The organism is Rhodococcus sp. KBW08, from assembly GCF_003852455.1.
GTDB classification, from domain to species: domain Bacteria; phylum Actinomycetota; class Actinomycetes; order Mycobacteriales; family Mycobacteriaceae; genus Rhodococcus_F; species Rhodococcus_F baikonurensis.
The window spans coordinates 1-57,671 of sequence record NZ_QAJJ01000013.1 but is presented as its reverse complement, the minus strand read 5'-3'; the positions used below and the strand labels follow the sequence as shown (position 1 = coordinate 57,671).

Genomic DNA, 57,671 nt, shown 5'->3' with positions numbered 1-57,671 from the left:
CACAAATATCTCCCATGAATTGTGTTTCGTCGATTCGCGGTGCACAGCCGATGAGTTGTGAACTCACCGTGTGGTGACTCGAATGCGCTCCTGGAAACCGCGGGCGTACTGCTGCGGGTGACGGACTGGTACTTCGAGTTCGAAAGCTGCTCGTTGAGCCCAGTTCGGATTTCGCAGTAACTCCCTGGCTAAAAACACAGCGTCTGCCTGTCCTGAAGCAACAATCTGCTCAGCCTGATAGGGCTCGGTTATCAATCCCACCGCCGCGGTGGGCATTCCGCTCTCTACTCGAATTTTCTCAGCAAAAGGCACCTGATAGTTCGGGCCCACCGTGATCTTTACGTCGGGTGTGATTCCGCCGGTCGATACGTCGAACAGATCGACACCTCGATCGCCGAGAACACGCGCAAGGGACACGGAATCAGCACTCGTCCACCCCTCCCGTTCGTCGTCTGTGTCACCACCGAGCCAGTCAGTGGCCGAGGTCCGAAAGAACAGTGGCTTATCGTCCGGCCACACCCGCCGGACTGCGTCGACGACCTCTACTGCGAATCTTGTTCGGTTCTCCCACGAGCCGCCGTAGCGGTCGCTCCGTTGGTTTGTCAGCGGCGAGAGGAATTGATGAATCAAATAACCATGTGCCCCGTGCAGTTCCAGCACGTCGAAACCTGCATCACGCGCAAGACGTGCGCTTCTCGCGAAATCAGTTACCAGAGATTCGATCTCTTCAATCGCCAATTCCCTGGGCGCAGGAATTCGGCCGAAGGGCTCAGCGCTCGGTGCAACCCGCTCCCATTCCTGTTCTACGTATGGACTGTCTGACCATGGCCGACCAGTGGCGGCCTTGCGGCCAGCGTGCACAAGTTGGATTCCGACAGCAGTGCCGTATTTGTGCAGGAAGTCGATAGTGCGACGGTGTGATCGCCCTTGCTGATCGTTCCAAAGCCCTAGGTCGTACTCGCTGCTGCGTCCATCCGGACGGATCGATGTCGCTTCAACCATGGCGAGACCTACGCCGCCGACCGAGCGTGCAGCAAAGTGCTGAAAATGCCAGTCCGTCGAAGCTCCTGTATCGGGTCCTGAGGGTTCGGACGCGAACTGCATCATCGGTGACATCCAGATTCGGTTCTCGAATGTCATTCCGCGCAACGTGAACAGATCAAACAGCCCGGTCATGACACGTCTGCCGGATATAGCTCGTGACAGAGGAAGGCTCTTCCGTTTTCTGCCAGTACGGTTCTGTCCAGTCCGCAACTATCCACGAATTCAGACACCCGGGTTTCAGCCATGTCGAAGGGGTAGTCGGTTCCACACACGATTCGCTTCTTGTCCGCTTGTTTTCTCAACAAGGCAAGAGCATCGACATCGTGGGTCACCGTGTCGAAGTAGGGTTCGTGAAACAACTCTCGCGGGTTTCGTGTGCTGCCGGCCCGCACGTCCGGCCGCGCGTGCCAGGCATGGGACCAACGGCCGAGAAGGTCGGGAGCGCACCCTCCGCCATGGACGAAGCAAATCCGGAGATCGGGAAGCTCCTCCAGCACCCCACCGAGAATGCTTGACGCCACGGCTGTGGCGGTCTCGACTGGATTACCGATCAGATTGGCGAGGTAGTACTGCGGCCATTCTGGTTTCGGCAATTGCATTGGGTGAATCAGGACCGCCAGACCGTGGTTTGATGCTGATCGCAAAATGGAACGCAAGATTCCTGTATCGAGCGAGGAGCCGTGCAGTAGCGGAGGGATCGCGATACCGGACAGTATCTGCTCCTGTGCGATCGAAGCCATTTGGCGATCTGCTGCGGCAGCGTCGTCGAGCCGGACCGATCCCAACCCGGCGAGACGGCCGGACGACTCGCTGACCACTCGGGCCAGGCTTTCGTTGTACGTATCGATGTACTCCTCGGCCGCAGAATTCACCGCGAATGCAAATGGCGGAGGTGAGAGCGCGCGCAACGCAACATTGTTGCTGTCCATGTCGGCGACTATGGCGTCAACGTCACTCATTGCTTCGGTGCGTATCGACAGCGGGAGATCACCGAGGAACAGTTCACCTCCGTTGTCGCGCATCCCACCAAAAGGGGAGCCCGGTGGAAGTTCGAATAGTTCGGTCGGCAACCAATGGGCGTGGATATCAACCAAATCGGCAGTCACGATCCTCTCACCGGCCGTGGCTCGTTCTCCGAATTCATGTGTTCAACGGTGGTGAAGATCAGTTCGGAGTCACCGATGTTCTCGATATCATGTAGCAGGTATTCTCCTGCGGCGAAGTGGAAATGGCGCGTTTCGCCGACGCTGTACGAAACATCCCTCGTGGTGCCGTCGAACGTATGTTGGCGACTGATACCAGCGTTGACCGCTGTCCAGAAGTAGTCCAGGACGTGGCGATGCGCGTGCCAGCGCTCGCCCGGCGCCAATCGAATCTCCCAGACGCGAACTCGGTCGTTTTCGCTGAGCAGTCTCGACCCTACTTCGCCGTCGAAGGCGTGAGTGTCGAACTCGGCGCGGAGTTCGTCGGACCATCCATCAAAATTCTCACCGATCAAAGTGCCGGCTAGGGGAAGATCACTCAGAAAACTATTCGGGGACATAGCAATTCCTCTCTCTTTGCTGTTAGCGGCCCGGGCCGTAGAGACCGAATCGAAGATCCTTGTCGCCCGGTGTCCAGGTATTGGCGAACTGTGATCTCTCACCCATTGCTTTTACTCGTGTCAGAAGATTGTTACTGAGCTCGAGTTGACCGGGCTCCCATTTCTCCAGCGCCTCGGGCACATTTCCCGAGGAGGCAGTGAGAGCTTCGCTCAGAGCCCAAGCGTCGGCTGCAGCTTTCGCGGTTCCCGCCGCGGCGTGAGGTCTGGCACCGCACGCAGCGTCGCCGATGAGTGCAACTCGGCCGCTGGCCATCTTCGATGCTCTGGAGTCCCACACCACCTGTATGAATGGGGCGTCGGTTGAAGTTACCAATTCTGCCGCTGCCGGCGCGAGAAGCCTGGCTGCCGCATCGCGCATCTCGTCCACGTATCGGTCCTGCACTTGATGCGGATGAACGGATACCTTTCCCTGGAATCCTCTTTTGTCCGTGAGCATCTCGTCCAGATCTGGGCCAGCAGGGACATTCCGGTACCAGACGTAGTTCATCAATCGATCGCCCGCACCGGCACCTCTCTCACTGGGAATGGGGTACATCGTGATTTGCGAATGCGGAATGATGTTGTAGGTGATGGCGTTCCGTAGAATACCGGCCGTCTCCGCAGACAACTGTGATTCATCAACAGTTCCACGCCACCCGATATATCCCGAATAATCCAGCGTGACGTCAGGATCGATGCGCGCGCGGTTAACAGATGTAACTCCGTCCGCGATCACAACGAGCGAGGCCTTCTCACGGCGACCACTGACGAACCTGACGGTGACCGAATCCTCATCCTGCTCGAATCCGCATCCGAACTCGCCGAGGTGGTAGTGCTCGCGGCCGAAGTCAGCGAGCAAAGCGCGGTAGAAGGTTCCCCAGGACGTGTGTGCCCATGATCGGGCGTCGCGGTCAACGATGCGGTTACCGTCTTCGATGTACTGCACCCAATCCGTCGTCGTGCTGACATCTTCCGGACGCTGCGAACTCCGTTCTCGAAACCACCGGAGAGTATCCGGTTGTAGAACGATCCCTCCACCGCGACCGTCCAGATCAGATGCGGTTCGTTCGAAAACGTCGACCTCGAATCCGAGATCCTGAAGAAGTAGTGCTGCAGTCAAGCCCCCGATCGATCCTCCAATGACCACTGCTCGCGATCCAGAGTATGTGCTCACTTCGAAATTCCTTTCACTGTTGGGTGTTCGAGCGGAGCCTCAGGCATTGTGTCCGTGGGCAGTTCGGCGTCGCGTGTTTCGGGTGCGAAGTACAGTCCGATGAGCGAGATGACTCCGGTAGAAGCCAGCACTGCCGTTGCTATGCCGAGGTTGCCTCCAAACCATGACGTGGCGATCACTCCGGCGACGAGGGGTCCAGCGGCAGTGATGTATCGACCGATACTGTTCGCGAGAGCGATTCCGCTCGCTCGCATGCTCGGAGCGAACATCTCTGGGCCGTAGACGAAATTCCCGGATAGCGCCCCGAAGAGTCCGAACCCGACGATCGGCAACACGAACAGGTATGTGGTGTAGGAATGCTCGAACGGGAAGAGGTAGGCGATGCTGACGCCGGATACCACAAAACTCACCAAGAATGCCTTGCGTCGGCCGATCCAATCGGCAAGGAATCCCCACGACGCGTACCCGAGTATTCCTCCGGCGTTGAACATCATCGATGAAATTGCCACGCGGTGGTTGGCGATTTCGGCTGACAATGACTCGGCGGACGCAACATTGCGAATGATTTGTGGATACCACGTCGATACGCTCCAGAAAGCAAGCAGCGCGCCAGTGGCGAGAGCTGTGCAGATGAGCGTCGCGCGTAGGTGCGGTGGTGATAATAGGCGTCGCAAGACGAACCGATCTTCAGCGCTTCGCACGGCGTTCTTCTTGCGCTCTTTTCGCGTTGCGATAACCGTTTTAATCTCTTCAGGCTCAGGCACGTAGCGGCGTAGGAACCAGACCAAGAACGCTGGAACGACGGCTAGAACGAGCATGAAACGCCATCCTTGCTCGCTGAGCATGCTGTAGGCGAGCGCAGCGATGAAGAATCCTCCGGCGTAGCCCGACATCATGACTCCACATGCGCGGGCGCGGTATTGGTTGCGCCAGACTTCGGCGACGAGTGCGGCACCGACCGGTGCCTCGACTCCTGAGCCCAGACCTGCAATGAACCGGAGAATTCCGAGCTGCCACCATGTATCCGCGAATGCGGCGAGAGCAGTGAAGAGCGCGTAGGTCAGAATTCCTATGGAGAGGACTCGAACTCGGCCGAAGTAGTCGGCCAGGACCCCGAATAGGATTCCGCCTGTTGCCCATCCAGCGAGAAACAGAGCAACGGTCAGACCACCGTAGAGTCCGATGTTGCCGGAATTGACACCGATGCTTGAGTTGGGAAGAAGTTCAGTCATGGCGGGCCCGAGGACCAACGAGTAGAGGCTACCGGCGAATCCGTCGAGCGCCCAACCCATTGTGGTTCCGAACAACACGAGCCATTGCATGCGGGTGATCTGTTGTCGCCAACCCGGGGCGGGGGGCGAACCGTCGTTCTGTGTCACTGTGTGCTCCGTTTTCAGGGTGCAGTAGGTGGGCAGCGATCAGTTAAGGCGGTCAGGTGTTTCCGATCCGTACCAATCGACGTCGCTGTCGGCGATGCGTACGACGATGGTTTTGCTCCACGTGAAGTCATCGAAAGATTCAGTGCCGGCATCTTTTCCGGTGCCTGATTCTTTGATTCCGCCCCAAGGCAGGGATGGTTCGAGGCGATGATGGTCGTTCACCCAGACCATGCCGGATTCAATGGATTCCGCGACGCGGTGGCCTCGGGCGATCTCGCGTGTCCACACGGCGGCTCCGAGGCCGAACCGGTTGTCGTTGGCCATCTCGATGGCTTCTGCCTCCGTGTCGAAGGGCACCACCACTGCGACAGGTCCGAATATCTCTTCTTGCGCGACACGCATTGAATTGGTTGCGTCAGCGAACACCGTGGGCGCGATGAAGAATCCTTCTCGAAGTGCGTCAGGAAGGTTTGGAATAACGCCCCCAGCGGCTAGTCGCGCTCCCTCTTGCACTCCTATTGCGATGTAGTCCAATACTTTTCGTCGTTGGTTGTCGCTGATTACCGGACCCATTTGTGTCGATGCGAGCGATGGATCTCCAATGCGGATCGCGTTGGCACGGGCAGTCAAGGCCGTCACGAATTCTTCGTACCGTCCGCGCTGCACGAGAAAACGAGCGCCGGCGACACATGACTGTCCGGACGCGACGAATGCCGCGAAGGCAGCCCCTTCTGCCGCAGCCACTGGGTCGTAGTCATCGAATACGATAACCGGCGTCTTACCGCCCAATTCGGCGGTGATGCGCGCAAATCTGGACGCGGTGGACACTGCTGCAGAACGGCCTGCTTCGGTGCCCCCCGTGAGCGTAATTTTGGCGATACCAGCATGCTCGCTGAGGCCGATGCCAGCCTCTCGTCCGCCGGTTACGACGTTGATTACTCCATCTGGAACGCCTGCTTCGCTGACGATCTTGGCGATTTTAAGGGTGGTCAGAGGAGTGAGTTCGGATGGCTTGATCACTACGGTGTTTCCTGTTGCCAAAGCTGCGGACAGGCTTCGTGCAAGAATCAGCGCAGGGTGGTTGAACGGTGTGATTATCCCGCAGACCCCGAGCGGCGACCGCTTCTGATAGGTCAGATACGGCCCATCACCCGGCAGGACCGCATTGCGCTGCGCTGCAAGTAGTCCGGCGTTGTAGCGGAACCATTCGGGCACTCGGGAGAGTTGGGCACGGGTCTCGGTGATCGGGCGCCCATTGTTCTGCGTCTCGAGCGTGAATAGTTCTTCGCTTGCCGCTTCCAGCGCGTCAGCTGCCCGGAGGAGTACCTTTGCGCGCTCGGTCCGAGACATTCTCGGCCATGGGCCGGAGTCGAAAGCCGCGCGGGCGATCGCCACCGCATTGTCGACGTCAACTCGAATACCGTCCGGCACAGTCGCGATCTGTTCACCCGTCGCCGGGTTGATGATGGTTAGTGTGGAGCCACTGTTAGCGGGGATGTCTTTTCCGCCGATGAACATCGAGTACTCGATCATTTGAGGTCTCGTTTCGCTGTCTTGGGAGTCGTTAGTTATTTGATTCTGCGATCCAGATCACAAAGTAGATATATTGATACCGACACAAAAATCGAGAATGGGTGTGTCTGCACACACTCCACTTGGTCTGTCAGGAGGATTGAAAAGTGGAAAAGCAACCCGAACTCGGGCAGTGGCTGGACGCTGTGCGGACGATCACCCAGACTGTCGCCACCGCCCAGCCGCTGCCGGACGTGCTGGATTTGATCGCAGAGACTGCGGTCAGATTGATGGAGTACGACTTCTGCGGCGTACTTCTCCCCGATCCTGCTCGTAAGAAGCTGACGATCAAAGGGTGGAGCGGGCTCTCGTCGGAGTACGTGGCTAATATCAACGCTGATCGGCCCGTTCGACTCGACCAGGATCCCTTTTTTGAAGCGCCGTCGAGCACTGCGTTCAGGGAGGGACGAGCAGTCTCGATCAGCGACATCGCCGCAGCGCCGCAGTTCGCACCGTGGGGCGGCGTCGCAAGGGAACAGGGCTATCGTTCCATGATTTCGGTGCCGCTGATCGAGTCCGCAACGTCCGTAATCGGCACATTGAACTGCTACCGTGCGGGCGCCCACTCCTTCTCCGGGCCGGAGATTCGCCTGCTGACGATGCTCGCCGATCAGGCTGCGATCGCCCTGACCACCGCCCGACTGCGCGACTCCGAAGCACGCCGAATCAACGAGCTCGAGATACTCAACCATGAACTCCATGAGCAGCGAGACCTCCTGGAGAAATCCGAAGAAATCCATCACAAGTTCACCGAGATTGCGCTGAGAGGGGGTGGAATCTCTGGCATCGCAACCGCATTGTCAATTTTGATCTCACGACCGATCTCCATCGAGGATGCACACGGGACAACCATCGGGCACTCGGCTGGTGCTTCCGACGTGCCTCAAACCGACAGTTACCGAATGCACCCAGTACTACTGTCGGAATCAGAAGTTGCCAAGATCTGGGTTGGAGAACGGGAGGCGTCACTGACGCCACTCGAGAAGAGGGCAATCGAACATGCGAGCGTGGTGACATCACTCGAGATTCTCCGAATACGTACCGCAGACGAGGTGCAGTGGCGGCTCCACGGAGCCGTATTGAACGATCTCCTCAGCGGAGAAGCATCAGCAATGTCCACCGTCGTGGAACGGGCGCAACGACTCGGTCACGATCTCTCTGTTCCACACACCATCATAGCGATATCCCTGACCCCGACAGCCCCCGCAGAGATGAATACTTCTCTGCAGCAAGCACTTCGGCGCATTTCGTCTTTCATCAGAGAACGCACCCCCCTTCCGCTCGCAGCAGTGCATCACGACCGGATAGTCATACTATTTCCAACATTTCTCGCTCCGACACCAAACGACATCTCGCAGGTGTCCGAGAGAATCCGGACACTCGCAGGGTCTATCCGCCCACGAGCGGTCGCAACAGCAGCAGTCACCGGACCGTGCACTCTGGAATCGTATGCGAAGGGCTATCGATCGACAGCGGGGGCGCTTGATATGTTAGCCATGGCTGGCGGAGTCGGGACTACCTTATCTCTAGACGACCTAGGTTTGGTGGGCCTACTGCTTCAACTCGACGACACCGACCAACTCTCCCGATATGCCGATCGAACACTTGGACCAATCCGAAGTCACGACGAGAGTCGGGGCACAAATCTCATCGAAACGCTACGAACCTATTTTGCCCACGATCTTGACGCCGGCAAAACTGCAAGAGCACTGCACGTTCATCCCAACACCGTCGCCCAAAGATTGCGAAGAGTGCGCGCGTTGACCGGGCTTGATCTGAATCATCCGCCCCAATCCATGGAGATCGCGGTAGCCCTAACCCTCAATGACATTGTCCAAACACGCTGATCAACAGAACTGACGTGCCTGTAGCTTCACTTCCCGAAAACCCTTGGAAGCAGCCTTTTTCATGACTCCTTCTGTCGCCCAATATTTTCGCCGCGCGGTTGCCTCGGCCACGGGGCGAGCGTACTTCGAATGTTCGGCAACTAGCCGGCCACCACCAGATAGGAGTTTCGCAGGTCCTGTGTGCCGAAGGCAGCTCCGGGAACAGCAGGCTGGGCAGTACGGAACCGCTCGGGCTGCTACTGAAATCGAGTCCTCGCAGTTGTTGATCGACCAGCCGACGACTCTGCGACTGAATGTGACCAACACCGCGCAGCAGTACACGTTTCCTGCGCAGGTTTGATACCCACTCGCGATGGAGAAAGACCTGTTCGCCGGCTGGTGGCATCTCAGCGCCGGGCTCGGCGCCGCACGGTTGAACTAACTACAGGGATGCCTGGGACTTCACGGCGCCCTCGGTGCGACAGTGCTCTTGTGCAAGCCAGCCGAACCGAAGCGAAAGGATCATCGAACGCAATCACGACTATCTGGGGACCTAGTTTGTACTCGCGGCGTTCGTTCAGCGGATCCGACGAGTTCAATCTTCACGATCAAAGGGTCACCGCAACAATACAGTTGAATGAGGTGCGAGTGCGAAGGTCGGTCAGTCGGGCATACCGAAGAAGCCGAAATGTAGCGACTATGGCGAGATGGGGAGTGAAACAGCGCCATCTCCCGCGCCGCCGGGAAGGCCCCGCGATCGGTTTTCACACTCCCCAAGTATCACGGGGTATTGCACGTAGCACACAAGCGCGTTCCGCTCATTTAATTCCTGATGAGCGTGAGTCGATCTCGCGGGCAACAGCCTCGGCGATTCCGTACGCCAAACAGCGTCAGCTCATGGGCGTGCGTTCTCCACTGTGAGTGGGAATATCAACAAGAATTTTGGACGGCACACCTGCCGAGCTGCGGCCGCACAGGAACATTCGGACCAAACAACCCAAATCGTGCTTATTGCAACGATTCCCAGCTCTTCGTGATACGGCGTTGTCGATGCTCGAGGACGAGTGGTCGCCGGATATCTGAGTCTCCGGAGGAAACGAGCCCCCGTACGTCGGCGACACTGCCGCATCAACCCAGCCTGCGGATCTTAACAACTAGGCAGTGCTCCCCCGTCGGTGTACCCAATTACGACACGATCAGCGAGCAGTGGAAGGATTTTGGCCGTGCCGATAGATGTGAAGTGCGACGATGTCCGGTGAGCTTCGAAGCCTGCCTCGTCGATATACATCTCGAGGATCGTTATGTGTAGCGAATTCTCGACGTTGCGGAAGTACTCGTAGCCGAGATTGGCCGGCTCCTTTCGGCTTGCCTCAGCGAGTTGGGCCAGATGGCCGAGCGCCTCGTCCGCGGTTTCCTCGTCCAGCCGGTATGCGGCGACTACCCGAAAGTTCGACGTAGCATGCCGTGCATTCTCGGTCACGAAACGTCCTCTCTAGTAGTAGATTACGAGCAACAATCAGGACCGGACTGCAAATCAACGACGACTACGTTCGGTACGAGTCCTGACGCCTACTGACGCTTTTCGTGCGGTCGATTCAAGTCTCATCGGGGGGTCAACGTGTACTTCGTGGACAAAAACTCGCGAATTCCTTCGAAGCCACCTTCTCTTCCGATCCCCGAATGCTTGATGCCGCCGAAAGGCGCTGCTGCATTCGAGACGAGACCGGTGTTGAGGCCCATCATCCCGGTTTGAAGTTTTTCTATCATTCGCTGGCTTCGGCCGACGTTCTCTGTGTAGACATAGCTGACCAAGCCGTACTCGGTGTTGTTGGCAATGTGCACGGCCTCGTCCTCGGACGAAAAGCGAGTTATTGCCGGCACTGGTCCGAAGATCTCCTCGTTCACCATCCGAGCTTCAGGCCCGATCTTGTCCATCACGGTCGGTTGAAAGAAGTTCCCTGGGCCGACGATGGCCTGACCGCCGGTGACAATCTCCGCGCCGGTGTCCACCGCGTCAGCGACGAGACCTTCTGTCTTCGCGATGGCTTTCTTGTCGACCAGTGCGCCGATGTCGTAACCTTCGTCGGCCCCACGACCAATTTTCATCGCAGCAACCCTTTTACTTACTCGACGAACGAATTCGTCGGCCACGGAATCGTGTACCAATATGCGGTTTGCGGCGGTACATGCCTGACCTATGTTGCGGAATTTCGCGAGCATCACGCCGTCGACCGCTCGGTCGATATCTGCGTCCTCGAAAACCACGAAGGGTGCGTTGCCGCCGAGTTCCATCGAAGTACGCAATACATTCTGAGGAAGAAACACGCATGATGGCTGCTGCCGGTGCCGGCGGAATCGCTGCGCTACCGTGGATCGCACTGATCCCGCCGCCGTTCCAGGAAGTGGTTTTGGCCAATGTCGTGAACATCTCGGCGTGGGCGATCTCGGCACAGGCAACGGGCAAGTGCTTGGCGCTCAAGTTCGGCGCAACCGGTACATGGTGGCCGCCTGCGATTGGTGTGAACGGCGAGCATCACACCGGATCTGACTGCTACTGAGAGGTGTCATGAAGTTCAATCTCGTGGTGGCCGTGGTTCTTTCGATTGCCTGCGTGGTGATCGTCGGTCAACACACCACAGCCCTGTTGGGTGAGTTCAGTTGGCGGTTGATGCTGTTGGTTCTGTGTCTGATCGCTGCAGTGGCGATCTTGGGGTGGAGAATTCGGGTCCGTCACCAGGAACCAGCAGTGTTCGTCGCCGTCACGTACCTGTCGTTAGGGGCTGTGGTCGCAGTGGCGGAAGCTGCTAGTGGGGATTACACCAGGGCGATCATCATTGCAGTGACTGCGCCGATCATTCCCGGATTCGTCGTCGGTGATCCTCGTACTCGCCGATGGGTCAATCGGATCGCGGGATACTCATCTGACTCACCGAAGATCGGTCATGAGTGAGAACACAGTCTCACCCTGAGATTGAAAAGATTATGGCTCGTTCCGGTTTCGACCGGAACGAGCCATAGTTGGCTCGGGCCCTACCCCATCTGAACCGCTGACTGACCGACCAGCGTCTGAGGTTGACCGCCGGCCAAACCATCACCGTCCGCACCTCTCACAGTGGTTGCTGGGCCACACCGCGGTGGCCGGGGCCCGTTTGGGGGTGTGGTTGGTGGGATGGGTACGAGGTCGTGGAGTCCGGGGAGGCTGTAGGCGGTCGGTCGAGGTGGGTGCGCTAGGCACGGCCTCGGCAGACCCTTGCCAGATATCCATCCTATCGACGGCGAACTCGATCCGCCCCGCGGCACGACTAGGAATGCTGACCGCACCAGCAAACTCGACCAGATCGAAATTTTGGCGTGTGCTCGCCAGCGAGAAGGACCCGAACTCTCGGTACTTCGCCGGGAACCGGCGGCAAGATCGCGCACAAACGACCGGGCCGAAACGATGCCCACGCACGCCGAACGCCATTGGTTCGAAAACATCTCGAATAGATCTCACTCATCCTCGAAGAAGCGCTCACGAATTAAGACAATCGGTCCGGACGATATACCGAGAATTCATCAGAACACGATTCGAGAGACCGTCTCAGCCACCAGTACTGGTTTTTCAACGCCTTCGACTTCAAGTTGTTGGGCTATGACTACCTGAAGCCCACCGTCACGAACTTCGCTGATCGAGATGAAGGAAGAACGCAATCTAACTCTCGCGCCGACTGGCAACGGGTTGACGTATCGAACCTTGTTAGAACCGTAATTCACAACATGTTTCGCGCCGTCGATGGTAAAGATCTCCGCAGCCAATGCAGGCAAGAGGGATAAGCTCAGATAACCGTGAGCGATTGGCCCTCCGAATGGACTTTCACGCCTTGCACGATTGATGTCCGTGTGTATCCACTGATGGTCGCCGGTTGCCTCAGCAAAGAGGTCAACCATGTTTTGCGTAATGAGCTTCCAATCGCTTACCCCCAATTCCTTGCTGCCCGCGGCGCGTAGTTCTTCAACCGAGGTAAATATCCGCATGCTCCTTGAACTCCTTGCCTGTAATGTCAACTTGAGTACTCCATGTACCGGTACGCTTCTGAGCCAACGAAGTCGATCGCCACACCTATGAAGTCGATAAACGAGTTCCACACCGCTGTATCGCCATGAACTGCCAACTCAGTGCGCGAAGAACGACCGATCGAGCCCGGACCTGCAATTTAGGTCAAATCTACTGCTAATTTTTTCATTCTACTGCAGCGTGTCGAATTTGATACGCCTCCCGGACTCGCGCTTTCGTGTTCAATTCGTCGCACCCGGAGTCGGTAGAAGTAAGGGCGAGACGTAAACTACGATGACCGTTTTCATCGACCGGATTATCATATCTTCGGCTGTAGTGTCTTCTTTTCAAACATTACTTTCGATCGACAGCGCGCGTACCGCAATCCGGAGAAGGTTGTCCACAACAAAAAAGAGCTGTTCTGATGACCACTACTTGCGAAACTTTACCTTATCCCTACGGACCATCCGCCGACCAGTTCCCAGGGCGGACACCGCTTGACTGTAGGTTACACGTCGCAGTTGCCGGAGAGCGCGTCGGAGATGACTCGAATTCATATCAGCGACCCACCGTCGGACCTCCTCGCCGATGACGCGACGGTATACCGCCGATCAGAATCTTCACGTCAGAACCTTCGCGCCTCACAGGGCCGCATTATCCATTGGCAGTTGAACCCCGTTCGGCAGGGAAGTGAAGATGGCACTGTTCCATACCAGCGACTAACTCGACCTAATCTGAGGCTTGTGACCAAATAGCCGATGGAGTACGAGTTCTCACTTCGGAAGCCCCGCCCCGTGATAGTGAGATCGTCGGCCTGAACAGATGGCGACTACATCAGCCAAGGGACCGCTCCAGCTCGATCTTCAGACTAGACAGCGACAGCACGCATTGTTTCAGAACAGTGGTTTGGCCGAACAACAGTGCCGACGTTGTTCCGTCAACGAAGTTGCAACTGCGTTACTCAGTTCTGCCAGTGAACAATGCACGAAGATCGTTTACTGGCGCGAAAAGCAAATCATCAAAACCGACGCACCTCTGAAGCCCATTTCTGGCCATGTACACGGAGTGTCCGCACTAGGTCCTCCCGCCGCTGCGCGATCGCGGAGGGAGTGGCAATCACTCCTACTGCAGCAACTACACGGTCGCCTTCGCGCACGGCGATGGCAATACCTTCGCCGGCGTCTGACACACCCGGAGCCACACATAGACCAGTTCGCTGAATCTCCGGAAGCGCGACAAGGAAGCGATCGGCAAGCACTCGCTCTGCATCACAGAGACTCGCAAGATACGACCAAAGATCCCGACGATCCATGCCAGCAAGTAACACCCATCCTGCCGAAGTTCGGATCAGCGATCTACGGACATAGTTTTCTGCCAGATACGCGTAGCGAGGATCAGATGAGGCGTAGTCGACGTAGAAACCGGAATGCCCCACAGCGATTGCGAGGACGCTCGTGAGTCCCGTTGCGTCACGCAAGTCAACCAGATCGGCTGAGCTAACCGAACTTACCTGCTCTCGTCCGGCAATTCGGTTGAGCAAGTATGTTGCCGCGCCCAGCGTGTAGCGCTTTCCGGCCGCCTCATCGAGGTAGCCAGCCGAAACCAGCCCGCTCACCAAACCTTGGATCGAACTCACCGGAGCATCGATCGATCGGGCGATATCAGAAAGCGTCTGACCTTTGGGCGACCGGGCAGCGAGCTCAAGTATAGAAGCGATTCGATCCACCGTTCGGTGTCGCGGACGAGCTGGCTCGCCCCCAGCCCCAATTTGACTCATGCGGTCTGTCCTAGGTAGCACATCGATCAATCCTAGTCTTACGTATATCGGTAACGACTTCCCTGTTTGCGTAACTCACGCTACGGTGGGCTCCACATGCTCGTGCCCCAGGTCACAGATATTCGAGGGAGTGGTTATGAACACCGGAGACAGCGCACTGAAGGGCCTACGTGTAATCGACTTGACGACGGTGATTATGGGTCCGTTCGCTACCGCAACACTCGCCGACCTCGGCGCGGACGTCGTCAAAGTCGAAAGCCTCGAAGGTGACATGAGTCGGCGGATGGGCAAAGGGCGCCATGAGGGCATGAGCGCCCTTGCCATGAACCTCCACCGCAACAAACGCAGTATCGCAGTCGATCTGGCCTCACAACACGGCCGCAGGATTCTAGACGAACTGGTACGCACAGCAGACGTACTCGTCACCAACTTACGCCCACGTTCAAGAACGAAACTCGGCATCTCGTACGAACGCCTCTCGGCCATCAACCCCAAACTGATCCTGTGCACAGCACAGGCGTACGGATCGCTTACGGACAAGCGCGATTACCCTGCCTACGACGACATCGTCCAAGCCGCCTCCGGATCCGCCAAGATTGAAGAGCTTGTCGACGGCACACCCCGATACTCTCCACACGTGATCGCCGACAAGGTTGTCGGCCTGTACATTTGCGTAGCTGTCACAGCCGCGATCATCGAAAAGCACGCGACGGGCCGCGGCCAAGAAGTCGATGTTCCCATGATCGATTCGATGATCGGCTTCAACCTCGTCGAACACTTCGGCGGGCGCACTTTCGACCCCCCCATTGGCGAATTCGGTTGGTCGAGAGTTCTTACCCCAGAACGGGTTCCACACCGTACGGCGGATGGATGGATTTGCATCATGCCCTATTCCGCCAAGAACTGGGATGACTTCTTCGCGCTGGCCGAACGTCCGGACCTCACTGGTGATCCGCGCTTTGCGTCGATCAGTGACCGCCATCGTTCGATGGGAGACCTGATGACCGTAATTCGCGACGCGGCACCTCGGCATACCACCGGCGAATGGCTCGAACTGTGCAGCGCGCGCAACATCCCTGCCGCCGATCTGTTCGATCTCACCGATGCCCCGGCAGATGATTACGTGGTCGGGCAAGGACTCGTCACACGTCGAGAACATCCCACGGAGGGTGTGTACAACTCAACCCGCACTCCGATCCGAATGAGCCGCACCCCCGTGCAGTTCGTTCGCCACGCTCCGGATCTCGGAGAGCATACGGTTGAGATTCTCGAAGAAGTCGGCTACTCCCGTACCGCGATTAGGGAACTCAGCGACTCAGGTGCCATCGGAATTTCAGAGATGGCGGACGTCACGTCGTAACCGTCCGCGAGAGCCAGAAGTACCACGTCGCGACTCAGTCTCTCGCGGTACCAAACTGGGGCGCATCTCCCCGAGCAGATCGTCCGCAACGATCCGTTGATCGACTGAAAATCACCCAAATATTATCCACATCACCGATGTATCAGGAGTAGAAGTGGGATTACCTAAGGTAGCAGACAAAGAAGGAATCCGATGGATCACGTTCAATCGGCCAGAGATTCGCAACGCCCTCACTGTCGAAGATCTTCGCTTAGTGCAGGAGTCCGTCTCTGAGAGCAACAAGGACATCCGAGCGATAGTGATAACCGGCACTGGAGACCTCGCTTTTACGGCCGGCATGCATATTGAGACCTTTTCTGGAATCACCGTCGATCAAGCGCGTGAAAGAATCACGGCCATCCGTGACTGCGTCGGTGCCGTCCGGCTTTGTCCCAAGCCGACGATTGCCGCGGTCAACGGCGTCTGCATCGGAGCTGGATTTGAAATGGCTCTCGCATGCGATATCCGAATTGCGCACCCTTCAGTACGATTCGGCCTACCCGAGGTGAAGCTTGGGATACCCTCCGTGGTTGATGCGTCCCTCCTGCAACATCATGTCGGACTATCCAAAGCCAAAGAAATCATCCTCACTGGAGACCTGTTCGGAATCGACGATTGCACGACATCACCACTATTCAACAAAATCGTGGCGCCCGAAGCTGTCATTGCAGAGGCTCATCGCACAGCTGGGAAATTGTCTGAGCACACCGCCGAAGTCATCGCGGCACAAAAAATCTTGTTCGAAACATGGCTCAACACAAGCTTGCAAGAAGGAATCGATATTAGTGTCGATATTTTTGCGGAACTGTTTTCCAACCAAACGACCCACGACGCAATCGCACGATATGCGCCAAGCGCGGCGAATCGGAAGAACTGAAACTCTTTATCTGCTATTCGCAACGCAACCGGGTGCAGACGACAATATCGTTTCCGAAGACGAGGTAACACCATGCTCAATGGTCGGACAGCGGTAATCACCGGCGGTGCCCGAGGTCTCGGTCTGGAAATCGCCCGAACCTACGCTGAACAGGCGAACCGTCGGAGGTTGCATCAGTCGCCCTTTTCTATGCATCGGACTTATCGTCCTACATGACTGGCACTGTCGCCGAAGTTGCCGCGCGACGACATATTTAGATCTACTCTTAACACCCGTCGCCGAGTATGAATTCGCCTCCCGGATGGACGCGACGCCCCCTCCACTCCGAACTGTTACCAATATCTTAAATAGGAAATTTAAGGCCACGAACACATAATGCTATATAGATCATTAGCAATAAAATACGCTACAATTCACAACCACCGAAAGGCTCAAAGGTGACTGAGCACGCAGCCCCCTCATCAAAGTCCCGGCGAACTGCACTACTCGCTTCTGGCGCAGGAACCATCATCGAATGGTACGACTACGTCGTATACGGTTTCGTGGCAGTCACAATGGCCACTCTGTTCTTCGATACTGAGGATCCGGGAAGCGCTGTGCTGTATTCACTGGCAGTGTTCGGCGTATCATTTCTCTGCCGACCGCTGGGAGGAGTGATCTTCGGACATATCGCTGATCGATACGGACGCCGACCAGCCCTAACCATATCGGTGATCGGAATAGCGGTATTCAGCGCCCTTATGGGCTTCCTTCCGGTATATGGGCATGTCGGCATTCTCGCTCCCATTCTGCTGGTCATATTGCGCGCAATTCAGGGTGTCGCAGCAGGCGGTGAGCTCGCGAGCGCTGCCGTATACGCCTCAGAAGCCTCCGACGTGAAGCGGCGCGGTTTCGATGTTAGCGTCGTCCTCCTGTGCGTTGTCATCGGAACCACCATCGCTGCAACCGTTTCAGGAATTCTCTACGGACTTCTCTCAGAAGAACAGATGCTTTCCTGGGGTTGGCGGGTGCCATTCTGGTTGTCTATACCGATGGGCTTGGCCGCTTGGATGTTCCGCAGGAAGATGGAAGAGTCTGTCGAGTTTGTGAAGGCTCAGGAAGCAGAGGAAACCACACGCTCTCCAATTCTCAAGGCTTTTTCTGCGCAGCCTCGTAGCGTCATATTGGTGACGGTAATGAGCGTTGGATCATTGGCCGCATACTACATCACTTTCACTTATCTGATCACATACTTCCGGACGCAGGGACTGATGACTGCGACTCAGGCTTCATGGTCAACCGTGATCGCTCTGGTCATCTCTGGGACATCAATTCCATTCTGGGGGAAAATCTCAGACAGAATTGGACGGAAACCAATTTTCGTAGGCTCTACGCTAGGACTCACACTACTCGCCTACCCCATGTTTGTCCTGATGAATCAAGGTTTTGCGTTCGCTCTATTCGCTCAGATCACTCTCGGATTATTTGAAGCAGCGTACCTAAGTGTCCTCCTCACCGCTCCGACCGAGATATTTCGGCCCGCAGTGCGCGTTAGCGGCCTGGCCCTTGCTTACAATCTCGCCGCTGTCGCAAGTGGCGGAATTGCACCATACGTCTCACAGTGGCTTATCAAAATCACCAAGATCGTTGAAGCTCCAGCTTTTTTCCTGACCACGGCGGCTTTGCTTTCCCTCATTGCTGCGACTTTCTTCTACGAAGAAACTGGCGGAAAACCTCTACCGGGGCAAAATGAAGAAGATCGAAAAAATACAAATATTCAAGTAAATCTCAATGAGGCAAGGGTGAATCTGCCTAAATCACACGCATAGCTTGCACACATATCGTTAGAATGGCAACATAACTTCCGAAGGGAACAGAATGAAAGCGTATGCATTAAAATCGCCCGGCAATCGGAAACTTGAGCAGATCCAAATAGGCGACGTCACTCCAACATCTGACCAGGTACTCGTCGATATTACTCACTCGGGCGTGTGTCACTCGGATGTTCATCTGCGTGAGGGCGGCTACGATATGGGCTCGAAAGGAGTCCTGAGCGTCGAAGACCGAGGAGTCCCTTTCCCTCTGATATTGGGGCACGAAATCGCTGGCACAGTTGCCAAGGTCGGTCCCGATGTCACTACTTTGGAGGTTGGGGACAGGGTCGTAGTCTACCCGTGGCTTGGGTGCGGTCAATGCAAGCTATGTACTGCCGGTGACGAAAATCAGTGTCGAGTGATGAGTCAGCCACTCGGCATTGCACAACCCGGAGGGTATGCGGAACAGGTCTTGGTTTCAGCGTCCAAATACTGCATCCCTCTTGGGACACTCGATAGCGCATGGGGTGCCACGTTGTCGTGCTCGGGGCTTACCGCGTATGCCGCAGTGAGGAAAGTACTGCCTCTCGACGCTGAAGAGCACGTCACGATCATCGGGGCTGGTGGTGTCGGGCTTACCGCGGTCGCAGTCTTGACGGCGTTAGGGCACGAGAACATCACCGTGCTCGACAGGACCGCAGCAAATTTTGAGGCGGCCATTGAACTCGGCGCCCGCAGTACATTCCTCACAAACGACACCTCGACTCCGCAGGAAGTCCTGGCGCGGACAGGTGGTCCATCGGCGGCAGTCTTGGACTTCGTGAACTCGGGTGTTACTGCTGCACTTGCATTTACACTATTGGACAAGGCTGGAACCATGGTTCAAGTGGGACTCTTCGGTGGCGAGTTCCTGGTGAGCACGGCGACGTTGATATTCCAGCAAAAACAAATCATAGGGAGCTATACAGGTGGCCTGTCCGACCTGGAGGCCTGTGTGGAGATGGCCAGACATGGGGAATTGCCCCGCCCCCCAATCAGCGTTAGGCCTATGTCTCTGCGGAATCTTGAATCTGCACTTGACGCTCTGAGTCAAGGCCGCTCACACGGCAGAATGGTCTTGGAACAACCAACAGGTAGAAGACATCAAGATCGCTAGCACGCAAAATTGGAACGGAGACTTCGAATGAATGTATATAACCACTATATCGGTGCGGAATCGATTCAGCCGGCAACAGGCGAGTATCTCGATTCTCAGAATCCCTACACAGGTGAGGTCTGGGCACAGATCCCGAGAGGAAACGCCGATGATGCTAATCGGGCAGTTGCCACCGCCAAGACGGCCTTCGCCAGTTGGAAGAGGACCAAGCCTGATGCTAGGGGAAAGCTTCTCCTCCGACTTGCTGACCTGATTGAGGAAAACTCGGAACGACTCGCTGAGATCGAAGTCCGCGACAACGGCAGGGTATATGCCGAAGTTTCTGGGCAGATGAAGTACATCGCCGAATGGTACCGCTACTACGGAGGACTTGCAGACAAGGTCGAAGGATCTGTCATTCCAACCGACAAGTCGAACAGTTTCAATTTCACACGCCACGAGCCTCTTGGTGTCGTCACTATGATCACACCGTGGAACTCCCCTCTGTTACTTTTAGGGTGGAAACTGCCGACGGCACTCGCCGCTGGCAACACAGTGGTCATCAAACCTTCCGAATTCACTTCCGCTTCTACATTGGAGTTCGTCAGACTGTTCGAAGAAGCTGGATTTCCACCGGGCGTGGTCAATGTGGTGACAGGTTTGGGAACTGAAATCGGAACCGTTTTGGTTTCACACCCCGACGTCGCCAAAATCGCGTTCACGGGCTCCGACACAGCGGGAAAACAAATCTACAAATCGGCGGCCGAAGACTTCAAACATGTCTCACTCGAGCTCGGAGGCAAATCACCAAACATAGTTTTCGAGGATGCGGACCTAGAAGCGGCCGTGATGGGCGTGATCTCCGGGATATTCGCAGCAGCAGGGCAACTTTGCATCGCTGGATCCCGCCTGCTGGTACAGTCTTCGATCCACGATCTCGTCGTGGAACGTTTGGTGGAGGTTGCTAGGCACACACAGCTCGGCGACCCGATGAACCCTGAAACTCAGGTGGGCCCAGTGACGACCCCACTCCAATTTAAGAAGGTTCTGGACTACATCGATATCGCCGCCAAGGAGGGTGCCCGCTGTGTGCTCGGCGGTGAGGCCCACATCGACGCCGACGGAATATCGCGCCAGATTATCCAACCGACAATTTTCGTAGACGTCGATAATTCGATGCGCATCGCTCAAGAAGAAGTATTCGGGCCGGTGCTCTCGGTGATTCGATTCGACGATGAAGAAGATGCAATTGTCAAGGCTAACGACACTATCTACGGATTGGCGGCCGGAGTGTGGACCAGCGATATTGGGCGCGCAATCCGCATGTCGGAGGAACTTGAGGCGGGGACAGTTTGGATCAACACCTATCGAGACGTTAGCTTCACTTCACCTTTTGGCGGGTACAAACACAGCGGCCTTGGCAGAGAGAGTGGCGTAGAGGCGATCAAGGAGTACCTGCAGACCAAATCAGTCTGGATCTCTACCGACCCGAGTACCGAAAATCCGTTCGTGATGCGCTGAGCGCCACATTGGTACCCCATAGACCTACCCTCAAGGAACTAAAGGATCCCGTTTGGAATAGATTTCTCTTACCCCCATGCCGCCACAAGCTCACAAATGGGCAATCACATCTGATGACTGAGCGACAACGCGAAATCTTCGCCATTTCCGATTTGGTTCCGACGCAACATCAACTGATGTCCATCGTTCCGCCAACGATTGGGACAGGGATTTGGTCACACCCACGTTTCCGGGGCTGTAAGGCTTCCTGGCTTCCGCCGGATCCTCATCAGCAACTTTTCAGGTTGCAGGTCGATATTTACAATTTCAAGTTTCCAGACTCAATCAGGATGAGCTTTCGAGAGCATTGAATCGTCGCGACCGATAGTGAAGATCTGAAGATACACGAAAGTGCGGATTGCCCTCCTCAGACGGACGAAATTCAACCTTATCTGTCCAATCGGAGACACCGCGAATCATCTGCAACGTACGTAGACATCTCTTCCACGGTTCCCTCCGTGGCGCACGCTGCGTCCATGTATCGAAAGTTTTCTCATCAACAATGGATCGCCAATATATGATAACCCCCGCTGAGGGGGCGCCATTCGACCCAGTAACCACCACTGGTATGGCACTGTCACGTTGGTCGAAAAGCGTAGCAGCGAAGTTTGTTTGGGGCAGTCTGTTTCGGGACGCCTTCGGGCAGTTCACTTTTCACTTTCAGGCGGTGGCGTCGATCACGGTCACCTCCTGCCAGACCACGAAACGGTCGGCCATCTCGATACGTCATCTGAGTGCCGTGAGATGGTGATGGGTGGGTCGGAAATGCGGTGAGATGCCCGAAGACAGGAATCGTTGCGCGTGTGCGGCCGATTCGAGGCGTTTCGTCGGGACTGGACCAGCACGTCGACTACGTTGCCATCCTGGTCGACCACGCGACACAGATTGTGTTGGGTGCCGTTGACGCGGATGAAGACTTCGTCGAGGTGCCATGTGTCAGCGGGCAGTGCCCGGCGGCGGCGCAGCTGGTTTGCGTATGCCTGCCCGCCTTGGCGCACCACCGGCGGATCGTCTCGTAGCTGACCACGACACCACCTTCGAACATTCAATTCCTCGATCTCGCGGAAGCTGAGCGGGTACCGCAATACAGCCACCCGCAGTAGTTGATGATCTCGACCGGGTAACGGTGACCTTTGTACGACGGTATCAAACTGGTCATTCCACATCCTCCCAGTTTGCCGCGTTCAACAACGAGACAGTGCCACCGCGACGGGCGCCACAACGACCTGGGGATTCGCAGCCGCGCGTGCTGCGTTTCCTTCGCTGATGCGATCGAGCCAATTACCCAGTTCCGAGGCTGGCCGGGTGTTAAGCGCGGTTAACAACCCAATCAACCTACCTAGCCTGGCGATATCACCAGTTCCGGCCCGGATGAGATGAACGGTGGTGGACCCACGACCGGCAGCGTGAGGAGGCCGGCGAGGGCTGGGGCAATGCCATTGAATCTCCTTGCTTGAGCGATAATCTCGATTTGCCTGAGGTCAGCTGGACCTCATACCGGTGGATTCTTTTCGATCTCTTCCCAGAACTCACGCATGGTTGCGGTCAAGCGCAATCCGAGTTCAAGGGGAACAAGTCGCCGTTCCGGTATCGCGCGCGGCGCGTTGTGTTCGCGAATCTGTTCGTACACGGCAACTCGCTCATCGCAGAGCTGGATCTGGTCGTGCGCCAGATTCCTCAGGTCGTCGGTGCTCATGAGTTCCCCGAAGAACAACTGCAGCACAGCCATATCGCGCACTTCGAATATCTCGCCGGGTGGGACCGTGAGCCAGCTCGCGAGCGCTTCTCTCCCACTGCCAGAAAGCCGGTAGGTCTTTCTGCGCCGACCACTCTCCTCATCATCGAGATCAACAAACCCGAGGCCGTGCAGCCGAGCCGGCTCGGCATAGAACTGTGTGTGCGGAAATGGCCAGAAGAACGCGACCGAGCGCCCGGCTGCGCGTTTGAGCTCATACGGAGTGGAGGGTCCCCGCAAACTGAGCAACCCCAGGACTAAATACGAGGTAGGACTCAGACGTGGACGCGGCGACCCTGCTGGAGCATTCATCGCAATCCTTCCCGCTTCATTGCCGATAGTGCCAAACAAATGGTACAAAACATACTATGGCGATCCGAGATGCGACAACGAGTGCCAACGCGACCTTGACCACAGCGCATTGGCCACCCACCCCGTCCGATCACAATGTCGAGCTCACCGTGGGAGACGCGCTACGCGCCGCCGCACAACGCTGGCCACAACGCGTGGCGCTGGTCGACGGAGTCAAGGATCCTGATGCGCGGCGTCAGTGGACCTACACCGAGTTGCTCGAGAGCTCCGAAGACTGGGCGCGAGCCCTGCTCGAGGAGTTCGAACCCGGCGATCGCGTGGCGGTGTGGGCATCGAACAGTGCCGAATGGAGCCGCTTCCAATTCGCGGCGGCACTCGCCGGCCTAACCTTGGTGACAGTCAACCCTGCATACCGGGAGAACGAGCTCGAGTTCGTGCTTCGCCAGTCCCGGGCACAGGGCATCCTGGTACAGCGCGAGGTGCGTGGCCGCAATCTTCTCGACGTGGTCAACAACATCGCTGATCGACTTCCCGAACTACGGTGGATTACCACGGTCGATCAGTGGGTCACATTGGCCGACGACCACGCCGCCGCAGTCCCGGGCGGCCTGCCGAAGGTCCTCCCCTCGGACGCTGTCCAAATCCAGTACACATCCGGTACAACCGGTTTCCCCAAGGGCGCACACCTCGCACACCAGGGCATGACACTCAACGCCCTGCTGTACGCGGAAGCGAACGGCGTGACCGAACATGATATCTGGATAAACCCCCTTCCACTGTTTCACACTGCAGGATGCGGACTGGCGACCCTAGGAATCCTGCAGACTGGCGGGTGTCACATCCTGCCCGGGGTCTTCGAGACCGCCCTCATATTCGAATTGATCGACACCTACAAGGCCACCGTCACTCTCGGCGTGCCGACCATGTTCATCCGCATGCTCGAAGATCTACCCGCCGGATCCGAGGTCCTCGATTCACTGCGCATAGTCACCACCGGAGGTGCTCCGGTGCCCGTTGCCCTCGTCGAGCGACTCGAATGCGAACTAGGAGTTTCCGTCACGATCGGTTTCGGTCAGACCGAGTCCTCGCCCTACATCACCCACACTCGCCCCGGACAAGACCTCCCCAACTGGCGAGAGACCGTCGGTCGTCCGCTGCCGCTGGTCGAGGTCAAGATCGCCCGCGCCGACGGATCGGTCGCCTCCACCGAGGAAATCGGCCAGATCTGCACGCGCGGTATCTGCGTCATGAAGGGGTACTTCGAAAACCCTGAGGCCACCTCCGACACCATCGATGCCGAAGGTTGGCTGCACACCGGAGATCTCGGGTCCATGGACGAGCACGGCTACATCCGAGTCCAGGGCAGATTTAAAGACCTGATCATTCGCGGCGGCGAAAACATCTATCCACGTGAGATTGAGGCTGCTGTCTCCGAGCATCCCGCCGTGGTCGACGTTGCCGTCGTCGGACTCCCGGACCCCGAATGGGGCGAAATCGTCGGCGCATTCGTCCAGACCTCGACCCCAGTGACCGACGAAGATCTGCACGAGTTCTTGCGCGGCAAGATAGCGAGTTACAAGACCCCCACCGTGTGGCGGTTCGTCGCCGAGTTCCCGCAGACCGCGTCGGGCAAAATCCAGAAGTTCGTTCTCCGCGATCAATTCCAAGCCGCCGAAACATCCCCTGACACCGAGGGTCTGTAGAAACACGGCGTGCGCTCTACACTGACGACCACGAGAACTACGGACACACTGCGATCAGCTCGGCACGCGTGATTCTCGACGCGACAGTCGAGCACTGCAAGCAACGCTCGGCATTCGGGCGACAGATCGCCGACTTCCAGAACACCCGATTCGAACTCGCGACCATGGCAACCGAACTCGATATCGCCGAAACGTACGTCGATGCCTCTGTCCCTGCGCACAACGAGGGCGAGCTCAATGCTATTGATACTGCCAAGGCAAATGGTGGATCACCGAGTTGGAGAAGCGAGTCGTCGACTGCTGTCTGCAACTCCACGGCGGCTACGGCTTCATGCGCAAATGCCCCGAGCACAGGCGTTCACCGACGCGTATTCATACCATCTATGGCGGACAACAGAAATCTGAAAGAATCGATCAGCCGTGACCTCACCCGATAGCAAGCAGGCGCGAATCCTGGACGGATTGCTGCTGGACTATGCAGCAGAGGGAGATGCGCTGCGCGTCGCCGTCGCTGGTCTGGATGCCGCGGCATGGCAAACGCCCACGCCGGCCCAGGGCTGGGATGTCGCAGCCCAGCTCGCTCACCTCGCGTGGACCGACGAAGCATCTCAGATGGCGGTGAGGGCGACACACGGCGACTCTTCCGACTGGAACCGTCTCTTTCAGCGGGCAACCGCCGACTCACAGAATCTCGTGAACGAGGCGGCACACGAAGGCGCCACGGCAAGTCAGTCAGAACTGTTGCGACGCTGGGATCGGTCACGTTCGGCGTTGTCTGTCGCGTTGCGGTCGGTCGATGGCCCAATCCCCTGGTTCGGGCCTCCGATGTCGGCGGCATCGATGGCAACCGCCAGATACATGGAAACCTGGGCCCACGGACTCGACGTCTACCAGACTCTCGGAATTGACCCACCTCTCACCGACCGCATCCGACACGTCTGCCACCTGGGCGTTCGTACCCGGGATTTCGCGTACACCACGCATGGCCTCCGCACCCCCGATGAGGACTTTCGCATCCAATTGAGTCTGCCCAGTGGAGCCCTGGCAACGTGGGGACCGGACAACGCAGCGCAAAGTATCACCGGTAGCGCATATGACTTCGCTCGCCTGGTCACCCGGCGGATCCACCGCGCAGACACCGATCTCCTCGCCGTCGGCCGCCAGGCCGAGTTCTGGCTGACCATCGCGCAAGCCTTCGCGGGACCGCCGGGTACAGGACGAGAGCAGGCCGATTCGGAACCGAGCAACACATGAACCCATCCGGGGCAGGGGCTACTCGACGCTCGAGGATCGGACTCTTTGCGTTGTCATCAACCGACCGCACCGGATGAATGCACTGACGACCGCGACGCTGCAGCAGGTCACCGCAATCCTCCACACGCATACACGGGCGCCACGGGTCGAGTGGTGGTGAATCGAAGGAACTGGCGCCGCATTCTGCACCCGAGCAGAGCTCACAGGGGCATAGACGGAAGACCTTGCCGCAGCCGCACTGATCGACGCCGCGACTACCCTGATGCGCACCATTGTCGACTATCCAGTCCCGGTGTTCGCCGCAGTACACGGCCCGACAGCCGGACTCGGGGTACCGCTGGCTCTGGCATCCGGCCTGGTCCTTGCCGCCGAGTCCGGCTACTTCCTGCTCGCGTTCACTAAAGCCGGATTGATGCCCGATGGCGGTGCCACTTTTGTCGGGGTGTGTTTATCGAGCGGTGATTCAGTGGCACTGCAGGCCCCGACCGAATGCTGGACTATCATTCGCCAGGTCAGCGCCTCAGGATTCCGTCTATCTGTTCGCCGATCTTGAATCCGTCTCGTTCGCGCCAGTAGCGCCGGAGGATCTTCTGACTTACACAAATGTTCATCGTGTGCACGCCACGAAGAGCGCCGATGTCATCGGTGATGAAGTCCGATAGTTCCGCTTCGTTGCGAAATACGCCGCCGCTGATCACCGATGCAGTGCCGGCGACCATCGACACCATTCTCGACGACTGATGTGCGGCGAGATCCGCCAGAACCGATGGAATCGAACCGGCGTCTACCTGCAAAGCAATCATCACGTTGAGGCCGAAACCGAGCGCAGCGGGCTCTACTTCGACTCGCGGGGCGACGGCCTCGGACTGCAGCAATGTTTGAACAGTTCGGTACGCGGTGGAGGGACTGACTGAGAATCGGCGCGCCAGGTCGGTCGAAGAGACACGAACGTCGTTCGCCAGTTGCTCGAGGACCTGCCATTCGAGTTCTGAAAGCTGATCAGGGCTCGTGAACGGCTGCCGGACAACAGGTTCGGTGTGCGATTCCAGCGCCACAACCTGATCCCCGGTCAACCGATTGAGCCGCCACGACTGCCCCACCTTGGCGGTTTTGAGCACCAAATGTGTTTGTATCGAGGCGATTCCAGAAATCGATGGGATCGACGACATGACCAGAGTGCTGACATCCGATCCGCGAAGCGGATAAAGATGTGCACATATGTCGACACTGCCGGTCGTGACCATGATGAACTGCACTTCCCGAAATCGCCTCAGCTCCTCGACAACAGCGGCGGTATGCCCGGGGTGACATTTGATCCACAGTTCACTCGGCGGGCCGCTCGTAATCAGCGGCCACGCAATTCGCCCGATCAGACGCACAATGTTGGCGTCAAGCAACTTCTGAAGCTGTCGAGCGGTAGTGGTTCTCGGCATTTCTAGGATCTCAGCCAGTGCACTGGTAGGCGCCCTGGGTGCTACCTGTAGTGCCGCCACAATGTCGAGTTGGGCGTCGTTCAGGGCTGCCATCTGCTGACCCCCTCTAGGTAGGGCTAGATCGGTAGCGTCCATGTACGAACTTTACCGAACGCACGCTTGGTTAAAATGACCACCGCTGGCATACAGAGCGGCAAAAATGACCATTCAGTGCCACTCTTGCGCATGACTTGAACACCATGCATCATAAAGAGACGAAAGTTACATGTCTCGTTCGCCGTGACCTCATCAACAACAAGGAAGTGTCCAGCGTTGACGAATCTAGAACCCATCGACTGGCCCGAGGCGGTCTGGCGATTACATGTCGAAAAGGTCAGAGCCGGCAAGCCGCTCCTGAGCCGGACGGTAACGGACAGGTGGCCCGGCAGCACTCGGTGCGCTGTCCTACTCTCGTTCGATTCCGATCACGAAACCCCTTATCTGAGGGACGGACTGACAAGTCCGGGGTCGATGGCGCAAGGCGAATACGGCGCACGTGTCGGGGTACCGCGAATCCTCGAGTTGCTTGAGCGCTACCGAGCCCCTTCAACATTTTTCATCCCGGCAGTCTGCGCGTTGCTGCGACCGAACGAGGTCCCGAGCTACGTCGACGCGGGCCATGAAATAGCAGTCCACGGGTGGATACACGAACGCACTACTTTGTTGAGCTACGAGCAGGAACTCGATCTCACCGGCCGCGCAATGGACGTCTTGGAGTTTCAAGCAGGCGTACGTCCGGTGGGCATCCGAACGCCTTCCTGGGATTTTTCGGAGGCCACCCTACGCGTCATACGTGAGTTGCGATTTCGTTACGACTCTTCGCTGATGGCCGACGACGAGCCGTACGAGCTTCTCGACAGCGGCATAGCGACGGGCGTGGTGGAAGTTCCTGTCGAATGGATCCGGGACGACGCAGCGTACTTTCTGATGGACCGCTACAGCGGTCTTCGTCCATACACCCCACCCCGCGACGTCGCACAAATCTGGATTGACGAATTCGATGCCGCCTATTCATCGCGCGGGGTCTTCCAATTGACGCTGCATCCCCATATCAGTGGTCACCCCTCCCGGATACGGGCACTGACCATCCTCCTAGACCACATCGCTTCCCATGAAAACGTGTGGTTCACAACGCATCGCGGGCTTGTCGACCATGTCAGCGGCGCTCTCTCGGATCGAGACTGCGAACAATGATCGAATCATCAACACGCACAGAGCATTCAAAACAATTCAACGACACCAAACTCTCCACACGCGGAAAAAAGGCCATCATCGCCGGGGCGATCGGCAATACCGTCGAATGGGTGGACTGGGCGGTATACACCACCTTCGCTGTTGTCTTCGCACCCCTCTTCTTCCCTCCAGGTGAGAAAACAGCAGCCTTACTGTTCACGCTCGCAGTCTTCGCAGTCGGATTTGTCATGCGCCCCATTGGCGCCATGGTTCTCGGCGTATACGCGGATCGCTACGGGCGGAAGAAGGGACTGGTGCTGTCGATCAGTCTGATGGCCGGCGCGTCGCTGGTGATCGGTTTGACGCCGACATACGCGCATATCGGCGTCCTTTCTCCGATCATCCTCGTCCTGGCGCGACTCGTTCAAGGATTCTCAGCGGGCGGAGAATTCGGATCCTCAGCGGCATACCTCATCGAATCGGCCGCACCCCGCCGACGCGCGTTCGCCGGTTCATGGCAGCAAGTCTCCGTGGCCACAGGAATCCTGCTTGCATCCGGAATGGGCGCGATCATCACTTCATCGCTTCCCGAAGAAGCCGTCTCTTCATGGGGATGGCGACTGGCCTTCATACTCGCTGCCACGCTTGGAGCATTCGGGTTGTGGTTGCGGTCCTCCGCGGAAGAGACCGAAACCTTCGAGAAGACGCGTGAGGCAGAGGCTGCCATGACAAAGAAGCCACGGAACGCACTCCTGAGCATGTTCGTCCAGCACCCAACCTCAACTCTGCGAGTGTTCGGCATCACCATCGCCGGAACGCTGCTGTACTACATGTGGATTTCCTACCTACCCGTATACGTCTCTGTAAATACTGACTTACCGCTCAGCCACGCGTTGACCGCAAACGTCATTGCGGTAGTCATCTTCATCGTCCTGCTCCCCTTCGCCGGTCTACTCTCCGACAAGATCGGCCGCAAACCCACCATGGCGGCTTTCGCGGGAGGCTTCGTCCTGTACGCCTGGCCAGCATTCCATTTCCTCAACGGCGGATTCTGGAACTTCGTCGTGATCGAAACAATCGGAGCAGTACTACTTCTCGGTTACTCTGCCAACTGTGCAGTAATCATGTCTGAGCAGTTCCCCGCCGCCGTGCGCGCCACAGGGATCGGCGTTCCTTACGCACTGGCTGTCGCCATCTTCGGCGGCACCGCACCGTACGTAACGACCTGGTTGAGCTCGAACAACTTGCAGCAATTCGTCTGGGTCTACTGCGCTGTAGCCGCCGCCATCGGGCTCGTCGTCTACCTCACCATGCCCGAAACCGCAGGAAAGGACCTCGACTGATGAGACACATCGTCATTACCGGCGCCGCGAGCGGCATCGGCCTCGAAACCGCACGCCGCTTCGCCGCCGATGGAGACCTCGTCACCCTTGCCGACCTCCGACACGTTGCCCTCTCCGATGCCTTGGAAACCGTTACGGCACAAGGATCATGCATTGCACGCAGCGTGACCGTCGATCTTCGAAGCGAGACCTCGTGCAATGAGCTGGTCGACAACGCGTGGGCTCACGCTCCGATCGACGTCCTGGTAAACTGCGCCGGAATCTACCCGGCCACCCCGTTTCTCGACCTCGACGGGACAACCTGGGACAACGTCCAAACTCTCAACGTCCGAGCGCCGATGCTCACCACTGTCGCTCTCGCTCGACGGGCCATCGCGGAAAAACGGACGCCATCGATTGTGAACATCTCCTCGGGTGCAGCCCTCCGAGCACGCACCGGCGCAGCTCCGTACTCCACATCCAAAGCGGCACTCGAAATGCTCACCCGGGCATCGGCACTTGAACTGGGGCCGCACGGAATACGCGTCAATGCGGTCGCCCCTGGATTCGTCACAGTCAACAGTTCGATCAACCCGGTCACCGACGAGTACGCCGACGCAGTCGGCGCTACCCCGTTGGGGCGGCGAGGCAGACCCGAAGATATCGCCGGCGCCGTCCTCTGGCTGTCAGGCAGGGACGCCCACTGGGTCACTGGCGAGGTCATACGGATCGACGGCGGCGCATCGACGGGTGCATGGCAACTCCCCCTCCATTGGACCGCAACTCCGTCGAATACCCCTACCGAGGAGCTCACGCAGTGACCGATATCGAATACACCATCGTCGGAGCCGGCGCAATCGGCGGAACACTCGCGACCTACCTGAGCGCAGCCGGCTGCTCGGTCCAACTCATCGACACGGACAGCGCACATGTCGACGCTATCCAGGCCAACGGATTGGCCTTGGAAACACCTTCCGAAACCAGACGAACTGAACTCCCCGCGTACACCCTCGAAACGGCACCACCGACTATGCGCAACGTGCTGTTGGCAGTGAAAGCTCAGGCAACTGAATCGGCAATGACGTGGATCGCACCCCGACTGCGATCCGACGGATACGTCGCGTCGATGCAGAACGGGATGAACGAAGCCATCATCGCCGCCCACATCGGCGCAGACCGAACCATCGCCGCCTTCGTAGACCTGTTCGCCGACGTGATAGAACCAGGCCTGATCAAAGATGGCGGTGCTGGGGCCATGGCCGTCGGTGACTACGCAGGCCCCGCAGACAGCGAGCGAGTGAAGAAACTAGCGCACGATCTGAGGTTGTGGGGCACCCCCACCGTCACGGACAACGTTGCTGGATACCTGTGGTCAAAACTGGGATTCGGGGCCATGCTGACCGCGACCGCCGTCGCCGACGAGGACATGAGTCTCCTGATCGACCGACATCGTTCGACAATGAACAAGCTCGGCGCCGAAATTTTCGAAGTTGCAGCATCCCAAGATGTTTCACTGGAAGGGTTCGATGCATTCGATCCCACCGCGTACCTCCGCGGCGGAGACTCGGTCACGCGGGAGGCCTCAACCGACAAACTTGTCGCATGGTTGGCAACACAGTCGAAAACCCGATCCGGGATTTGGCGCGATATCGCAGTGCGACATCGTCGCACGGAAATCGCGCCACAGTACGAACCGATTATTCAATTGGCTCAAAGCAATTCGATCGAGGTGCCCGTGCTCGAAGACCTGATCGAGACGATTCGCCGACTCGAAGACGGAGAAATCGGCATGGACGAGCGTCACCTCGACCGACTCGATGCAAAGGCGGTAGCGACATAGTGAACGATTCAACAGATCCCAGGGCATGGGCCGACGGGCATAGGACATCGATGCTCAATGACCTATGCCGGTACATCGAACACGAAACCCCCTCAGACGATCGTGAACTCTTGAATATCGGATTCAAGTGGCTGCAACAGTGGTTGGACGAACGCCTACCGCAGTGCACCGACCGGAAAATCGTGCCCGGCGCCCCCCACGGGGACACTTACGTACTGCAGTTTCCTGCTCCCGATCCCTCGACCCGTTGGATCACGACACTCTGCCACTACGACACAGTGTGGCCGAAGGGCACTCTCGCATCGTGGCCGATATCGATCACCGGTGACAAGCTCAGTGGGCCAGGAGCATTTGACATGAAAGCTGGCCTCGTCCAACTTGTGTGGGCGATCAAGGCGTGCGACGAGCTCGGGCTCCCCCGTCCGAACATCCGGCTGATCCTCAACGGCGACGAGGAAATCGGCAGCCCTTCTTCACGCCCCGTCATCGAACACGAGGTCCGCGGTAGCGAAGCGGTGTTGGTTTTCGAAGCGAGCGCCAACGGCGCGCTCAAAACCGCACGAAAAGGTGTCGGAATCTTCCGTGTCCATATTGAAGGTGTGGAAGCGCATGCCGGGCTCGATCCCACCGCAGGAATCAGCGCCGTGGATGAACTCGCCAGAGTAGTGAGGCACCTACACGAAGCAGCAGACCTCGAACGAGGCACATCGGTGAACGTCGGCATCATCCGTGGTGGAACGAGAACAAACGTCACAGCGGGAAACGCGGTCGCAGAGATCGACGTACGCATCTCGAGCCAGGACGAACAGGTCCGAATCGATCAGGTGTTTGCCAGCTTGACACCGTACAACCCCTCTGCGCGAATCACCGTCGACAGTGAGTGGAACCGTCCTGTCATGGAACGAACCTCCGCCACGGCGGATCTGTATGGCATCGCTCAAGAAGCCGCACATTCTCTCGGGAGCGAACTGACGGAGGTTTCTGCGGGAGGAGCAAGCGACGGCAATTTCGCTGCCGCTGTAGGCATTCCGGTTCTCGACGGATTAGGCGCGGTTGGCGGTGGAGCACACGCACGAGACGAATGGGTAAGCCTTGACGGAATGAGCGAAAGAACCGCGCTGACGGCCCAACTATTGACCCGCATAGCTGGGCACCCAGCCGTCACCACGCTGAAGTAGCCGTGGGGTGTTACGCCGAGCATCAGCTCCCTAAGCCCGGAGCACACAGTTACGGGTTGCCCGAGGCCCTGAGCAGCCTTCATGGCAGGGACTGGACGCTTTGCTAAGACTTCACGCATCGGGTACTCCGTTGTCGCGTCGAGCCCTACTGTGAGACAGCGACTGGGCAAATTCTACGAACGTACCGATGAGGGGCGCGTGAGTGGAGATTGACTTCAGCAGACCGGTTCACCGAAAGGCGCAACACTCACTCACCACAACATCCTCAACAACGGATTCCTCGTCACAGAGGGACAGGGCTTCACCTCCGACGAACGGTTGTGCGTGCAGGTGCCCTTCTACCACTGCTTCGGAATGGTGTTGGGAAATCTCGGTTCTTTGGTTCACGGTTCGTGTGTCGTAATCCCCTCCCCTTGGTTCGATCCCGCAGCCACCCTCGCCGCGATCCAAGCCGAGCGATGCACTGCCCTGTACGGCGTACCGACAATGTTCATCAGTCTGCTCGAGCACCCGGTCTTCACCCGCGCTGATCTGTCGAGCCTTCGCACCGGGACGATGGCCGGCGCACCGTGCCCTGTCGAGTACATGAAACGCGTTGTTGCAGAGATGAACATGGACCGAATAACCATCAGCTACGGCATGACCGAGACTTCACCCATCTCAACCCATACCCGCACAGATGCATCCCTCGAGCGGCGAACGTCCACCGTCGGCACACCGTTACCCCATGTCGAGGTGAAGATCGTAGATCCGGAGACGGGACTTACCGTTCCCCGTGGCACGACCGGAGAGCTCTGCACCCGCGGTTACCTGGTGATGCAAGGGTACTGGCGGGAACCGGAGAAGACTGCGGACGTCATCGACATTCATGGATGGATGCATAGCGGCGACCTCGCCACCATGGACAGCGAGGACTACGTCAATATCGTCGGGCGCTTGAAAGACATGGTGATCCGAGGCGGAGAGAACCTCTATCCGCGAGAGATCGAAGAGTTCCTTTACTCACACCCCGGAATTGGCGACGTTCAGATCATCGGAGTTCCCGATCCGAAGTTCGGTGAAGAGTTGTGCGCCTGGATCCGCATGCGCGAAGGCCACCCGCCGTTGAATGCGCACTCTCTGCGCGAGTTCTGCACAGGGAAACTCGCGCACTACAAGATTCCTCGCTATGTGCACATTACAAGTGAGTTTCCGATGACGCCGACTGGAAAGATCCGCAAGATTGCCATGCGCGAGCAGAGCGTACGTGATTTTCAACTCGACGATTCGGTTGCCACTGCATAAGCAAATCTAACCGGGGCTAGGTCCCGATATGAACTGCGCAGTCCCCAAACAGGAAGTCCCTCATGTCTATTGATGTCGATCGATTCGACCACATTGCCGTCATCACCATCAACCGCCCCAAGGCGCGGAACGCGCTCGATCCTGCTCACAACACGGCGCTCGGCGCCGCTGTGGCTGAGTTCGAAGCAGACCCGAATCTGTATGTCGCAGTGCTGACCGGAGCGGGGACCGTAGCGTTCTCCGCGGGAGCGGATCTCAAGACCTTGCTCCCTGAGTACCAATCGAAGGTACGTGCGGGCGAATCCCCGACATGGAATTTCGGTGGATTCACAACCATCGATCGAGCGAAACCCATCATCGCTGCCGTCAACGGCCACGCACTGGCAGGTGGCTGCGAGATGGCGCTTGCCTGCGATATCCGCCTAGCGTCGCCGAATGCGACAATCGGACTGGCGGAAACGAAGTGGGCGATCATTCCGGGTGCCGGCGGTACGGTCCGCCTACCCAGAACAGTTCCGCTCGGGCTCGCGATGGAGATGATCCTCACCGGGGATCCGATCGATGCCGCAGAGGCGCTGCGAGTCGGCCTTGTCAATCGGATCGTGCCCATCGAGAAGTTGTTGTCCGTTGCAGTCGACATGGCCCAGGTGATCGCTTCACGAGGCCCTCTTGCGGTGAAGGCTTCTCGCGCTTCGATTCTGGAATCGAAGAGTCTGCCCGAGCGCGCCGCAATGGAGAACGAATTCAACCATTTCCTCAGTGTCGTTCGCACAGACGATGCAGCGGAAGGGTTCTCGGCGTTCAGTGAGAAGAGAAATCCTCAGTACCGAGGAAAGTGACATCCGATACGAGGACGGATCACGCACCGTAGAAGCTCTAGGCACTTTCGGCTACCGCGAGGATACCAGCGACCACGCCCTCGACAGAAGTGTTGGCGGCGAACAGAACACCCACACTCACTTCGAGTTCACACCGATATGATCGTCTCGGTGTCGACGTTCCACGAGCTTCTGTCCCGTACCGAAACACCGGCAATCGTCGCGGTAATAACGGATGCTCAGCACCGTCAACTGAGGCTGGAGGCCCAGATTAAGGACTCGACACCAAGCTCGTCCTCCGGCGTTCGCGCCACTCAAAACACTGCATGAGTAATGGTCTCTGCCACCATCGCAACCTTACGCAAGTCTCCGACTTCGAGTTCGTGTCTGACGACGATATGAAGCACACCCCCGCGTTTCTCCTCGACCGCTGTGAGGGTCGAATGCAATCGCACCTGCGCACCAACAGGCACGGGAGTGATGTACCTGATCTTGTTCGATCCATAGTTCAACAAGAAGCGGGCACCACTTACGACGAATATCTGTGCGGCCAAGGCAGGAACCAGCGAAAGGCTGAGATACCCGTGAGCAATCGTTGCGCCGAATGGGCTCTCTCTGTTCGCGCGATCGACGTCCACGTGAATCCATTGATGGTCTCCTGTCGCCTTGGCAAACTGATCTACCATCTCTTGACTTACGGACACCCACTCGCTGGTTCCCAGCTCGTCACCGTTCGCACACCATAAATCCGCCGCCGAATTGAACCTTCGCACCAAGTTGCTTCCTGATAGTCGTCGGACATCGAACTCCTCTACACACGAACTGGTGCCGTTACAGGCTGTGTCCGGAGCCCGCTGAATCATGGTGACGCTTCCGCTCCACGAACTCACCCATGAAATGCTGAGGTTCCCCGGTTTCGAATGCTCGGCCGAACTCACTGACACTGTCTTCGATGGCGCCGTCGATGGACATGGTTCGCCACTTCCGCAGCAAACGCTTCTGTTGGGCGAGGACTTCCGGGCCAAATGCGCCCAACTTCGCGGCCAGCGCCCTAATCCGGTCATCTAACGTAGTGTCGGCAACTACTTCGTGGACGAGACCCCACTGCAAGGCGGTGTCCGCGTTGATGTTCTCGCATGACAGGAGGAAATAAGCCGCCCGTGATTCACCGACCAACGCAGGTAAGAGAGCAGAGTGAATAACCGATGGGATGCCCACTGATACTTCCGGCATGCCGTACATCGACGATTGGCCACCGATTCTAAGGTCGCAAGCCAATGCGACTTCGAGACCGCCACCCAGGCACCAGCCTGCCAGGCGTGCGATCACCGGCTGGCGCGCCTGCGTGATGGCGTCACACAGCCCCTTGAGCGAACGGATGAAAACTTCGCCAGTTCTCCTGTTCAATCGGGCCATCTCGAAGATGTCGCCTCCACCCATGAACGACGTGTCTCCGCTGCCGCGGAGAACAATGACCCGGACGTCGATCAATGCGGCCGTCTCCTGCACCGCTCGGGTCAAGTCAGCGATCATCGGTGTGCCCAGAACGTTCATCGACTTGGCGCCGACAAGTTCAATCCATGCAGTACCACCGTCGCGCCGAACCGTCGCATGTGCCCCAATCGACCTTACTGCATCCAAGTTGTCCGTCATTAGATGTTCTCCTTGTATTCGTCACGGCGGAAAGCCAATTCGGCCCGGATCTCGTTGTTGTGCTCTCCCAACCGGGGCGGTGCTGTTCCCACCGTGGAGCCGATGAGCATCGGGTTACGAACCATCGGCACAGAAGCCATACCCTCGCGACCAACTTCTACCCGCAAGTCACGATGCCGCACTTGGGGATCGTTGAAGACCTGGTCGAGGGTATTGATCGGCCCCCAGGGAACGCCGCTCTTCTCGAATAGTTCGATCCACTCAGCCGTGGGGCGACTTAGCATGAAGGCAGAGATTACCGGTCGGAGTGCAGCGATGTTCTGTAATCGACCAGCATTTGTCTGAAACCGTGAATCCTCCGAAAGTTCTTCGGATTCGACAACTTTGCAGAACCTGGCGAACTGGCCGTCGTTTCCGATTGCTAGGATAATGAACCCGTCTGTTGTTTCGAAGACCTCGTACGGTGCACAATTCGGATGGGCGTTTCCGCTTCGCGTCGGGGCAGTTCCCGAGACCAGGTAGTTCGACGCTTGATTGCCGTTGAGCGCCACCGCCACATCGAGAAGAGCGAGATCTACATAAGATCCCTCTCCGGTTCGACCCCGCTTATGCAGAGCGGCCAGAACCGATGTGGTCGCGTACATTCCGCACATCAGATCGATCACTGCCACTCCGGTACGGAAGGGGCCAGCGCCCGACGCACCGTCCTCAGGACCCGTATAACTCATCAACCCACCCATCCCCTGAAATACGTAGTCGTATCCCGGCCGATGAGCAAGCGGTCCATCCTGTCCGAACCCGGTAATCGCGAGATAGATCAGATCCGGCTTCACTTTTCGCAAGGATTCATATCCAAGACCACGCCGATCGAGGGTGCCCGCTCTGAAGTTCTCTACGACGATGTCTGCGTCGGCCACGAGCTCGAGAAGCACCTTCCTGTCCTCCTCGGCGTCAAGATCTAGTTCAAGAGAACGCTTTCCACGATTGCACGAGATGAAGTAGGCCGAGAATACGTCATTCGGATCCTTACTCAGAGGCAGAAATGGAGGACCCCATCCTCGGGTGTCGTCACCGACACCAGAGCGCTCGATCTTGATGACATCGGCACCGAGGTCGGCGAGATTCTGTGTGCACCAGGGGCCGGCCATGATTCGCGACAGGTCCACGACACGTACGCCTTCGAGTGCACCTTCCACTCCGTTGACGGGACTGTCGTTCATGACATCTCCCTGATGTCAAATGTCTCATGCCCTTGCTCGACGCATTCGACAAGCAACTGCGCTGGTCGCCAGTGCTCGCCGAATTGCTCGTGCAAAGCCCGGATCTGCTCGAGAACGGATCGCAGGCCCTCCTGCTCTGCCCAGAACATGGGGCCTCCGTAAGCGGCGGGGAAGCCGTACCCGTTGACGTAGACCACATCGATGTCACCGGAACGCGCGACGATTCCGTCACCCAATATCTTCGCTCCCTCATTGACCAGAGCCAGGATGCATCGGGACACAATTTCTGAGTCCTCGATCGGTGCACGTTCGATACCCGCTTCGTGCGCGACCTGGTCCACGATGTCGTCGACTACCGGATCGGCTCGGGGTATCCGACTACCATTCTCGTACCGGAACCAACCAGCGCCAGTCTTCTGGCCAAATCGCCCCCGCTCACACACGCGATCAGCAAGCTGTGAGTATCGCACCAGCGGCGATCGTGTGGGCGCGAGGCGTTTGCGCGCCGCCCAATTGATGTCAAGTCCTGCGAGATCCGCCACCGCAAACGGACCCATTGCCATACCGAAGTTCTTCATCGCGCGGTCGACTTGCTCCGGTGATGCTCCCTCTTCTACGAGAAACCATGTTTCCGACCAATACGGCGTGAGCATTCGATTGCCCACAAACCCTTCGCACACTCCGACCGTGACCGGTTTCTTGCCGATGGCAGTCGCCATGGCGACGCATGTCGCGAGGACGACGTCCGATGTGTCTGCGGCCGGGATCACTTCGAGTAGCTCCATGACGTTCGCCGGACTGAAGAAGTGAAGCCCGATCACTCGTGAGGGGTTCGCTGTCGTGCGCGCCAGTGCGGTCACGTCGAGCCTGGACGTATTGGTGGCAAGTATCGCGTCGGGTTTGCACACCGCGTCTAGCTTTGCAAACACTTCGGTCTTGACCGTCATATCCTCGAACACCGCTTCGACAACGAGATCAACCCCGCTCAGCCCGTCGAGTGACGTTACTGGTCGAATTCGCGCAGTCCGCAACTCCAGTTCGTCCTGGCTCAGCTTGCCGCGCGCGACCGACGCCGCGTAGGTGTCCGCTATCCGGCTGATACCTCGGCGCAGTCCGTCCTCGGACGCGTCGTGCATCAGGACAGCATGCCCGTGATCTGCGAACGCCATCGCGATCCCGACGCCCATCGTTCCTGCACCAATCACCCCGACAGCGCCCGTCGGCAGTCGAGTGCCGGGCAGACCGCGCAGGCTTGCCGCAGCCCGCTCAGCGAAGGACAGGTGACGCACAGCCTTCGATTCGCGAGAATTCACGAGCTCGTCGAAAACGGATCGCTCTCGGTCACACCCCGTCGGCAATTCTTCCGTCGTCGCGAACTCAACGCAGTCGATCGCAGCGAGCTGTGCGGTCGCCGTCCGATCTCGCCGACGCACCATTGTGCGCCGAACCTGGAAATCGAAATCCGTTGGGATCGAATCTGTTCGAGCAATGAAACCAGGATCTTGGCCACGGGCTGCCACGCTTTCCGCGAAACGAGTCGCCTCGTCCAACAAATTTTCCGGGTACACGGCTTGGAGAAGGCCAGATTCGTACGCATCCTCAGCGGAAACACGCCAGCCGAACTGAATCATGTCGAGTGCTGCTTCGACTCCGATCAACCGAGGCAGGTACTGCGTTCCGCCTGCGCCCGGTACGAGCCCCAGGGAGGTCTCGGTGAGCCCGAGGCGGGCGTCGGGACTGGCCACACGGAAATGACATCCCAGTGCTAATTCCAATGCGCCGCCGAAGGCATAACCGTGAATGGCGGCCACTACAGGGATGTGGAACGCCTGCAGTCGTTCGACTAACGACCGGAGAGTCGGTTCGCGGGTGGCGGCGGGGGTGTTGAACTGTGTGACATCGGCTCCGGCACTGAAGCCGTCACCGGCCCCGGTCAGCACCACGGCAGTGAGCGTCGGGTCGGCGGCGATTTCGTCGAGCATCGTGGCCAGACCCGCCCGGAGGTCGGCGCCGAGGCCGTTCACCGGTGGCTGGTCGATCGTCAGCACCACAACGGTGCCGCGGCGGTCCATCGTCACCGGAGACAACGAAGATGTTAAAGAGTCAGTCATTTCAATTCCTTGTCGGCGGTCAGGATGGTCAGTCGGGGTCTGCTTGCAGTCGAACGGAGGAAGCATTCACGAGAGGCTCGGGTGGACGACACGAGAGTGGTGCATTCCAGCAGCCGGCGAACCGAACGTCCAAGAGACAATTCGTCGACCATTCCCACGCCTCCGTGCAGTTGGATCGCAGTTTCTGCAGCTATGTGAGCGGCGCGGGCCCCCATTAGCCGCGCTGTTGCAACATAGACCGGGTCAGCTGCGGACCTAGCAGCACGCCAACTGACAGCACGCAACTGCTCGGAAACGACCCACCAGTCGACGAGGGCGTGTCGTGTTGCCTGTCGTGCAGCCAAAGGCGCACCGAACTGCACCCTCGTCTTCAGATGCTCTGCAGTTCGTTCCAGCCACCGTTCGTGGATTCCGACGGATTCACCTAGGAGCACAACGCCTGCGGCAGCGCCGGCAGCGGCGATGTCTCTCGAGTCCACGACCCCGACAACGTGTGCTTCGGCACCGGAGAACTTCACGGTCTCGAGCAACGTACGCGACTCGCGGCGTTCGATTCGCGGCCGCACGTGACCATCTCGAAGATCGACTACGAGGAGCGTTGCTCTGTCGGACTCCGCGGGACGAGTGGGCACGAGCAACCGCTGCACAGAGTCGGTTCCCTCGACCTGAAGGGTTCCCGACACCCTCAGTCCTTCACCGTCTTCGATGCACGTGAGGTCGGTCGAGTCCAACCCGCCGACGATCGTAGCTAGATCCGCATCCTGCTGCACTACACCGAGAAGAACATTCGCGGCCACCACCGAGGCGAGCGGGGTCGGACTACCTGCGCGGCCGGTCGCGTAGCCGCACAAGAACAAGCGTCGGGACCGTTCGTCGGGCAGCGCGTCATCAGCAAGCATGTCCTCGATCCCCACGCTCTGCAAAACACCCCAGGGACCGGCATCGTGCACTCCGCGTTCGGCGTCTTTGGTGAGCACGTCGACAAGCACGTGGCACAGGTCTATCTCGTCGGTGGTCAGACCGGGGAATCGAATCATTTGTATGCTCCCATCTTCCAAAGAACCGTGGCTGCCAGATCCTTCTGAACCTGTGTTGCACCACCGAAGATCGAGAACTTCCGGTCGTTAAGCAGAACGTCGATTGCTGACTCGACATCTGTCTGTTCTGTTGATGCGTTATCGAACGCTGCGCGTGAAATCGCCTGCGTTAGTTCTGCTGTGACAAGTTTCAGAGCCGGCGCTTCCGCGCCGTGACCGCTTCCGGAGTCCAAGGTCTCCAAATAGAAATCCCTCAGTTCGGTCAACGAATCGGAGTCGAGCGCGAGGTCCACGAAGTCGGCGTGCTTCGACTGACCGAACTGCGATTCGAGCGTATCGAGGAGCACCGCGAGGTCGCGGCGGTTCTTGCCGGCTCGCGCAGCACCCATACGCTCATGCGTGAGAAGAGCTTTCGCGCACAGCCAGCCTTCCCCGACCTCGCCTACAACACCATCGCTCGCCACGAAGACCTCGTCCAGAACAACTTCGTTCACCTCGTGCGAACCATCAATCAGGTAGAGGGGTCGGACGGTCACGCCCTGCGCGTCCATAGGTGTCAGCATGAAACTGATACCACGTTGTTTCTTCGGTTCGCGACTCGTCCGCGCCAACAGAAACATATGACTTGCTCGGTGCGCGTAGGTAGTCCACAACTTGGTTCCCGATACGACGAATCCACCATCCACCGCGCGGGCCGTAGTGCTGAGGGACGCGAGGTCGGAACCGGCCCCCGGCTCGGAGAATCCTTGACACCACCAGTGCGACCCATCGAGGATTTTCGGCAGGTAAGTCTCGCACTGCTGGGCTGTTCCGTGCTCCATCAGGACGGGGCCGAGCATTCGCAGACCGAACGGAAGAGTTTCCGGCGCACCCGCGAGGGCGCATTCGTCGTCGAATACCAGCCGCTGCTGCGCGGTCCAGCCCGGTCCGCCATACTCGACGGGCCACGACGGCGCAATCCATCCCTTGGCATGTAAGGCTTTGTGCCACTGCACCATCTCGGCGCGATCGAGCGCACGATTCCCGAGAACTCGGATTCGCGTGTCAGCATCGAGTTCGGTCGCGAGAAAGGCTCGGACCTCAGTCCTGAAATCGGCAAAGGTGTTCACGGGGTTCCCTCCCTGCCGTCGATGAGGTCGACTGGCGTGATGTCGTGGAGTTCGGCGAGAGTCGTGGTACCTACCAGCTCACGCACGACGAGTCCGGAGTCGGTGATGTCGATCGTCGCGCGATCTGTATAGATTCTGTCGACCACGCCGGCACCGGTCAGTGGCAACGAGCATTTGTCGACCAGACGCGGCTCGCCGGTCCGTGTGACGTGCTCCATGAGAACCCAGACCCGCTTGGCGCCGACCACGAGATCCATGGCGCCTCCGACGGCAGTCGCAACATCACTACGCCCCAACGACCAATTCGCGAGATCGCCGGTTGCCGATACCTGATAGGCGCCGAGTACGCAGTAGTCGAGATGTCCGCCTCTCATGATCGCGAAGGAGTCCGCATGGTGGAAATACGACGCACCGGGTTTGATGCTGATGGAGAGCTTCGACGCGTTAACGAGGTCTGGGTCGACCGTCTCGTCCTCGTCGAGAGACCGCATTCCGAGAATCCCATTCTCGGTGTGCACGAAGACGTCGTCTCGATCGCGTAGGTGGCCGAGGATCTCGACCGGCATACCGATGCCGAGGTTGATGTAGCAACCGTCGGGGATGTCCTTGGCGGCCCGTTCGACGATTCTTTTCCTGTTTTGCGAGAGCTTGTTTCGCGTCATCTAATTTCTCCCTTGGCCGGGTTCGTCGACCACGACTCGGTCGACGAAGATTCCCGGAGTCACGACATGTTCCGGGTCGAGTTCACCGATGTCGGCACGGCGGGGCACCGAGACGATCGTCGTGGTCGAGGCTGCGCACATCAGCGGCCCAAAGTTTCGGCCAGCTTTGCGGTACACGACGTTGCCCAACTGATCTGAACGATCGCCACGGACCAAGGCGAAGTCTGCAGGCAATGGCTTCTCGAATACATGTCCCCGGCCCGCGATCATTCGTGTCTCCTTGCCGGCGGCCAATTCGGTACCGAATGAGGTCGGGGTGAAGAAGCCGCCGATTCCCGCGCCGGCCGCTCTGATACGTTCCGCGAGGGTTCCCTGCGGTACACATTCATACGTCAGCTTGCCCGCAGCGAAAGCCTCGTCGAAGGCGTGACTATGAGCACCGCGTGGGTACGAAGCGATTAGGTGGCGAACGTGTCCTGCCGCAATGAGGGCGGCCAGGCCGGTGTCGCCGGTGCCTGCATTGTTGCAGATGATCGTCAGGTCTCGGGCGCCCAGATCCAAAAGTACATCGAGTAAGTGCGAAGGCTGGCCACTGAGCCCGAATCCACTGACCTGAATGGACGCACCGTCGGGGATATCCGAGAGTGCGTCGTACGCCGATCGTGCGAACTTGTCGGTGGTAGCAGTCATCATCGCCTCCTGGAGAGGATTGCAGTTGCCTGGCTGGACAGCACTCCGCCGTTTCCGTGGACAAGCGCGAGTTCGGCGTCGGCTACTTGACGGACATCCGCCTCGCCTCGAAGCTGGCATGCTGCCTCGACGATCAGGAACGCGCTGTACATTCCCGCATGGCCGAAAGACAGTCCGCCACCATTTGTGTTGGTGGGCAACGATCCACCTGGACCGAGCCGACCGTTTTCCACGAACGCCCCACCCTCACCCTTCGCACAGAAGCCGAGATCCTCGAGAAACAGAATAGGGTTGATGGTGAACGCATCGTAAAGTTCGAGAATGTCGATGTCGGCCGGTGTGACACCGGCTTCGCGAAAGGCTGTTGTTCCAGATTCCGTTGCAGCAGTGACTGTCAAATCCGGCATGCTGGATATCTGACGGTGCCAATGCGCGTGTCCTACCCCAAGCACGTCGATTGGACTGTCGTGGAGATCCGTCGCACGTTCAGACGAGGTCACGACGAAGGCAGCTGCCCCATCTGTGACAAGGCAGCAGTCACGAACCGTGAGTGGATCGGATACCAGAGGAGATGCCAAAACGTCCTCGATTGACAATGGATCCCGCGCGAACGCTTCGGGGTTGAGACGAGCCCAATCGCGTGCGGCAACGGCGACGGCTGCCAGCTGCTCTCGTGTCGTACCGAATTGGTGCATGTGTCGAGCTGCGGCAAGCGCGTAACTGGTGACCGGGTTGAAAGGTTTGTAGGGATGCTCGTAGACCTGCGGATCCAAAAGTGCTCGCATCCGGTTGATCTCGGAGGAGCTCGGCGCGCTACGCGGCGTATCCCCGTAAGTAATCAGGACGTGGTTGCACTCGCCCGCAGCAATCGCCCGACGCGCGGTGAGCAGATCTATTACGAACGACGAACCGCCGAACATTGTGGTTTCGGTGAATCGCGGTCTGACGCCGAGGTATTCAGCCGTTCGGAGCGCCCACCACGGTGATGTGAGGCTTGAGGTGATCAGTCCGTCCACCTCGGACATCTTCAGACCGCTCTTATTTACCGCTTCGACTGCTGCGAGGGCGATGATTTCCTGGTCAGTCCGGCCACCAGCGTGCCCCAGCCCGGCTTGTGCGACGCCGAGGATTGCCGCTCCCGTCATCGTGATCCCCCAATTCCGGGGGTGAAGATCACCAGCGGTGTACCGCCGTCATCGATGATGAACGCGGTCACGCGCATACCGATCGCCACGTGCTCGGGCTCGATCTCCTCGACGCGCGACATCATTCGTGGACCTTCATCCAGGTCGATGAGTGCGATGTTGCGCATGGCGGCTCGGGACCGAACCACAGTGGTCGAGTAGACAGTGCCGAGTCCGCTCGCAGGAACCCACCGGAGCTCACGCGAGGCACAGAACGGACACACTGCCCGAGGATAGAAGTGGGGTAACGAGCAACGCATACAGTGAAGCAACGAAAACGTTCCCTCACGCAGAGCGGCCATGTATTCGGCCTGCACGGCGTTCTTTGACAACAAGACTCAATCCTTACTTGTTCGCGGTGGATGCACACGACCTGTCGATGGTATGCACTAGTGCGGAGGGAAGCGATGACAAAAAATCGAACGGCGACTTATTGAAATTAGTTGGGGCCGAATTTGATTGATGCCGGGTGCGTAGTAACGGTGGGCGCGATGAACTCAGAAGCCGACACCCGGATTGAGAAGCCCCAGGGGATCGAAGATCTGTTTGAGTCGGCGGGTCACATCGACGACCTCTGCTCCCAGTTGCTCTTCCACCATGAATCGTTTCGAGCGGCCCACACCATGCTCCCCCGTGATGGTGCCGCCATGGGCAATTGCTATTCGCATGATTTTCTCGAATACATCCCGGGCTTTCCCGGTGTCGAGTTCGTCAGTGCTGTCGTAGAAGATCGTCGGATGCAGGTTACCGTCGCCTGCATGCGCCACGACGGACACGAGCATGTCTGATTCATTGCCGATTTGCTCGATACGAGCTAGTACTGCCGCGAGGGACCCGACAGGCACGGCAACATCTTCCGACAGACGAGTCCCGCGCCGTTCGTGTGCCGCGCCGACCGATCGACGCGCTTCGACCAGCAACTCACCATCTTTCGGGTCCTCGGTGAGGTGCACCTCGATCGCGCCGTGTTGGGCCGCAATCAACTCGATCGCGCGGGCGTCCGCCACCCGGTCGCACTGGGCGATCAGCAGAGCAGACGACGTACGGTCCAGCCCCATGGGCCGATAGTCCTCGAGCAGGCCGATACAGACGCGGTCGAGAAGTTCCATCATCGACGGACGGACGGTCCGCCCGACATCGACCACGGTCTCACCCGCTTCGTGCAGTGTCCGGAAAGTCGCGACCACGGTGGACGGGGTTGCCGGTGGGGGGACCAGACGGAGGGTCGCACCGACGATGACCCCCAAGGTTCCCTCGCTGCCGACGAACAATTGCGTCAACGGAAGCCCTGCCACATTCTTGATGGTTGCGCCGCCCAGCCGGAGAAGCCGCCCATCCGCGAGCACGACGTCCAGTCCAAGCACATACGTCGAGGTGACGCCGTACTTGACGCAACACAACCCGCCAGCATTTGTTGCCAGGTTTCCCCCAATGCTCGAGATCTCAAACGACGCAGGATCAGGTGCATAGTGCAGGCCCTCGGTAGCTGCCGCCCTCTTGACATCGCCGGTCAGTGCCCCTGGCTGCACATACACGACCCTCGACCGTCCGTCGACATCGATGTGCTTCATTGCCTCTGTTGACAAGATCAGTGCACCGTCGAGCGCTTGCGCTCCACCCGACAAACCAGTGCCGGCTCCGCGGGTAATTACGGGCACACGATGTTCGGTAGCCCATCGCAGGCATGCCTGGACGTCCTCTGTGGTCTCGGGCCTGGCCGCTGCCAACGGTCTGCCCGCTCTGCCGTATCGAATGTGGTCATACCGATACTTTTCCAGCATTGATTGTTGTGTCACAACCCTTTTCGGAATAACAGATTCGAGTTTTTCGATGGCAGTCTGGTTGGCGACTTGCGCTGTTGGTGACGGCGTTTCTTCGACGCGTTCATCGAGTGACATACGTCAGGGTGTCCAGTTCGCGGCCTCGCGTTCGATAGCTGCTGTATCGAAATCATTGGCCTCCGTGTTTATCTCGAGGTCGACGATCTTGTCGACGTCCACGGATCCTTCGGTGATCTGATACTGCTGAAAGTAGTCGGCAGCTGCTTGAACCCGGTCCGGGGTGAGGAAGCCGCGCATACCGCTGTCACCGACGGCGAAGCGATTGGCCCATCCATTCGCGACGATCTGCTTGCTCTGCGCGAGTACTGCTGCGCGTTCGGTGTCGGTCGGCTTCTGATCGTTGAAGCGGTTCCAATAGATCTGAATGGAGGCTTCGGGATTCGCCAGTGAGAACACCATTCCCTCGTAGGTCCCCTTCAGGAAGGCGACAACTTCGTCTCGACGTTTCTCCAGAACGTCGTCAGTCGTGACATAGGCCAAGGAACCAGGAACTTCGTCGAGTTCCGAAGGCAGTGGACGCAATGCATCCTGCGTCAACGTGCCGACGATGTCGAGGGGCCCGTCGTACGACGAATAGGCACTCACGCGACCGGAATCGAGCGCCTCTGCTGCCTGGGTACCAGTGCCGATCGGAAGCCATTCGACATCACTGTCGGGATCAAGTCCCGCAGCGCGCACGATCGATCGACCGTAGGTGTAGGAACCGGATGTCAGTGAGACGACACCAATTTTTTGTCCACGAAGATCGTCGATGGAATCGATGGCTGTGCTTTCCGGCACCGCCAACCGCCATATGTTTTTGGGAGTGAGCGATACCACGCGCAGACTTGGGTTCCGTGCGGCTGTGGAGTATGCGGCGTCAACGCCGGACTGCACGATGTCGGCTCTACCGCTGAGTAGAAGCTGCAATGCCGCGGTCGATCCGTCGGCGTGCTCAACTTGCACGTCCACACCCGCATCCTTCCAGTAGCCGTTGACCTCTGGCACAACCGAATACGGCGACATCACGACAGTGGGAAGTGCAGCGCCGACGTTGTAAACGAATGGCCCCCCGACTTCAGAACTACCGCTACAACTAGTCAGTGTGAACACCAGGGCTGCTCCGGCCGCGACAGCCATGGCGCCACATTTGCGAACTTGCTTGATCAATTGAAATCTCCATTCGTGTAAGAGCTCCAGGACACGTTGCACCGAACAGGACGCGTGTGCCCGGCTGCCGCCTTCGATTTCGAGTAGGTCAGCCGTTACGGCTCGGTGGTGCAATGCTTCTCGGAAGAACCCGGCGGAGAAGTTGAACAGCACCACGAAGCGTCACGCCCGCAATTGCCAGAAGTATCAGAGCCGCGAACATGGACGCAGAGTCTCCGTAACCCTGCCGCTCCACCAACAGGTATCCAAGTCCCGATTGCGCACCGACCAATTCGGCAGCCACCGCACCGAGTAGCGCAAGAACGATCGCCACGTCCAGTGACGGAAAGATGTAGGACATCGCGTTCGGGAGTCGCAGGTAGCGCATTTCCTGCCATTTGCTGGCACGTACGGAGCGCATCAGGTTGTGCTCGTCGGGGTCCAGCGCCGTAAAACCGGCGATCGATGCGGTCATAACCGGGAAATACGCCAGTAGCGCTGCAACGACGATCTTAGGTTCAGTTCCGTAGCCGAGTGCGACAACCAACAATGGGGCGATCGCGATCTTCGGAAAGCTTTGTAGCGCAATGATGAACGGATACGCAGCTTGGTATAGAGGCTTGACGAAGGCGAATACCGCGCCCAGGATCAATCCCGTTGATGTACCGATGACAAACCCCATCACCATCTCGTACATCGTGATACCGATGTGCTCCCACCACAGTCCGCCGATGACACCACGATCCAGTGCTTCCAACACGTCGGAAGGGGGAGGCAGGAGCAAGGGGGAGACGCTTCCCCATTCGGCCGCGGACCACCACGCGGCGATCAGGACACCGACGAAGGTCAAGGGCAACACGATGCGGCCGAATATGTCACTGCCTCGAGTCGGCGCTTGAACAGGCGACCGAGTCGGTTTCTCCTCGATTGGCGCGCTGCCAGAGGTCGCGGTCGTCGTTGTCATACGGAGGTCCCTTTCGTGGCAGCGACGGGCTGGTCGATCATTCGGCGAATGTCGGCCGTAACAGAGTGAAAGTCGGGGTCCGTTCGTAGCGAATGAGTGCGCGGACGGGGGAACGGGATCTCGACGACTTCGCGCAGTGCACCGGGCTGTGTCGTCATCACACCGACCCGGTCCGAGAGGTATGCCGCTTCAGCAATGTTGTGGGTGATGAACAGCACTGTCTTGGGCCTGTCGGTCCACAGCTTCAGAAGCTCGTCTTGCAATGTTTCCCGCGTGAACTCGTCTAGCGCGCTGAAAGGTTCGTCCATAAGCAGTACGTCGGGATCGGACACAAGGGCGCGCACGATGGACGCTCGTTGCTGCATACCTCCGGACAACTCCGTCGGATAGCGATCTGCAACTTTGGACAATCCCGCGAGCTCCAGGTAGTGCGTTGCGCGGTCAAGAGCGGCCCGGTCAAGGCGCTTGTTGATCTTCGCAGGCAGGCACACATTGTCGAAGACAGTGAGCCACCGCAACAGCGTCGCGCGCTGAAAGACGATGCTGGTGGAGTCCCGTGGCCGATCGACGACGTCGGCTCCAAACTTTACCTGTCCGGTGGTCGCTGGGAGGAGACCAGCGAGAATGTTCAGCAGCGTCGACTTCCCACATCCGCTGGGTCCGACAAGTGAGAAAAATTCTCCGGGTCGAATAAAGAGGTCGGTCTCGGCGAGCGCGAGTACGCCGCCGTCCTTCCCTCCGCCATAGGTCTTGCTGACCTGGTCGATTGCGATGGCACGAGCCACGAGCTACCCCTTCGATCTGTGATGGCGATGGTCACGCCGCTCCACTGATGTGGTCTCGGCCACTGTATGGACGGGGGGCGATGACATCCATCTCACAAATTCGAACGCGCTCTTCGGTATTCGCGATGCAGCTCTTTCAGCTGGGCGCTTGCCGAAGATGAGCCATTAGAGGCCGGCTTCCGTCTTGCGATCGTTGAGCAGGAACGACACGAAGGACTCGACGTACCCGGGAACGTTTCCGTCTTTCAACGTCACGATGCTCAACTGTCGTGACGCCCAGCTCTCACGGAGTCGGACGACTTCCAGACGACCTCGATTCGCCGAGGTGCGCACAACGCTTCTCGGCACAAGCGAGACTCCAATCCCGTCTGCGACGAGAGCCAACACGGCCTCGAACGACGGGACATGGAGCCGGGCTGGCACACGACGACCTAACTTCTGCGCTGAATCTGAAAGGAACGCGAAATTACTGCTGGAACGACTCAGACAGACGAACTCGTGATCGAGTGCCTCTTCGAACGAAACGAGCCCTCTCTGGGCCAGCTCGTGTCCGACAGGCGCAACCAGAATCAACTCGTCAGTCACGTACGAATGAGTGCGTACAACACTGGATTCGACCGAGCCCGCCATCACTCCGACCTCGAACTCACTCGTCGCGATCGCGGACGGGATCATCTCGCTCTGACGTTCAACCATCTCGATGTTGATCCCGGGATACGCGATCAGGAAGCGGCCGAGAACCGGTACCAGGTACCCGTGCATCGAACTGCTGTTGGCCGCGAGCTTGATACGGCCACGCAGTCCGGATGAAAATCTCGACACATCGCTGTCCATTACCTCGACCGACCCGAGGATCACCGACACGTGCTCTAGTAAGACTTCTCCGGCTGGCGTGAGTTTCATACCGGTCGCGATGCGCTCGAAAAGAGGCGCTCCCAGGGCATGCTCGAGATTCTTCAGTCGGTAACTGGTCGACGACGGGCTGAGAAACAGGCCTGCGGCGGCCACCGAGAGATTGCCGCTGTCTGCGATCGCTTTGAATACCCGGAGATCGGTCAACTCGTAACGCATCTTCGCACCCAACCCAATCACTGTTCGTTCGGAGAGGAATCCGAATCGAAACGGATTATCTCCTGGACTTCCACTATTCCCGACAACTGCATTGGATGCCCGGCCGTTCGGAATAGCCGGACAACAGATTCGAAATCTTGTGATCGTCATCATGGCCGGCAAGTTCTAGTCTCGATTGTCGAACGAGACCACCGTTGCGGTCTCGTTGCAGGGCGGACCACCTACCGCCGACGCTGCCGCCGCTGGAGAACAGGACAGAATATGAAGAGTTATCACGTTTTGGCGGAAGCACTCCAGAAACACGGGATCGACACCTTGTACGGTCTGACCGGGAATGCAAACATGCATTACGTCGCCGCCTTCCGCGATGCGGGACACCGTTTTGTGTCAGCCGTTCACGAGGGCGGCGCAGTCGGCATGGCGGACGCGCACGCTCGCCTGACCGGTGAAGTCGCAGTCGCGAGCGTGACGTACGGGCCCGCACTGACGAACACGATGACAGCGCTGACCGAAGCCACTCGCTTCAAGACCCCTCTCGTATTGATCACAGGTGACACCCCACCAGAGCCGACGTACTTCCAACGCGTCGATATCGCGGCAGTCGCAAAGGCGGCAGGCGCGGGTTACGAGCGCATATACACACCCGGCAGCATCGTTCGTGATCTAAACCGCGCGATACGCCGTTCGGCCGCCGAGTCTCGGCCGATCGTCCTGGACGCACCCGTCGAGATATTGACATCCGACGCACAACCACAAGCGGAGGTCCACCGGCAGCGCACCGCAGCTTCTACCGGGGTTGCTCTCGACGACCTCGACGGTGCGTTGGGCATTCTCGTATCTGCGGCGCGCCCGGTGTTAGTGGCGGGACGAGGCGCGGTGCAGTCGGACGCCGCAAAGCAGATTGTGGCGCTAGCGGAGTCCTGCGGCGCCGCATTGGCGACCACAGCACTTGCCCGCGAACTGTTTGCGGGCCATCCACGCAATATCGGGATCATGGGTAGCCTAACCCGTGGACCGGCAAACGACGTACTGAACGAGTCTGATTGCATCGTGGCGTTCGGCGCAGGCTTGAACTCTTACACCACGTACAACGGCGAGCTCACACGCGGCAAGAGAATCGTCCACATCGATACCGACGCAGCAGTCTTGGACAACTACGTACCGGTCGACGAAGGTGTGATCGGCGACGCACGGGACGTCGCACAAGCCCTCGGTACCGCGCTTCGCGCAGCAGGGATCGACTCGGCCAATCAAGGCTGGCGAACCCGTGTCGAGGCTCGAATGGCAACGCGAAACCTAGAAGACGAATACGTGGATCGTTCCACGGACACAACGCTCGACATTCGCACGGCAGCAAGATATCTCAATATCGTACTTCCGAAAAACCGCACCTTGGTGAGCGATATTGGACGCTACGTCCATGGAGCGTGGCCGTACATTGAAGTAGCCACTCCGGGACACTTCGTGTGTACTGGCGCGTTCGGCTCGATCGGCCTGGGTTTGGCAGCGAGCATCGGAGCGGCAGTAGCCCTCCCAGACCAGCCCGTAACACTGCTGGTAGGAGACGGAGGTTTGATGATGAATGTCGGCGAAATCAGTACAGCGGTATCCGAGAGGCTTCCGATCATCGTGGTGTGCTTCAACGATCGCGCTTATGGCGCTGAGCACCACCTGTTTGCAGCACTCGGCTTCGATACGACGTACACGCTAACCGACTACCCCGACCTGAAAGCAGTCATGACGACGATGGGTGTCGAAGCCTACGATGTCAGCACTATCGACGACTTAGAGCAAATACGTGAGCACTTGCAGTCCCCCGCCGGCCCGGTATTCCTGAATGTTCACCTAGACCCGGAAGTCAACGTCGTCGAGGGCTGAGCCGCGAAGCAGGAGCGTCCTGCCACCGGGCGACAAAGGGCAGAATGACGCCGGCTCAGCTGAGGAGCCCCGTACGGGTAGGCGGGCCGGCAGCGTTACGCCTCGAACCAAGCAGCGCACGATGTATTCCCCGAGCAGAGTTCTTGTCGAGGGGCCAGTTCGGCGAGAAACACCATGGGGAGCGCTGCGCATTGAACGCCACCGAATGCTTGTCTAACGCGGTCTCACTGCGCCACTTTGCGAATGAGCAGAACTGTCTCGGTGGTCACCATGCGTGCCCGGCATGTACACCGTTGGCCGCCACATTGACTCCTGGTTCTACCCAGCCGAGATCAAGTACGGTCACCACAAAGTAGACGCGCACGGAGTCAACGCCGGTGCATCTGGCCACGATGGGCGCGGCAGAACGTGCATTCCCTGCGTCGCCGGTGGTGCAAGGACATGCAACCTCGAAGAACTACCGAGGACCACGAATAAATATCCGAAGAAGTTATACAGCAACGCAGTTGGCGCACCCTTAGCGTGCAACGCCGGATGGACCGCCTTCCCCACTCGACGGTGGGAAAGCAGTCGCCAGAACCTCCAGAAGGTCTACCGGACCGCGCTCGAGGCAACACAGCGTTCCGGCAGGACGCAATCCGAGCGGATAACAACGTCCGCGTGACCAGCCAAAGTGGGCGCACACCAAGGTCATGACGTGAACAACACTGCCCGAGACGATAATCGCAGCGATCGGTACAACGCCCACCCCGGGCACCAGCCCGCCCGCACCCGTTTCACGCGCGCCGTGCCGAGCCCGGAAGTCGTCGCAGCCGCGGTGTACCTGTTAGCCCAGCCCGACGCATACCTCTGTCGTCGCCGATACCTCGACCTGATTACACAAACCCCCGGGCCCGACGGCACGCTGGTTACCGACTACACCGCTGCGGAACGCTACCTTCTCAACACGGCGGCCAGTCATCAACAGCACCGCCACCCGCAAGACGGCCGCCATTGATGGGCAGACGCTGACATGATCACAGTGCCACGGACGGGCAATCGTAGAGATCCCGCAACCTACCGCACAGCCCCTGACCGAACCTCAGAACTTGTCGCGCCAGGTTTACACCACCCGGAAACACGTCACGCCAACCGATCCCGGATGTCCACCTCCCCTAGGTGATCTGGCAAGAAGGCGAACGAGGAGTATGACCCAACAACAGGGAATCGGCGCCTAGAGTCGGAACAATTCGGAAAGATCCCGCGGACATCCCCAGGCCGTCGGCACAGCCAGCCGGGCGTTGTCGCGTCGTGATCTGCCACCAAACATGCTCGACCTTCTCGCAAGCCTCTAACGGTGACAACAACTCTTGCTTTCAATCTCGAGATCGAGTGGTCTGCGCGGGCACGCCGCTGTGGAGAACGAATTCAACCATCTTCTCCGTGCGGCTCGCACAGACGGTGCAGCGGTTGGGCTCTCGGCTTTCGGCGAGCTGGATAATCCTCGCATCAGGGAAGGTGTTGCTGCCCGTAGATTGGCAGTCTCCCCATGAGAAGTCGGAGCCTGAAACAGACTGTTAATTTGCTATTCGTTCCAGTTCGGATCGGCACCCGCACGAAATGAGGAAACGTCCTCCGGAACGTACCCGCCCGCCGTCCCCCGTACCGTTCCGTCGACAAGCCCACGTACCGTGGCAGCCGAAACCGGTACGCCCGGTGTTTCGGTGAACCATCGGTACGCCTCTTCAGGTGTGCCCCCTTCTGGAGGATGGGCTGGGAAATACGGCTTCACATAGACCGGAGTTTCAGGTTCACTGCGCCAACTTTCGGACAGTGTTCCAATGTCCACCGCGTCGTAGCCGAGGAGATTCAGAACATAAGTGACGTCCGATTTCGCCTGCTCGTCGTTGCCCGCGATGGGAACAGCACTGCGCTCATCACTTCCGGATAGCCTCGCCAGTGTGAACAGGCGCCGAAAGTCAATATTATTGAAGGCCTTGACAATACGTGAGCGATCCAGATGCCGCTGTACAAGTTCACTGGAAGTGCTTGCAAATGAATCCAATTCCGCGATGCGCCCATCCCTTTGCGGGTAGTAGTTCATAGTGTCGATGACTATCTTCCCAGCCGCGGCGGCAGCGGGCAATGACTTGTATGCACTCAACGGTATCGTCGCGACAACGATATCTCCCGCCTTTGCAGCTTCGGAAGGAGTCGACGCCTTCGCGCGACTACCGAGCTCGGCCACCAGCGGGTCGAGACTTCCCGGCCCACTCGAATTGCTCAGCACGACATCCATGCCCGCGCCGATCGCGAGGCGAGCGATCGCACTGCCAATCATTCCACTGCCGATCAATCCCAGAGTTCGTGTCATCGACCGCTCCATCCTGTTCCCCGCAGCCCACCCTCGATCCGACCACGACGAGCACCGGAACGAAAGTGGCAGTTGACTGCCATTTGCGACTGAGCCCGACCATAACATAAGTGGCAGCACACTGACACTTGCTAAGATTCGGATGTGAACGCCGACGACGACCGACATCTACGCACCGATGCGGCACGCAACGCCGCCCGCATCGTCGACGCCGCTCGAGTGGTCTTCGCGAATCTCGGGCCAGATGCGCCACTAGAAGCCATTGCACGGCAAGCAGGCATAGGGATCCGCACCCTCTACCGGCGTTTCCCGACCAAGGAAGACCTGCTGCGAGCAGTACTCGACAAGAGCATTGCAGAAAATCTGACGCCGGCGATTGAGCAGTCGCTCGTCGACAGCGACGCCAGGAACGGACTCAAGACACTAGTTGAGGCCTCGATGTCTCTTGTACTCCGAGAACACAATATTCTTTCCGCCGCAAGCAATGCGGGCGCACTCACCGCGGAGGTGACTGCCCCCTTCATGGACTCGATTACCGATCTCACCCTCCGTGCACAACAATCTGGTTCGATCAGAGCCGATCTCGAACCGGAGGATATGAACGCGATCCTCGGGATGCTCACGAGTTCGCTGTGGAATGCTACCGCCAGAACAGTCGATTGGCGCCGCAACGTCGCACTCGTCTTCGACGGTTTGTCACCAGAAGGCGCGAGTCCGCTCCCCTCTGCCACCCACCACAGTCGGTGCAGCGGTCCGTTCGATACGGTGCCCGGAAATAATTGAACGCAATTGCAAAGGCTCGCCGTGCGTCCACCCACAGCGATGTGTGCCGCACATCGAACACGCGATCACGCTTGCCAAACCGCAGCGATGCAACCGGGTACGAAGGCTACAGCTGATACCGGCACCCCGACGATGGAATGCAACATTGGGTTCAGCGACCAAAAATCCGATGTGCTCGGACTTGAGGTAAGACGAGTCGGTTGCCGGTCGAGCCATAGTCAAAAGACGGTCGTTCCAATGTTGCTGCGCATCATCAACGACAGCATCATCGGTGGCGGCGAGCTACTCTCACCGGACCAGCCTTCATTGCCGCAAGCAATATCGCGGTAGTCGCCCAGTCCACCACCGCAGGCACCCACTGAAGGCTGGCGGTCCGGTTGATCTATCGCCTGCACAGTATACTACGAAATAAATTGCAAGATAACATGTTTCGAACCACTCGCCCAGACGTGGCACCACATTGATTCCGACGACGAGAAGGTCAACGGTTTGGTGAATTCGCCCAAGAAGAGGCGGGCCTGTGGAGCACCGATCACTTCGAACACGACATCCGCTTTTGGAGTCAGGGTTTCGCAGGATTCCTCGCCTCGGTCTCGCAATCAGCGAAATCAGATTGTCGCTGCTCCTCGTCCTGGGCCGACGATAACGTGCGGTTCGGTGAACCCGTAGTACCCCCAGACGCCGTTCTCGACGCCTATCCCGCTCCACTTCCTGCCACTGAACGGTAGGTCCATTCTCAAACCGCCGCTATGTGCATTCACAGAAACCTGACCGCAATCGAGACGAGCTACGAGTCTGTATGCACTCTCCAGATCAGCACTCCACACCGACGCAATGAGACCATACGGTGAATTATTCGCGCGCAGTACCGCCTCGTCCTCGTCGCGGAAGGTCAGTACCGGAATGACGGGCCCAAACTGTTCTTCCGCTACGACTGGCATGTCATCTGTCACGCAATCGACAATCATCGGCGGATAGAAGTATCCGGCGCGATCGAGCGGAGTTCCGCCCGCCACCACGCGACCACCCCGACGTACGGCGTCGTCCACGAGCCCCTTCACGCGTTCAAACTGGGCTACGTTGTTTATCGTCCCAACTCTGCGCCTTCAGCCATCCCGTCATCGACCCGGGTGTTCCGCGCAAGTACTGCGAGCTTTTCGACGAGCTCGTCCGCGATGCTCTCATGAACATAGATTCGCTTGATCGCGTGACAAGTCTGTCCGTTGTTGGCAAACGCCTCGGCGAAAACGCCGGCGGCGGTTTCCTGTAATGGCGCTTCGGACAGAACAATTGCTGGATCGTTTCCGCCCAAATCGAGGGTAAGTCGCTTGAGATTCTTGGCCGCACTAGCCGCCACTCGCTTGCCTGTCTCTCACGAAAAATATCCCGACGACCGCCCCTACGTTGCACAGGTCCTGAACGATCCGCACTTGCACCAGGACATCCGTCAGGCGATGCCGCAACGCGACGCTAACGACAGGCCAATATCGGTCGTGAAATCGCCGAAGGAATCCTCGACGAGTAACGCTAGGCGACAGATACTGTCGTTTCCGCGCATATCTCTCGATCCGCCACCCAGATTTCACTCGTCCGAGGTGCGTTGGGCTGGACAATCTATGATCGCTACCGAGTCACTCGACATGAGCTCGCGGTGCGAATGGGTGGCGAACATCTCCACACGGCCGCAAGCAGTAACAAGAAGTCGTCGGTGTCACTCCCACGTCACCTCAGTCCGAGAAGGCACTCCCTTCGACTTCATCACCTACCACGCACGCCTCGAACGCTCAGCGCGAGCAGATCGCACCGCAGTGCTGCGACCAAGACCTTGACCCCACCCTCCTAGATCTGACATAAACCGATACGCAGTCGGCGAAGATTCCACACTCTATTCGCCTGGATGACACGTCGAACGCGCGAGTTTCCATGGGCGGACGGGTAACTGAGATATCGCCGTTACCCT

The 57,671-nt window shown here is 58.4% G+C and carries 50 protein-coding genes and 7 pseudogenes (1 of these 57 running past the window's edge); 25 read left to right on the top strand and 32 right to left on the bottom strand.

Going from position 1 to position 57,671, the window contains the following annotated elements; genetic code table 11:
* The 7 genes in view from DBV08_RS17965 to DBV08_RS17935 are tightly spaced (at most 60 nt apart) and all read right to left on the bottom strand, a layout consistent with a single transcriptional unit that may run on beyond the window.
* A protein-coding gene (locus tag DBV08_RS17965; RefSeq protein ID WP_185564692.1) for a VOC family protein crosses the window boundary here: on the bottom strand, positions 1 to 3 show its beginning. It extends 693 nt beyond the left edge of the window; 3 of the gene's 696 nt are visible here — the first part of the coding sequence; the start codon lies at positions 1 to 3; its stop codon lies off the left edge, out of view.
* Positions 4 to 63: 60 nt separating this feature from the next.
* Entirely contained in the window at positions 64 to 1,176 is a 1,113-nt protein-coding gene (locus DBV08_RS17960; protein ID WP_124568308.1) for an NADH:flavin oxidoreductase/NADH oxidase, read from the bottom strand.
* A complete protein-coding gene (locus tag DBV08_RS17955) occupies positions 1,173 to 2,150 on the bottom strand; it encodes an amidohydrolase family protein (RefSeq protein WP_260395631.1) in 978 nt (325 codons plus the stop codon). The genes DBV08_RS17960 and DBV08_RS17955 overlap by 4 nt, the downstream gene beginning before the upstream one ends.
* Positions 2,147 to 2,587, bottom strand: coding sequence for a hypothetical protein (locus DBV08_RS17950; protein ID WP_124568306.1), 441 nt, complete (start codon positions 2,585 to 2,587; stop codon positions 2,147 to 2,149). Before DBV08_RS17950 ends, DBV08_RS17955 begins: the two co-directional genes overlap by 4 nt.
* A gap of 22 nt (positions 2,588 to 2,609) precedes the next feature.
* Positions 2,610 to 3,800 carry an FAD-dependent monooxygenase gene (locus tag DBV08_RS17945; protein WP_124568305.1) on the bottom strand — a complete coding sequence of 397 codons (1,191 nt, stop codon included), beginning with the start codon at positions 3,798 to 3,800 and terminating at the stop codon, positions 2,610 to 2,612.
* Positions 3,797 to 5,179, bottom strand: a complete 1,383-nt coding sequence (locus DBV08_RS17940; RefSeq protein WP_311715712.1) for an MFS transporter — start codon at positions 5,177 to 5,179, stop codon at positions 3,797 to 3,799. The genes DBV08_RS17945 and DBV08_RS17940 overlap by 4 nt, the downstream gene beginning before the upstream one ends.
* A gap of 39 nt (positions 5,180 to 5,218) precedes the next feature.
* Complete coding sequence (locus tag DBV08_RS17935) at positions 5,219 to 6,697, bottom strand: aldehyde dehydrogenase (RefSeq protein WP_124568356.1); 1,479 nt, start codon at positions 6,695 to 6,697, stop codon at positions 5,219 to 5,221.
* 161 nt (positions 6,698 to 6,858) lie between these two features.
* Between DBV08_RS17935 and DBV08_RS17930 the strand changes: the two genes are divergently transcribed.
* Positions 6,859 to 8,598: a helix-turn-helix domain-containing protein gene (locus tag DBV08_RS17930; RefSeq protein WP_124568304.1), complete on the top strand. Its 1,740-nt coding sequence runs from the start codon at positions 6,859 to 6,861 to the stop codon at positions 8,596 to 8,598.
* 1,126 nt (positions 8,599 to 9,724) lie between these two features.
* On the opposite strand, the gene DBV08_RS17925 is transcribed toward DBV08_RS17930, so the two are convergent.
* Both DBV08_RS17925 and DBV08_RS17920 read right to left on the bottom strand, forming a co-directional pair.
* Positions 9,725 to 10,057, bottom strand: a complete 333-nt coding sequence (locus tag DBV08_RS17925; RefSeq protein ID WP_124568303.1) for a putative quinol monooxygenase — start codon at positions 10,055 to 10,057, stop codon at positions 9,725 to 9,727.
* A gap of 122 nt (positions 10,058 to 10,179) precedes the next feature.
* On the bottom strand, positions 10,180 to 10,902 hold the full coding sequence (locus tag DBV08_RS17920) for an aldehyde dehydrogenase family protein (RefSeq protein ID WP_260395630.1): 723 nt from the start codon (positions 10,900 to 10,902) through the stop codon (positions 10,180 to 10,182).
* A gap of 2 nt (positions 10,903 to 10,904) precedes the next feature.
* Between DBV08_RS17920 and DBV08_RS17915 the strand changes: the two genes are divergently transcribed.
* Together DBV08_RS17915 and DBV08_RS17910 are read left to right on the top strand one after the other, a co-directional pair.
* A complete protein-coding gene (locus DBV08_RS17915; RefSeq protein WP_124568302.1) occupies positions 10,905 to 11,135 on the top strand; it encodes a hypothetical protein in 231 nt (76 codons plus the stop codon).
* Between the two features lie 8 nt (positions 11,136 to 11,143).
* A complete protein-coding gene (locus tag DBV08_RS17910) occupies positions 11,144 to 11,527 on the top strand; it encodes a hypothetical protein (protein ID WP_124568301.1) in 384 nt (127 codons plus the stop codon).
* A gap of 605 nt (positions 11,528 to 12,132) precedes the next feature.
* On the opposite strand, the gene DBV08_RS17905 is transcribed toward DBV08_RS17910, so the two are convergent.
* Complete coding sequence (locus DBV08_RS17905) at positions 12,133 to 12,591, bottom strand: MaoC family dehydratase (protein WP_124568300.1); 459 nt, start codon at positions 12,589 to 12,591, stop codon at positions 12,133 to 12,135.
* Positions 12,592 to 13,628: 1,037 nt separating this feature from the next.
* Positions 13,629 to 14,336 (bottom strand): helix-turn-helix domain-containing protein, encoded by a 708-nt coding sequence (locus DBV08_RS17900; RefSeq protein ID WP_260395629.1) that lies wholly within the window; start codon positions 14,334 to 14,336, stop codon positions 13,629 to 13,631.
* Positions 14,337 to 14,523: 187 nt separating this feature from the next.
* On the opposite strand from DBV08_RS17900, the gene DBV08_RS17895 reads away from it, so the two are divergent.
* The 7 genes and pseudogenes from DBV08_RS17895 to DBV08_RS17870 all read left to right on the top strand — a co-directional run bounded on the left by DBV08_RS17895 (position 14,524) and on the right by DBV08_RS17870 (position 21,112).
* A complete protein-coding gene (locus DBV08_RS17895; RefSeq protein ID WP_124568299.1) occupies positions 14,524 to 15,747 on the top strand; it encodes a CaiB/BaiF CoA-transferase family protein in 1,224 nt (407 codons plus the stop codon).
* Positions 15,748 to 15,901: 154 nt separating this feature from the next.
* The gene (locus DBV08_RS17890) at positions 15,902 to 16,663 is read left to right on the top strand and encodes an enoyl-CoA hydratase/isomerase family protein (RefSeq protein WP_185564690.1); all 762 of its coding nucleotides are present in this window, start codon (positions 15,902 to 15,904) and stop codon (positions 16,661 to 16,663) included.
* Positions 16,664 to 16,815: 152 nt separating this feature from the next.
* Positions 16,816 to 16,920 (top strand): annotated as a pseudogene (locus DBV08_RS17885) (3-oxoacyl-ACP reductase); the annotation flags it as partial.
* 180 nt (positions 16,921 to 17,100) lie between these two features.
* Positions 17,101 to 18,471: an MFS transporter gene (locus tag DBV08_RS17880; protein ID WP_221621607.1), complete on the top strand. Its 1,371-nt coding sequence runs from the start codon at positions 17,101 to 17,103 to the stop codon at positions 18,469 to 18,471.
* Positions 18,472 to 18,520: 49 nt separating this feature from the next.
* Positions 18,521 to 18,949 (top strand): annotated as a pseudogene (locus DBV08_RS32905) (alcohol dehydrogenase catalytic domain-containing protein); the annotation flags it as partial.
* A gap of 75 nt (positions 18,950 to 19,024) precedes the next feature.
* Positions 19,025 to 19,612: a zinc-binding dehydrogenase gene (locus DBV08_RS32900; RefSeq protein WP_260395638.1), complete on the top strand. Its 588-nt coding sequence runs from the start codon at positions 19,025 to 19,027 to the stop codon at positions 19,610 to 19,612.
* A gap of 27 nt (positions 19,613 to 19,639) precedes the next feature.
* Positions 19,640 to 21,112: an aldehyde dehydrogenase gene (locus tag DBV08_RS17870; protein WP_124568295.1), complete on the top strand. Its 1,473-nt coding sequence runs from the start codon at positions 19,640 to 19,642 to the stop codon at positions 21,110 to 21,112.
* Positions 21,113 to 21,811: 699 nt separating this feature from the next.
* On the opposite strand, the pseudogene DBV08_RS17865 reads toward DBV08_RS17870, so the two are convergent.
* Together DBV08_RS17865 and DBV08_RS33295 are read right to left on the bottom strand one after the other, a co-directional pair.
* Positions 21,812 to 22,310: pseudogene (locus DBV08_RS17865) on the bottom strand (transposase).
* Positions 22,311 to 22,643: 333 nt separating this feature from the next.
* Positions 22,644 to 23,198 (bottom strand): PadR family transcriptional regulator, encoded by a 555-nt coding sequence (locus DBV08_RS33295; RefSeq protein WP_124568353.1) that lies wholly within the window; start codon positions 23,196 to 23,198, stop codon positions 22,644 to 22,646.
* 56 nt (positions 23,199 to 23,254) lie between these two features.
* Here DBV08_RS33295 and DBV08_RS17855 point away from each other — a divergent pair, with 56 nt between their 5' ends.
* The 5 genes and pseudogenes from DBV08_RS17855 (at position 23,255) to DBV08_RS33280 (ending at position 26,708) form a co-directional block, all read left to right on the top strand.
* Positions 23,255 to 24,901, top strand: coding sequence for an AMP-binding protein (locus DBV08_RS17855; RefSeq protein WP_124568294.1), 1,647 nt, complete (start codon positions 23,255 to 23,257; stop codon positions 24,899 to 24,901).
* Positions 24,902 to 24,954: 53 nt separating this feature from the next.
* Positions 24,955 to 25,209 (top strand): annotated as a pseudogene (locus DBV08_RS33290) (acyl-CoA dehydrogenase family protein); the annotation flags it as partial.
* The gene (locus tag DBV08_RS33285; RefSeq protein ID WP_397487564.1) at positions 25,179 to 25,325 is read left to right on the top strand and encodes a hypothetical protein; all 147 of its coding nucleotides are present in this window, start codon (positions 25,179 to 25,181) and stop codon (positions 25,323 to 25,325) included. The pseudogene DBV08_RS33290 and the gene DBV08_RS33285, both read left to right, overlap by 31 nt.
* Entirely contained in the window at positions 25,322 to 26,155 is an 834-nt protein-coding gene (locus DBV08_RS17845; protein ID WP_260395628.1) for a TIGR03084 family metal-binding protein, read from the top strand. Before DBV08_RS33285 ends, DBV08_RS17845 begins: the two co-directional genes overlap by 4 nt.
* Before the next feature lie 262 nt (positions 26,156 to 26,417).
* Positions 26,418 to 26,708, top strand: coding sequence for an enoyl-CoA hydratase-related protein (locus DBV08_RS33280; protein WP_124568293.1), 291 nt, complete (start codon positions 26,418 to 26,420; stop codon positions 26,706 to 26,708).
* Here the strand turns inward: DBV08_RS33280 and DBV08_RS32895 are convergent.
* Together DBV08_RS32895 and DBV08_RS33275 are read right to left on the bottom strand one after the other, a co-directional pair.
* Positions 26,668 to 27,273 (bottom strand): Lrp/AsnC family transcriptional regulator, encoded by a 606-nt coding sequence (locus tag DBV08_RS32895; protein WP_260395627.1) that lies wholly within the window; start codon positions 27,271 to 27,273, stop codon positions 26,668 to 26,670. The two genes, DBV08_RS33280 and DBV08_RS32895, sit on opposite strands and share 41 nt — an antisense overlap.
* Positions 27,274 to 27,681, bottom strand: a pseudogene (locus tag DBV08_RS33275) (Lrp/AsnC family transcriptional regulator); the annotation flags it as partial.
* 219 nt (positions 27,682 to 27,900) lie between these two features.
* Here DBV08_RS33275 and DBV08_RS17830 point away from each other — a divergent pair.
* From DBV08_RS17830 to DBV08_RS17805, 7 genes and pseudogenes are all read left to right on the top strand, one after another.
* Positions 27,901 to 28,821: a polysaccharide deacetylase gene (locus tag DBV08_RS17830; protein ID WP_124568291.1), complete on the top strand. Its 921-nt coding sequence runs from the start codon at positions 27,901 to 27,903 to the stop codon at positions 28,819 to 28,821.
* Complete coding sequence (locus DBV08_RS17825; RefSeq protein WP_124568290.1) at positions 28,818 to 30,143, top strand: MFS transporter; 1,326 nt, start codon at positions 28,818 to 28,820, stop codon at positions 30,141 to 30,143. The genes DBV08_RS17830 and DBV08_RS17825 overlap by 4 nt, the downstream gene beginning before the upstream one ends.
* Positions 30,143 to 30,943: an SDR family NAD(P)-dependent oxidoreductase gene (locus DBV08_RS17820; RefSeq protein ID WP_124568289.1), complete on the top strand. Its 801-nt coding sequence runs from the start codon at positions 30,143 to 30,145 to the stop codon at positions 30,941 to 30,943. The genes DBV08_RS17825 and DBV08_RS17820 overlap by 1 nt, the downstream gene beginning before the upstream one ends.
* Positions 30,940 to 31,962: a ketopantoate reductase family protein gene (locus DBV08_RS32605; protein ID WP_221621605.1), complete on the top strand. Its 1,023-nt coding sequence runs from the start codon at positions 30,940 to 30,942 to the stop codon at positions 31,960 to 31,962. Before DBV08_RS17820 ends, DBV08_RS32605 begins: the two co-directional genes overlap by 4 nt.
* A gap of 110 nt (positions 31,963 to 32,072) precedes the next feature.
* The gene (locus DBV08_RS32600) at positions 32,073 to 33,140 is read left to right on the top strand and encodes a M20 family metallopeptidase (protein ID WP_221621604.1); all 1,068 of its coding nucleotides are present in this window, start codon (positions 32,073 to 32,075) and stop codon (positions 33,138 to 33,140) included.
* A gap of 222 nt (positions 33,141 to 33,362) precedes the next feature.
* A pseudogene (locus DBV08_RS17810) lies at positions 33,363 to 34,424 on the top strand (AMP-binding protein); the annotation flags it as partial.
* Between the two features lie 62 nt (positions 34,425 to 34,486).
* Positions 34,487 to 35,263, top strand: coding sequence for an enoyl-CoA hydratase/isomerase family protein (locus DBV08_RS17805; RefSeq protein WP_124568287.1), 777 nt, complete (start codon positions 34,487 to 34,489; stop codon positions 35,261 to 35,263).
* Between the two features lie 293 nt (positions 35,264 to 35,556).
* Here DBV08_RS17805 and DBV08_RS17800 read toward each other — a convergent pair whose 3' ends face one another.
* The 15 genes from DBV08_RS17800 to DBV08_RS17730 form a co-directional block, all read right to left on the bottom strand.
* On the bottom strand, positions 35,557 to 36,015 hold the full coding sequence (locus tag DBV08_RS17800; RefSeq protein WP_397487560.1) for a MaoC family dehydratase: 459 nt from the start codon (positions 36,013 to 36,015) through the stop codon (positions 35,557 to 35,559).
* Between the two features lie 58 nt (positions 36,016 to 36,073).
* Positions 36,074 to 36,895 carry an enoyl-CoA hydratase gene (locus DBV08_RS17795; protein ID WP_124568285.1) on the bottom strand — a complete coding sequence of 274 codons (822 nt, stop codon included), beginning with the start codon at positions 36,893 to 36,895 and terminating at the stop codon, positions 36,074 to 36,076.
* Positions 36,895 to 38,115, bottom strand: a complete 1,221-nt coding sequence (locus DBV08_RS17790; protein ID WP_124568284.1) for a CaiB/BaiF CoA-transferase family protein — start codon at positions 38,113 to 38,115, stop codon at positions 36,895 to 36,897. Before DBV08_RS17790 ends, DBV08_RS17795 begins: the two co-directional genes overlap by 1 nt.
* Positions 38,112 to 40,226 carry a 3-hydroxyacyl-CoA dehydrogenase NAD-binding domain-containing protein gene (locus DBV08_RS17785; RefSeq protein ID WP_124568283.1) on the bottom strand — a complete coding sequence of 705 codons (2,115 nt, stop codon included), beginning with the start codon at positions 40,224 to 40,226 and terminating at the stop codon, positions 38,112 to 38,114. The genes DBV08_RS17790 and DBV08_RS17785 overlap by 4 nt, the downstream gene beginning before the upstream one ends.
* Entirely contained in the window at positions 40,223 to 41,263 is a 1,041-nt protein-coding gene (locus tag DBV08_RS17780) for an acyl-CoA dehydrogenase family protein (protein WP_124568282.1), read from the bottom strand. The genes DBV08_RS17785 and DBV08_RS17780 overlap by 4 nt, the downstream gene beginning before the upstream one ends.
* Positions 41,260 to 42,372: an acyl-CoA dehydrogenase family protein gene (locus DBV08_RS17775; RefSeq protein ID WP_124568281.1), complete on the bottom strand. Its 1,113-nt coding sequence runs from the start codon at positions 42,370 to 42,372 to the stop codon at positions 41,260 to 41,262. The genes DBV08_RS17780 and DBV08_RS17775 overlap by 4 nt, the downstream gene beginning before the upstream one ends.
* Complete coding sequence (locus DBV08_RS17770; RefSeq protein WP_124568280.1) at positions 42,369 to 43,034, bottom strand: 3-oxoacid CoA-transferase subunit B; 666 nt, start codon at positions 43,032 to 43,034, stop codon at positions 42,369 to 42,371. Before DBV08_RS17770 ends, DBV08_RS17775 begins: the two co-directional genes overlap by 4 nt.
* Entirely contained in the window at positions 43,035 to 43,724 is a 690-nt protein-coding gene (locus DBV08_RS17765) for a 3-oxoacid CoA-transferase subunit A (RefSeq protein ID WP_124568279.1), read from the bottom strand.
* Positions 43,724 to 44,869, bottom strand: coding sequence for an acetyl-CoA acetyltransferase (locus DBV08_RS17760; protein ID WP_124568278.1), 1,146 nt, complete (start codon positions 44,867 to 44,869; stop codon positions 43,724 to 43,726). The genes DBV08_RS17765 and DBV08_RS17760 overlap by 1 nt, the downstream gene beginning before the upstream one ends.
* Positions 44,866 to 45,210: a Zn-ribbon domain-containing OB-fold protein gene (locus DBV08_RS17755; protein ID WP_124568351.1), complete on the bottom strand. Its 345-nt coding sequence runs from the start codon at positions 45,208 to 45,210 to the stop codon at positions 44,866 to 44,868. Before DBV08_RS17755 ends, DBV08_RS17760 begins: the two co-directional genes overlap by 4 nt.
* Before the next feature lie 195 nt (positions 45,211 to 45,405).
* Positions 45,406 to 46,806 carry an FAD-binding oxidoreductase gene (locus DBV08_RS17750; protein ID WP_124568277.1) on the bottom strand — a complete coding sequence of 467 codons (1,401 nt, stop codon included), beginning with the start codon at positions 46,804 to 46,806 and terminating at the stop codon, positions 45,406 to 45,408.
* Positions 46,807 to 46,809: 3 nt separating this feature from the next.
* On the bottom strand, positions 46,810 to 47,868 hold the full coding sequence (locus DBV08_RS17745; RefSeq protein WP_124568276.1) for an ABC transporter substrate-binding protein: 1,059 nt from the start codon (positions 47,866 to 47,868) through the stop codon (positions 46,810 to 46,812).
* Between the two features lie 118 nt (positions 47,869 to 47,986).
* Positions 47,987 to 48,727: an ABC transporter permease gene (locus tag DBV08_RS17740; RefSeq protein ID WP_185564686.1), complete on the bottom strand. Its 741-nt coding sequence runs from the start codon at positions 48,725 to 48,727 to the stop codon at positions 47,987 to 47,989.
* 110 nt (positions 48,728 to 48,837) lie between these two features.
* Positions 48,838 to 49,626, bottom strand: coding sequence for an ABC transporter ATP-binding protein (locus tag DBV08_RS17735; RefSeq protein ID WP_124568274.1), 789 nt, complete (start codon positions 49,624 to 49,626; stop codon positions 48,838 to 48,840).
* Between the two features lie 165 nt (positions 49,627 to 49,791).
* Positions 49,792 to 50,697 (bottom strand): LysR family transcriptional regulator, encoded by a 906-nt coding sequence (locus DBV08_RS17730; protein ID WP_124568350.1) that lies wholly within the window; start codon positions 50,695 to 50,697, stop codon positions 49,792 to 49,794.
* A 261-nt stretch (positions 50,698 to 50,958) separates the two neighbouring features.
* Here DBV08_RS17730 and DBV08_RS17725 point away from each other — a divergent pair, with 261 nt between their 5' ends.
* The gene (locus DBV08_RS17725; protein WP_124568273.1) at positions 50,959 to 52,575 is read left to right on the top strand and encodes a thiamine pyrophosphate-binding protein; all 1,617 of its coding nucleotides are present in this window, start codon (positions 50,959 to 50,961) and stop codon (positions 52,573 to 52,575) included.
* Between the two features lie 697 nt (positions 52,576 to 53,272).
* Complete coding sequence (locus DBV08_RS17720) at positions 53,273 to 53,572, top strand: hypothetical protein (RefSeq protein ID WP_124568272.1); 300 nt, start codon at positions 53,273 to 53,275, stop codon at positions 53,570 to 53,572.
* 567 nt (positions 53,573 to 54,139) lie between these two features.
* Here the strand turns inward: DBV08_RS17720 and DBV08_RS17715 are convergent.
* Positions 54,140 to 54,940: an NADPH-dependent F420 reductase gene (locus DBV08_RS17715; RefSeq protein ID WP_260395625.1), complete on the bottom strand. Its 801-nt coding sequence runs from the start codon at positions 54,938 to 54,940 to the stop codon at positions 54,140 to 54,142.
* 132 nt (positions 54,941 to 55,072) lie between these two features.
* Between DBV08_RS17715 and DBV08_RS17710 the strand changes: the two genes are divergently transcribed.
* The gene (locus DBV08_RS17710) at positions 55,073 to 55,711 is read left to right on the top strand and encodes a TetR/AcrR family transcriptional regulator (RefSeq protein ID WP_124568271.1); all 639 of its coding nucleotides are present in this window, start codon (positions 55,073 to 55,075) and stop codon (positions 55,709 to 55,711) included.
* Between the two features lie 608 nt (positions 55,712 to 56,319).
* Here DBV08_RS17710 and DBV08_RS32595 read toward each other — a convergent pair.
* A pseudogene (locus tag DBV08_RS32595) lies at positions 56,320 to 57,068 on the bottom strand (aldehyde dehydrogenase family protein).
* Positions 57,069 to 57,671 lie beyond the last annotated feature (603 nt).

What these genes read in the sequence shown, in the direction of transcription:
- DBV08_RS17855 (WP_124568294.1), top strand. Translation starts at nt 23,255, where the DNA reads ATGGCGATCCGAGATGCGACAACGAGTGCCAACGCGACCTTGACCACA.
- DBV08_RS17750 (WP_124568277.1), bottom strand. Translation starts at nt 46,806, where the DNA reads ATGTCACTCGATGAACGCGTCGAAGAAACGCCGTCACCAACAGCGCAA.
- DBV08_RS17910 (WP_124568301.1), top strand. Translation starts at nt 11,144, where the DNA reads ATGAAGTTCAATCTCGTGGTGGCCGTGGTTCTTTCGATTGCCTGCGTG.
- DBV08_RS17745 (WP_124568276.1), bottom strand. Translation starts at nt 47,868, where the DNA reads ATGGCTGTCGCGGCCGGAGCAGCCCTGGTGTTCACACTGACTAGTTGT.
- DBV08_RS17905 (WP_124568300.1), bottom strand. Translation starts at nt 12,591, where the DNA reads ATGCGGATATTTACCTCGGTTGAAGAACTACGCGCCGCGGGCAGCAAG.
- DBV08_RS17790 (WP_124568284.1), bottom strand. Translation starts at nt 38,115, where the DNA reads ATGAACGACAGTCCCGTCAACGGAGTGGAAGGTGCACTCGAAGGCGTA.
- DBV08_RS17785 (WP_124568283.1), bottom strand. Translation starts at nt 40,226, where the DNA reads ATGACTGACTCTTTAACATCTTCGTTGTCTCCGGTGACGATGGACCGC.
- DBV08_RS17820 (WP_124568289.1), top strand. Translation starts at nt 30,143, where the DNA reads ATGAGACACATCGTCATTACCGGCGCCGCGAGCGGCATCGGCCTCGAA.
- DBV08_RS33295 (WP_124568353.1), bottom strand. Translation starts at nt 23,198, where the DNA reads ATGAATGCTCCAGCAGGGTCGCCGCGTCCACGTCTGAGTCCTACCTCG.
- DBV08_RS33280 (WP_124568293.1), top strand. Translation starts at nt 26,418, where the DNA reads ATGCGCACCATTGTCGACTATCCAGTCCCGGTGTTCGCCGCAGTACAC.
- DBV08_RS17825 (WP_124568290.1), top strand. Translation starts at nt 28,818, where the DNA reads ATGATCGAATCATCAACACGCACAGAGCATTCAAAACAATTCAACGAC.
- DBV08_RS17950 (WP_124568306.1), bottom strand. Translation starts at nt 2,587, where the DNA reads ATGTCCCCGAATAGTTTTCTGAGTGATCTTCCCCTAGCCGGCACTTTG.
- DBV08_RS17755 (WP_124568351.1), bottom strand. Translation starts at nt 45,210, where the DNA reads ATGGCCGCTCTGCGTGAGGGAACGTTTTCGTTGCTTCACTGTATGCGT.
- DBV08_RS17935 (WP_124568356.1), bottom strand. Translation starts at nt 6,697, where the DNA reads ATGTTCATCGGCGGAAAAGACATCCCCGCTAACAGTGGCTCCACACTA.
- DBV08_RS17805 (WP_124568287.1), top strand. Translation starts at nt 34,487, where the DNA reads ATGTCTATTGATGTCGATCGATTCGACCACATTGCCGTCATCACCATC.
- DBV08_RS17715 (WP_260395625.1), bottom strand. Translation starts at nt 54,940, where the DNA reads ATGGAGCGGTCGATGACACGAACTCTGGGATTGATCGGCAGTGGAATG.
- DBV08_RS17795 (WP_124568285.1), bottom strand. Translation starts at nt 36,895, where the DNA reads ATGACGGACAACTTGGATGCAGTAAGGTCGATTGGGGCACATGCGACG.
- DBV08_RS17730 (WP_124568350.1), bottom strand. Translation starts at nt 50,697, where the DNA reads ATGCGTTACGAGTTGACCGATCTCCGGGTATTCAAAGCGATCGCAGAC.
- DBV08_RS17770 (WP_124568280.1), bottom strand. Translation starts at nt 43,034, where the DNA reads ATGACGCGAAACAAGCTCTCGCAAAACAGGAAAAGAATCGTCGAACGG.
- DBV08_RS17765 (WP_124568279.1), bottom strand. Translation starts at nt 43,724, where the DNA reads ATGACTGCTACCACCGACAAGTTCGCACGATCGGCGTACGACGCACTC.
- DBV08_RS17915 (WP_124568302.1), top strand. Translation starts at nt 10,905, where the DNA reads ATGATGGCTGCTGCCGGTGCCGGCGGAATCGCTGCGCTACCGTGGATC.
- DBV08_RS17895 (WP_124568299.1), top strand. Translation starts at nt 14,524, where the DNA reads ATGAACACCGGAGACAGCGCACTGAAGGGCCTACGTGTAATCGACTTG.
- DBV08_RS17760 (WP_124568278.1), bottom strand. Translation starts at nt 44,869, where the DNA reads ATGACGGGAGCGGCAATCCTCGGCGTCGCACAAGCCGGGCTGGGGCAC.
- DBV08_RS17780 (WP_124568282.1), bottom strand. Translation starts at nt 41,263, where the DNA reads ATGATTCGATTCCCCGGTCTGACCACCGACGAGATAGACCTGTGCCAC.
- DBV08_RS17725 (WP_124568273.1), top strand. Translation starts at nt 50,959, where the DNA reads ATGAAGAGTTATCACGTTTTGGCGGAAGCACTCCAGAAACACGGGATC.
- DBV08_RS17960 (WP_124568308.1), bottom strand. Translation starts at nt 1,176, where the DNA reads ATGACCGGGCTGTTTGATCTGTTCACGTTGCGCGGAATGACATTCGAG.
- DBV08_RS17870 (WP_124568295.1), top strand. Translation starts at nt 19,640, where the DNA reads ATGAATGTATATAACCACTATATCGGTGCGGAATCGATTCAGCCGGCA.